The organism is Phytomonospora sp. NPDC050363 (genome assembly GCF_040655735.1).
Classification (GTDB): domain Bacteria; phylum Actinomycetota; class Actinomycetes; order Mycobacteriales; family Micromonosporaceae; genus Phytomonospora.
Genome location: NZ_JBFAKK010000016.1, coordinates 113,475 through 170,997, shown reverse-complemented (window position 1 = coordinate 170,997; position 57,523 = coordinate 113,475). Strand labels below are relative to the sequence as shown.

The 57,523-nt window shown below is 70.7% G+C and carries 50 protein-coding genes (2 of these 50 only partly in view); 29 read left to right on the top strand and 21 right to left on the bottom strand.

Features of this window, described 5'->3' with window-relative positions; genetic code table 11:
- On the bottom strand, window positions 1-955 hold the start of the coding sequence (locus AB0I28_RS33930; protein WP_357499818.1) for a TIGR03960 family B12-binding radical SAM protein. 1,025 nt of this gene lie to the left of the window's left edge; 955 of the gene's 1,980 nt are visible here — the first part of the coding sequence; the start codon lies at window positions 953-955; its stop codon lies off the left edge, out of view.
- Between the two features lie 128 nt (window positions 956-1,083).
- Here AB0I28_RS33930 and AB0I28_RS33925 point away from each other — a divergent pair, with 128 nt between their 5' ends.
- From AB0I28_RS33925 to AB0I28_RS33910, 4 genes are all read left to right on the top strand, one after another.
- On the top strand, window positions 1,084-1,752 hold the full coding sequence (locus tag AB0I28_RS33925) for a hypothetical protein (protein ID WP_357499817.1): 669 nt from the start codon (window positions 1,084-1,086) through the stop codon (window positions 1,750-1,752).
- A gap of 150 nt (window positions 1,753-1,902) precedes the next feature.
- The gene (locus AB0I28_RS33920; RefSeq protein WP_357499816.1) at window positions 1,903-2,874 is read left to right on the top strand and encodes a hypothetical protein; all 972 of its coding nucleotides are present in this window, start codon (window positions 1,903-1,905) and stop codon (window positions 2,872-2,874) included.
- A gap of 190 nt (window positions 2,875-3,064) precedes the next feature.
- Window positions 3,065-4,000, top strand: a complete 936-nt coding sequence (locus tag AB0I28_RS33915) for a hypothetical protein (protein ID WP_357499815.1) — start codon at window positions 3,065-3,067, stop codon at window positions 3,998-4,000.
- Window positions 4,001-4,135: 135 nt separating this feature from the next.
- Entirely contained in the window at window positions 4,136-5,389 is a 1,254-nt protein-coding gene (locus AB0I28_RS33910) for a hypothetical protein (RefSeq protein WP_357499814.1), read from the top strand.
- A gap of 109 nt (window positions 5,390-5,498) precedes the next feature.
- Here AB0I28_RS33910 and AB0I28_RS33905 read toward each other — a convergent pair whose 3' ends face one another.
- Window positions 5,499-6,383 carry a hypothetical protein gene (locus AB0I28_RS33905; RefSeq protein ID WP_357499813.1) on the bottom strand — a complete coding sequence of 295 codons (885 nt, stop codon included), beginning with the start codon at window positions 6,381-6,383 and terminating at the stop codon, window positions 5,499-5,501.
- Window positions 6,384-6,645: 262 nt separating this feature from the next.
- On the opposite strand from AB0I28_RS33905, the gene AB0I28_RS33900 reads away from it, so the two are divergent.
- Window positions 6,646-6,948, top strand: a complete 303-nt coding sequence (locus tag AB0I28_RS33900; protein WP_357499812.1) for a hypothetical protein — start codon at window positions 6,646-6,648, stop codon at window positions 6,946-6,948.
- A 157-nt stretch (window positions 6,949-7,105) separates the two neighbouring features.
- On the opposite strand, the gene eccE is transcribed toward AB0I28_RS33900, so the two are convergent.
- The 4 genes from eccE to AB0I28_RS33880 all read right to left on the bottom strand — a co-directional run bounded on the left by eccE (window position 7,106) and on the right by AB0I28_RS33880 (window position 11,985).
- Window positions 7,106-8,350, bottom strand: coding sequence for a type VII secretion protein EccE (eccE, locus tag AB0I28_RS33895; RefSeq protein ID WP_357499811.1), 1,245 nt, complete (start codon window positions 8,348-8,350; stop codon window positions 7,106-7,108).
- A 96-nt stretch (window positions 8,351-8,446) separates the two neighbouring features.
- Window positions 8,447-9,691 carry a S8 family serine peptidase gene (locus tag AB0I28_RS33890; protein WP_357499810.1) on the bottom strand — a complete coding sequence of 415 codons (1,245 nt, stop codon included), beginning with the start codon at window positions 9,689-9,691 and terminating at the stop codon, window positions 8,447-8,449.
- Window positions 9,692-9,794: 103 nt separating this feature from the next.
- Window positions 9,795-11,540, bottom strand: coding sequence for a WXG100 family type VII secretion target (locus tag AB0I28_RS33885; protein WP_357499809.1), 1,746 nt, complete (start codon window positions 11,538-11,540; stop codon window positions 9,795-9,797).
- Window positions 11,541-11,550: 10 nt separating this feature from the next.
- A complete protein-coding gene (locus tag AB0I28_RS33880) occupies window positions 11,551-11,985 on the bottom strand; it encodes a hypothetical protein (protein WP_357499808.1) in 435 nt (144 codons plus the stop codon).
- Between the two features lie 152 nt (window positions 11,986-12,137).
- Between AB0I28_RS33880 and AB0I28_RS33875 the strand changes: the two genes are divergently transcribed.
- The gene (locus AB0I28_RS33875) at window positions 12,138-12,695 is read left to right on the top strand and encodes a hypothetical protein (protein WP_357499807.1); all 558 of its coding nucleotides are present in this window, start codon (window positions 12,138-12,140) and stop codon (window positions 12,693-12,695) included.
- Here the strand turns inward: AB0I28_RS33875 and AB0I28_RS33870 are convergent.
- The 5 genes from AB0I28_RS33870 to eccCa (AB0I28_RS33850) all read right to left on the bottom strand — a co-directional run bounded on the left by AB0I28_RS33870 (window position 12,661) and on the right by eccCa (AB0I28_RS33850) (window position 19,852).
- Complete coding sequence (locus tag AB0I28_RS33870; protein ID WP_357499806.1) at window positions 12,661-13,149, bottom strand: hypothetical protein; 489 nt, start codon at window positions 13,147-13,149, stop codon at window positions 12,661-12,663. The two genes, AB0I28_RS33875 and AB0I28_RS33870, sit on opposite strands and share 35 nt — an antisense overlap.
- Window positions 13,146-13,604, bottom strand: coding sequence for a hypothetical protein (locus tag AB0I28_RS33865; RefSeq protein WP_357499805.1), 459 nt, complete (start codon window positions 13,602-13,604; stop codon window positions 13,146-13,148). The genes AB0I28_RS33870 and AB0I28_RS33865 overlap by 4 nt, the downstream gene beginning before the upstream one ends.
- A 27-nt stretch (window positions 13,605-13,631) precedes the next feature.
- A complete protein-coding gene (locus AB0I28_RS33860) occupies window positions 13,632-15,368 on the bottom strand; it encodes an alpha/beta hydrolase (protein ID WP_357499804.1) in 1,737 nt (578 codons plus the stop codon).
- Window positions 15,369-15,476: 108 nt separating this feature from the next.
- Window positions 15,477-15,776, bottom strand: a complete 300-nt coding sequence (locus tag AB0I28_RS33855) for a hypothetical protein (protein WP_357499803.1) — start codon at window positions 15,774-15,776, stop codon at window positions 15,477-15,479.
- An 86-nt stretch (window positions 15,777-15,862) separates the two neighbouring features.
- A complete protein-coding gene (gene eccCa / locus AB0I28_RS33850; protein ID WP_357499802.1) occupies window positions 15,863-19,852 on the bottom strand; it encodes a type VII secretion protein EccCa in 3,990 nt (1,329 codons plus the stop codon).
- Between the two features lie 64 nt (window positions 19,853-19,916).
- Here eccCa (AB0I28_RS33850) and eccD (AB0I28_RS33845) point away from each other — a divergent pair, with 64 nt between their 5' ends.
- From eccD (AB0I28_RS33845) to mycP (AB0I28_RS33820), 6 genes are all read left to right on the top strand, one after another.
- Window positions 19,917-21,374, top strand: coding sequence for a type VII secretion integral membrane protein EccD (gene eccD, locus AB0I28_RS33845; protein ID WP_357499801.1), 1,458 nt, complete (start codon window positions 19,917-19,919; stop codon window positions 21,372-21,374).
- Window positions 21,375-21,508: 134 nt separating this feature from the next.
- The gene (locus tag AB0I28_RS33840) at window positions 21,509-21,844 is read left to right on the top strand and encodes a WXG100 family type VII secretion target (protein ID WP_357499800.1); all 336 of its coding nucleotides are present in this window, start codon (window positions 21,509-21,511) and stop codon (window positions 21,842-21,844) included.
- Between the two features lie 15 nt (window positions 21,845-21,859).
- The gene (locus AB0I28_RS33835) at window positions 21,860-22,156 is read left to right on the top strand and encodes a WXG100 family type VII secretion target (protein WP_357499799.1); all 297 of its coding nucleotides are present in this window, start codon (window positions 21,860-21,862) and stop codon (window positions 22,154-22,156) included.
- Between the two features lie 174 nt (window positions 22,157-22,330).
- Window positions 22,331-23,737, top strand: coding sequence for a type VII secretion protein EccB (eccB, locus tag AB0I28_RS33830; RefSeq protein WP_357499798.1), 1,407 nt, complete (start codon window positions 22,331-22,333; stop codon window positions 23,735-23,737).
- Window positions 23,738-23,747: 10 nt separating this feature from the next.
- Window positions 23,748-25,049: a S8 family serine peptidase gene (locus AB0I28_RS33825; RefSeq protein WP_357499797.1), complete on the top strand. Its 1,302-nt coding sequence runs from the start codon at window positions 23,748-23,750 to the stop codon at window positions 25,047-25,049.
- A gap of 48 nt (window positions 25,050-25,097) precedes the next feature.
- Complete coding sequence (mycP, locus tag AB0I28_RS33820; RefSeq protein ID WP_357499796.1) at window positions 25,098-26,288, top strand: type VII secretion-associated serine protease mycosin; 1,191 nt, start codon at window positions 25,098-25,100, stop codon at window positions 26,286-26,288.
- A 1,514-nt stretch (window positions 26,289-27,802) separates the two neighbouring features.
- Here the strand turns inward: mycP (AB0I28_RS33820) and AB0I28_RS33815 are convergent.
- Genes AB0I28_RS33815 through AB0I28_RS33805 form a run of 3 tightly spaced genes read right to left on the bottom strand, consistent with a single transcriptional unit; the run spans window position 27,803 to window position 30,684 of the window.
- Window positions 27,803-29,572, bottom strand: coding sequence for a hypothetical protein (locus AB0I28_RS33815; RefSeq protein ID WP_357499795.1), 1,770 nt, complete (start codon window positions 29,570-29,572; stop codon window positions 27,803-27,805).
- A 57-nt stretch (window positions 29,573-29,629) separates the two neighbouring features.
- A complete protein-coding gene (locus AB0I28_RS33810; RefSeq protein WP_357499794.1) occupies window positions 29,630-29,926 on the bottom strand; it encodes a hypothetical protein in 297 nt (98 codons plus the stop codon).
- 44 nt (window positions 29,927-29,970) lie between these two features.
- Window positions 29,971-30,684, bottom strand: a complete 714-nt coding sequence (locus tag AB0I28_RS33805; protein WP_357499793.1) for a hypothetical protein — start codon at window positions 30,682-30,684, stop codon at window positions 29,971-29,973.
- A 167-nt stretch (window positions 30,685-30,851) separates the two neighbouring features.
- Between AB0I28_RS33805 and AB0I28_RS33800 the strand changes: the two genes are divergently transcribed.
- Window positions 30,852-32,300 (top strand): hypothetical protein, encoded by a 1,449-nt coding sequence (locus AB0I28_RS33800; RefSeq protein ID WP_357499792.1) that lies wholly within the window; start codon window positions 30,852-30,854, stop codon window positions 32,298-32,300.
- Between the two features lie 74 nt (window positions 32,301-32,374).
- Here the strand turns inward: AB0I28_RS33800 and AB0I28_RS33795 are convergent, their stop codons facing one another.
- From AB0I28_RS33795 to eccCa (AB0I28_RS33785), 3 genes are all read right to left on the bottom strand, one after another.
- Window positions 32,375-32,653, bottom strand: coding sequence for a WXG100 family type VII secretion target (locus tag AB0I28_RS33795; protein ID WP_357499791.1), 279 nt, complete (start codon window positions 32,651-32,653; stop codon window positions 32,375-32,377).
- A gap of 30 nt (window positions 32,654-32,683) precedes the next feature.
- On the bottom strand, window positions 32,684-32,983 hold the full coding sequence (locus AB0I28_RS33790; protein WP_357499790.1) for a WXG100 family type VII secretion target: 300 nt from the start codon (window positions 32,981-32,983) through the stop codon (window positions 32,684-32,686).
- 160 nt (window positions 32,984-33,143) lie between these two features.
- Complete coding sequence (eccCa, locus tag AB0I28_RS33785; protein WP_357499789.1) at window positions 33,144-37,121, bottom strand: type VII secretion protein EccCa; 3,978 nt, start codon at window positions 37,119-37,121, stop codon at window positions 33,144-33,146.
- A gap of 194 nt (window positions 37,122-37,315) precedes the next feature.
- Between eccCa (AB0I28_RS33785) and eccD (AB0I28_RS33780) the strand changes: the two genes are divergently transcribed.
- A complete protein-coding gene (gene eccD / locus AB0I28_RS33780; RefSeq protein WP_357499788.1) occupies window positions 37,316-38,710 on the top strand; it encodes a type VII secretion integral membrane protein EccD in 1,395 nt (464 codons plus the stop codon).
- Between the two features lie 57 nt (window positions 38,711-38,767).
- Here the strand turns inward: eccD (AB0I28_RS33780) and AB0I28_RS33775 are convergent, their stop codons facing one another.
- A complete protein-coding gene (locus AB0I28_RS33775) occupies window positions 38,768-39,913 on the bottom strand; it encodes a S8 family serine peptidase (protein WP_357499787.1) in 1,146 nt (381 codons plus the stop codon).
- Between the two features lie 354 nt (window positions 39,914-40,267).
- Here AB0I28_RS33775 and eccB (AB0I28_RS33770) point away from each other — a divergent pair, with 354 nt between their 5' ends.
- The 15 genes from eccB (AB0I28_RS33770) to mycP (AB0I28_RS33700) all read left to right on the top strand — a co-directional run bounded on the left by eccB (AB0I28_RS33770) (window position 40,268) and on the right by mycP (AB0I28_RS33700) (window position 53,683).
- Window positions 40,268-41,704 (top strand): type VII secretion protein EccB, encoded by a 1,437-nt coding sequence (gene eccB, locus AB0I28_RS33770; protein WP_357499786.1) that lies wholly within the window; start codon window positions 40,268-40,270, stop codon window positions 41,702-41,704.
- Between the two features lie 179 nt (window positions 41,705-41,883).
- Window positions 41,884-42,237 carry a hypothetical protein gene (locus AB0I28_RS33765; RefSeq protein ID WP_357499785.1) on the top strand — a complete coding sequence of 118 codons (354 nt, stop codon included), beginning with the start codon at window positions 41,884-41,886 and terminating at the stop codon, window positions 42,235-42,237.
- Between the two features lie 7 nt (window positions 42,238-42,244).
- Entirely contained in the window at window positions 42,245-43,519 is a 1,275-nt protein-coding gene (locus AB0I28_RS33760) for a hypothetical protein (protein ID WP_357499784.1), read from the top strand.
- A gap of 1,165 nt (window positions 43,520-44,684) precedes the next feature.
- Complete coding sequence (locus AB0I28_RS33755) at window positions 44,685-45,002, top strand: hypothetical protein (RefSeq protein WP_357499783.1); 318 nt, start codon at window positions 44,685-44,687, stop codon at window positions 45,000-45,002.
- 97 nt (window positions 45,003-45,099) lie between these two features.
- Complete coding sequence (locus AB0I28_RS33750) at window positions 45,100-46,062, top strand: hypothetical protein (protein ID WP_357499782.1); 963 nt, start codon at window positions 45,100-45,102, stop codon at window positions 46,060-46,062.
- 95 nt (window positions 46,063-46,157) lie between these two features.
- The gene (locus AB0I28_RS33745) at window positions 46,158-47,357 is read left to right on the top strand and encodes a hypothetical protein (protein WP_357499781.1); all 1,200 of its coding nucleotides are present in this window, start codon (window positions 46,158-46,160) and stop codon (window positions 47,355-47,357) included.
- A 47-nt stretch (window positions 47,358-47,404) separates the two neighbouring features.
- The gene (locus AB0I28_RS33740; RefSeq protein ID WP_357499780.1) at window positions 47,405-47,800 is read left to right on the top strand and encodes a YbaB/EbfC family nucleoid-associated protein; all 396 of its coding nucleotides are present in this window, start codon (window positions 47,405-47,407) and stop codon (window positions 47,798-47,800) included.
- Window positions 47,797-48,225, top strand: coding sequence for a YbaB/EbfC family nucleoid-associated protein (locus AB0I28_RS33735; RefSeq protein ID WP_357499779.1), 429 nt, complete (start codon window positions 47,797-47,799; stop codon window positions 48,223-48,225). The genes AB0I28_RS33740 and AB0I28_RS33735 overlap by 4 nt, the downstream gene beginning before the upstream one ends.
- Window positions 48,226-48,388: 163 nt before the next feature.
- Window positions 48,389-48,757 (top strand): YbaB/EbfC family nucleoid-associated protein, encoded by a 369-nt coding sequence (locus AB0I28_RS33730; RefSeq protein ID WP_357499778.1) that lies wholly within the window; start codon window positions 48,389-48,391, stop codon window positions 48,755-48,757.
- The gene (locus AB0I28_RS33725) at window positions 48,757-49,197 is read left to right on the top strand and encodes a YbaB/EbfC family nucleoid-associated protein (protein ID WP_357499777.1); all 441 of its coding nucleotides are present in this window, start codon (window positions 48,757-48,759) and stop codon (window positions 49,195-49,197) included. Before AB0I28_RS33730 ends, AB0I28_RS33725 begins: the two co-directional genes overlap by 1 nt.
- Window positions 49,198-49,304: 107 nt before the next feature.
- Window positions 49,305-49,643, top strand: a complete 339-nt coding sequence (locus tag AB0I28_RS33720) for a hypothetical protein (RefSeq protein WP_357499776.1) — start codon at window positions 49,305-49,307, stop codon at window positions 49,641-49,643.
- Window positions 49,643-50,650 (top strand): hypothetical protein, encoded by a 1,008-nt coding sequence (locus tag AB0I28_RS33715; RefSeq protein WP_357499775.1) that lies wholly within the window; start codon window positions 49,643-49,645, stop codon window positions 50,648-50,650. Before AB0I28_RS33720 ends, AB0I28_RS33715 begins: the two co-directional genes overlap by 1 nt.
- Window positions 50,650-51,780, top strand: a complete 1,131-nt coding sequence (locus AB0I28_RS33710; RefSeq protein WP_357499774.1) for a hypothetical protein — start codon at window positions 50,650-50,652, stop codon at window positions 51,778-51,780. Before AB0I28_RS33715 ends, AB0I28_RS33710 begins: the two co-directional genes overlap by 1 nt.
- A 53-nt stretch (window positions 51,781-51,833) precedes the next feature.
- Complete coding sequence (locus AB0I28_RS33705) at window positions 51,834-52,454, top strand: DUF4126 domain-containing protein (protein ID WP_357499773.1); 621 nt, start codon at window positions 51,834-51,836, stop codon at window positions 52,452-52,454.
- A 56-nt stretch (window positions 52,455-52,510) separates the two neighbouring features.
- On the top strand, window positions 52,511-53,683 hold the full coding sequence (gene mycP / locus AB0I28_RS33700) for a type VII secretion-associated serine protease mycosin (protein ID WP_357499772.1): 1,173 nt from the start codon (window positions 52,511-52,513) through the stop codon (window positions 53,681-53,683).
- Between the two features lie 66 nt (window positions 53,684-53,749).
- Here mycP (AB0I28_RS33700) and AB0I28_RS33695 read toward each other — a convergent pair whose 3' ends face one another.
- From AB0I28_RS33695 to eccCa (AB0I28_RS33685), 3 genes are all read right to left on the bottom strand, one after another.
- Entirely contained in the window at window positions 53,750-54,040 is a 291-nt protein-coding gene (locus AB0I28_RS33695; protein WP_357499771.1) for a WXG100 family type VII secretion target, read from the bottom strand.
- 16 nt (window positions 54,041-54,056) lie between these two features.
- On the bottom strand, window positions 54,057-54,386 hold the full coding sequence (locus tag AB0I28_RS33690) for a WXG100 family type VII secretion target (RefSeq protein ID WP_357499770.1): 330 nt from the start codon (window positions 54,384-54,386) through the stop codon (window positions 54,057-54,059).
- Between the two features lie 179 nt (window positions 54,387-54,565).
- On the bottom strand, window positions 54,566-57,523 hold the 3' portion of the coding sequence (gene eccCa / locus AB0I28_RS33685) for a type VII secretion protein EccCa (protein ID WP_357499769.1). Its footprint extends 1,011 nt past the window's final position; only the last 2,958 of its 3,969 coding nucleotides appear in the window; its start codon lies off the right edge, out of view; it ends in the stop codon at window positions 54,566-54,568.

Below are 57,523 nucleotides of genomic sequence, written 5' to 3'. Positions count from 1 at the left end.
GTGACAGCAGGCCGACCTCGTTGAAGCCGGATTCGGCGATGCCGTTGCGGACCATCTCGCCGATGGTGGTGATGGAGCGTTCGCGGACCGGGCGGGTGATCATGCCGGCCTGGCAGAAGCGGCAGCCGCGGGTGCAGCCGCGGAAGATCTCCACGGCGTAGCGCTCGTGGACGCTCTCGGCGAGCGGGACGAGTGGCTTCTTGGGGTAGGGCCAGGCGTCGAGGTCCATCGTGGTGCGCTTGTGGACGCGGAAGGGGACGTCGGCGCGGTTGGGGACGACGCGCTGGATGCGGCCGTCGGGGAGGTAGTCGACGTCGTAGAAGCGGGGGACGTAGACGCTCTCGGTGCGCGCGAGGCGCAGGAGGAGTTCGTCGCGGCCGCCGGGGCGGCCTTCGGCCTTCCACTCGCGGATGATGCCGGTGATCTCCAGGACGGCCTCTTCGCCGTCGCCGAGGACGGCGGCGTCGATGAACGGCGCGATCGGCTCGGGGTTGAAGGCGGCGTGGCCGCCGGCGATGACGATGGGGTGGTCCTCGGTGCGCTCGTTCGACCGGATGGGGATCCCGGCGAGGTCGAGGGCGGTGAGGAGGTTGGTGTAGCCCATCTCGGTGGCGAAGGAGACGCCGAAGGCGTCGAAGGCCTTGACGGGGCGGTGCGCGTCGACGGTGAACTGGGGGACGTCGCGCTCGCGCATGAGCTTTTCGAGGTCGGGCCAGACCGAGTAGGTGCGCTCGGCGAGGACGTCGTCGATCTCGTTGAGGACCTCGTAGAGGATCTGGACGCCTTGGTTGGGGACGCCGACCTCGTAGGCGTCGGGGTACATCAGTGCCCACCGCACGGTTGTGGCGTCCCAGTCCTTGGAGACCGCGCCGAGTTCGCCGCCGACGTATTGGATCGGCTTCTTCACCAGGGGCAGCAGTTGCTCAAGCTCGGGGTACACCGACGTCACGCTCATAGCCGTCCAGCCTAACGAGCGCTCCTGCGTACCCTTGCTGCGAGTGCCGGTGCGCGATGGCGGCCACTCGCGGCAAAGTACGCAGAGGCGTGTGCGCACGCCTGTCGACGTCGACTTACGAGGTGATCGTGACCACTGCCCAAGCCCCGGGGCAGCCCGGATACGCGGGCCGTCACCGGCCGCCCAGTCGCAGGCGGCTGCTGGTGAAGGTCGCCGTCGTTCTCGGCGCGGTGGCCGTCGTGCTGGCCACGGTGGGCGTCGTCATCACCGTGACGATGGACGGTGACGAGAAGGGCTCCTATGTCGCCGGGACGGTCGCCGACCTGTGCCCGCTGGTGGACGCCGAGCCGGTGGCCGCGTGGAAGCTGACCGAGCGGGAGCGGGTGCGGGCCGATCAGGCCGAGCCGCGGCCGGAGGCGGTCGGGTGCGCGGTGCTGCTGTCGGCCGACGAGGGGGCGACGGTCTACACGACGGCGGAGCTGCGGGCGACCCTTCGGGTCTACGCGAGCGTCAACGACGCCAAGGCCGGTTACTCCGGGACGCTGGACTTCGAGCGGTCGGAGCAGCGCGAGCCGGAGATCTTGTCGGGGGTGGCCGAGCAGGCGGGTTTCGTCAGCCAGGTCGACACCGAGGCGGGGTCGGAGTTCCGGTTGCGGGCGCGTGACAGCAACGCCACGGTGGACGTCACGGTCTTCACGACGGGACTGTCGGCCGAGGACGTATCTAACGATCAGGTAAAAGAGGCGCTGATCGAGATAGGGACAAAAATCCTCGAAGGCGCACGTTCCGGGACGTAACCCACTGTTCGGTGATGTCGCACCGGGGCACTATCGGAGTGCAGACAGGGGAGCCCCCACACGCTCCGACCTCGCGTCAGGACGCTGGTGGCCATGGGCCATCCTCATTACCTTGAGCCCCGACTTTAAATCGCCGTAGGAGGCAAGGCCGTGACTGGACCGTACCCGCCGCCACAGCAACCGTGGCAGAACGACGGTTCCTGGCAGCAGCCACCGCCCGGGCAGCAGCCCGGCCCCCCGCCACAGGACCCGGCGGCCTCGCCGTCGTACGACCTCTACCCGCAAGGTGGTGGATGGCCCGACCAGGGTCAGCCGCAGCAGCCGCCCGCCGGCCCCGCCTACGGTCCCCCGCCCGGACCGCCGGCCTACGGACCGACGAGCGCTCCCCCGTACGGACCGACCAGCGGACCGCCCTACGGCCAGCAGCCGCAGTACGGCCAGCCCGGGCAGTTCATGCCGCCGGGTGCGCCGCAGGCTCCGCAGAACAACAACAAGGGCTGGATCTTCGGCGGGCTGGCCGTGGCCGCCGTCGTCGTCCTGCTCGTGATCGGCTTCGTGGTCGTCAACGCGATGAGCGACGACTCCAGCGACAACGCGGGCACCGACACCGGCAACTCCGACACCAACACCGGCGACGGTGAGGACACGCCGGCGGCGGCCAAGTACAAGGGCGTCGACGACCTGTGCGCCCTCGTGCAGGAGAGCGCCTACTCCGACGTGCTGAAGGCGTCGGGAGCAGGCAAGCCCGACACGACCGACTACGGCTCCGGCCCGTCCATGTCGTGCTACCAGGACCTCGAGGGCAACGACTACGACCTCGGGACCCTGTCCACCAACGCCGCGATCTACGACGACCCCGAGCAGGTCTCGTCGTCCTTCGACAGCTACCTGGAGGCCTACACCACCGGCGGCCTGTCGGCCGTCGACGTGCCGGGTCTCGGCGAGAAGGCGAAGATCGTCTTCGACGACGCCATCATCCCGTCGGCCTACCTCCTCGTTCAGGACGGCAACCTCGTCGCCGACGTGCGCCTGTCGACGACCGAGGACGGCATCGCCGACAGCAAGCTCCAGACCGCCGCCGAGGAAGTCATGAAGCAGATGCTCACCGGCCTCGCGGCCTGATCTGCCCCGACCGGCCCGCTCCCTCGCACGAGGGAGCGGGCCGGTCTTCATATCCCGTACGGCACAAGTCCGGGAGATAACCGGCCGTCGCCGCGGTGCACAATGACAACCACCCTGCCGTGCGAGCACGGCGGGCAGACGCGAAAAGGCCCGGACGGCACCGGCGCCGTGGGCAACCAGGAGGCAGGTCATGACCAGTCCATTCCCCCCGCCACCCCCCTCCCAGTGGGGGCCGGACGGCACCGGGGAACCCAGGCGTCATGACGACGACCCGCCCGCGAGCGGTCCCACCTCCTACGAGCTCTACCCCGCCGAGGGCGGCGGCTGGCCCGACCAGCCGGTCACCGGCGCCCCCGCGCCGCACGCTCCCCCGCCGGTCTACGCGCCGCAGCCCTACGGCCCGCCCCCACCGCAGGCGTACGGTCCCCCGCCGCCACATGCCTACCAGCCGGCGCCCTACGCCCCGCCGCAGTACATGCCCGGCCCGCCGATCAAGTCCGGCGGCAACAAGGGCTGGATCATCGGCGGCATCACGGTCGGCGCGGTCGTCATCCTCTGCGTCGTCGGAATCATCGTGATCGGCGCGATCGCGTCGAGCGAGGACGAGCCGATCGCCTACTCGCCGACCGTCCCCGCCGCGGCGAGCCACGGCAGCCACGACCTCCCCAACGACCTGTGCGGGATCATCGACGACACCCGCTACGAGACCACCTTCGGGATGGAGCAGGACTCCTCGCCGACGAACTCCAGCAGCCCCAGCGGCAGCAACGACGGCGACGGCTGGGCCAGCTGCTACTTCAACATGAACACCGACTCCTCCGGCTACGACTGGGCGATGCTGAGCGTCGACCTGACCGTCGACAGCACCGACTACCTCGACTCGGCCTACGACTCCGCGGTGGGAATGCTGCCCAGCGGCTCCTACAGCGGCCCCTCGCTCGGCGAGGAGTCGCAGTGGGGCGACGACCACGGCACCTACGGCGGCGAGGCGCTGGAGGTCGCCGTGCGCGACGGGAACGCCGTCGTGCGGGTCTCGCTCAACAGCAGTCAGGACAACATCACCAAGGACGCGATCGCCAATCTGATCGTCGACACCGTCAACGAGGTCCTCAACGCGACAGGCTGAGCGGTGGTATGGGTGCACCCGTCCCCGACGGGGGCGACTACGCTCCAATGTCGTACGTGAGAAAGTCGCGTCATTCGACGCTTCCGGCGGCCACGCCAGCGCCTGGCCACCGCCGGCCACAACGTGGAGGTTGAAGTGGGATCGCATCACGCCGGACCGGAGTATCCGGGTGACCAGTACCCGCAAGACGACCAAGCGCGCCAACCGCGGCCGCGGCAGGCGGGCGGGGAACGGCGTGCCCAGGACCCCGGTTCTCCCTACGGGCGTCGCGGTCCCGTTCCCGAGCAGCAGCCGCCCGGCCCGTCCGAGCGGCGCGGCGGCTACGGCGGCGCCCCGACCAACCCGTACGCGCAGGGCGGCTACCGCGAGGAGCCGACGGGCCGCCACGCCACGCAGGGCGGCGCTCACCAGCCTCCCCAGCCGCCGCGGCAGCAGACCCCGCAGGACGCCGAGCCCTCGCGCCGTCGCCGCCGCTACGCCGAGGACGAGATCCCCCGGCAGCAGGGCTACAACGCCGAACCGGAAGCGCCGCCGTCGGAGGCCACCCGCGCCTTCCAGCCGCTGCCGATCGACCCCGACCCGTACCACCCCGACCTCGCCGACGGCCCCAGCTCCGCCTGGGACGACGACCACGGCACGCAGGTCTACAGCCACCTCGGCTACGTCCCGCGCGAGGAGCGCCGCCGGCCCACCTCCGACGGAGACTTCCTGTCCCCGTCGACCGAGCCCGGCAGCGACGACAAGAAGTTCAAGACCATGCGCCGCGCGCGCAAGGCCAGCGCCACCACCAAGGCCCTCGTGGTCGGCGGCGTCGTGCTCGCCGTGGCGCTCGTCGCCGGCGGCGGCTGGTGGCTGTTCGGCGGCGACGACGACGGCCGCACCGAGACGGGCAGCACCTACAGCGTGCTGGAGAAGCCCTGCTCGATCCTCGACACCGCGGCCGTCGCCGACTACTCGCTGACCGAGGACGTCGCCCGGCACCGCGAGACCAGCGAGCCCAAGACCGACGGCGGCGCCGAGCAGACCTGCGCGATCTCGCTGGCCGGCGACGGCCCGGTCGACGTCGACATCACCTTCGACTCGCGCGTCTACGACACTCCCGCCAAGGCCAGCAACGACTGGGAGTTCAAGCTCGACGAGCAAAAGACCCAGCCCGACGGCGGCTGGAAGCTCACCGAGCTGTCCGGCCTCGGCAAGCAGGCCTACTCGCTGCTGCGCTCGTGGGACGGCGACGCCGACGCGGCCAACTACCGCATCCACCTGTGGGACGAGAACGTCTCCATCGAGGCCGCGGTGACCATCTACAGCCAAGACGCCGTCGACGACACCGACATCGCCGCCCGCACCGAGCAGCTGGTGAAGTCCTACCTCGCGAAGTGGACCGAGTAGGCATCCGACGACAGCGCGGGGGGCGAGGAGACTCGTCCCCCGCGCTTTTCCATGCGCAACGCGCCCCGGCTCATCGTGCGAGCCGGGGCGCGTTGCGTCGTGTCGGGGGTCAGTAACCCCGGTGCGGGTTGCCGAACAGGCGCGTCTCGTGCGAGGTCGGCGTCGACCACACGAAGCGCTCCGGCACGCCGTCGCGCACCACGGCGACCATGTCGTCGTACATCATCTGGAGCAGCCGCAGGTTGTCGGTGCTGACCCGCAGCGACGCCGTGGCCGCCGGGGCCTCGTCGGGGTGCAGGCGCTGAAGGATGCTCAGGTGGGCGTCCTCGACGGCCTGGGAGCCGTAGACGGTGAGCCTCGGCAGGACCGTCAGCTGCGTCCGCCACGGGCCCAGCACGGGCGTCGTGGCCGTCCCGTGGTCGCCGACGTCGTAGACGTACAGCGCCGGGGAGTGCGGGTTGGCGTCCACAGTGACCGGACGGTCCCCCGCGAGCACCGCGAGACGGTCGTCGCGACCCGTCGCGGCACGCCCCAGGCCCTCCCACTCGCGCGGGCGGACGGTGCACACGGCGACGCGGGCACCGAGCGCCAGCGCCCGGAACACCACGATCTTGGCCGCCCACAGGCCGCCGACGAGCGCGGCGCGGGTCGGTTCGGGCCGAAACATCGGCACCACGACGGGCTTGCGTTCGGCGTCGCGCCCGATGACCAGACCGGCCGGGGGCGCCGGCGTCGCCAGCAGTTCGAGGGCGCGCGGGGTGGCGATGTGCCGCCCGGCGCCCAGCGCGTCGATGGTGCGGCCGTCGGGGCCCTCGACGACATCGGTCGCGGCCGCGGGGCCGCCCTGGCCGCCGTAGACCGTGCCGACCTTGCCGGCGTTCTTCGGGCCGAAGATGCCCGGTGAGAACTGGCTGGTGCCGCCCGAGACGGGCACGCCGGAGACCGGCGGGCCGGACACGGGCGGGCCCGACATGGGCGGCGCGGACATCGGCATGCCCGACACGGGCGGCGCCGAGACCGGCATGCCCGTCAGAGGCGGCGCGGAGACCGGAACCGACGGGGTGTGCGGAATCGGTACCGACGGGGTCGGCGGGAGCGGAGCGGGCGGCTGAGGGGGCTGCGGGGGCCGCGCCTGCGGAGGCGTCGACGGCGAACCGATCGGCCTCGACGGCGCCGCCGGTCCGAGCGCGCTCATCCGGCCGCTGATGGTGCCCGGCAACGGGTCCGGCGGGCGGTAGCCCGACGGCGGGCCCGACATGGGCGCCGAGGGCGGACCCGAGACGGGCCGGGACATCGGCTGGGAGATCGGCTGCGACACCGGCACGCTCGCGCGGCCCGGAGCCGGGTTCGCCGGCGGCGGGGGCGGCTGGATCGGCGGCGGCGGGGACACCGGCCGCGCTGACCCGTACACCGAGGCCGAGGCCCGGCCGGCGGTCGGCGGGTTCGGGTTCGGGTTGGTCGGCGGCGGCTGGCTGCTGGTCGGCAGGTCGGCCGGCGGGACAGGGCGGGCGCTTCCGTACACCGAGGCCGAGGCACGGCCCGTCGACGGCGGTACCTGACCGGCCGGCGGGGGCTGGATGAGTCCGGGGACCGAGGCCTTCCCCGTGGTGGGGCGGCGCCCTTCCTCGGGCTTCTGCTCCTCCTCCTCGGCCGGGGGGACGTAACGCTGGCCGGGGTACTGCGGGGGCTGCTGCGGGTACGGAGCGTTCGGGTCGCTCATCGAGGACCTCCTCCAGTGGGTGCCGAGGCGTAGGCCGCGGGGCCGTGCTCGCCGTCGAGGCGCGCGAGGCGGGCGCCGACCTGCGCGGCGGCCTCGCGGAGTCGTCCGCAGACCATCGACGAGCTGGCCGGGTCGCACGACAGGCGCACCAGGCCGCGCACTTCGATGCGGCGTTCGAGGGCTGCGCCGTCGGGCGCGCGGCGGGAGACCGGCCCGGGCGAGATCGTCACCGAGACGGTGGTGAACGCGGCCGGGACCGCGGCGACCTCGTCGAGGACGCGCGGGAGGGTGGCCATGTCGCTGGGCCAGCTGCGGATCCGGTGCGTGATGTGCTCCAGGCCGCCGGCCTGCCAGGACTTCCACGTCTCGTTGGTGCGCGGGTTGGCGGTCGGGCTGATCGTGGTCAGCGCGAGGGACTGCTTGAGGGCCGCGCGCAGGCCGTCGTCGTCGAGGACCCGGTGGGTCACGCCCGCGTTGCGCAGGGCCTTGCCGATACGGCTGACGGTCACCGCGAGGGACTTGTGCACGCCCTCGACACCTCCGCCGCGGTTGACGGCGGCGTCGGCGGCATCGCCGAGGTCGAGGCGCACGGCCAGCCAGCTCGTCTGGTGCACGACGGCCGCCGTGCCACCGAGGAGCTCCTGGTAGGACTGCGCGGCCGGGCTGCCCTGGATCGCCACGCCCACCGGGACGGTGTGCGCGATGACCTGGATCGCCGACACCGGGGCGCCGGCCTCGGTGAACAGGCGCGTCAGGCGCTCGAAGGGCACCGGCGCGCCGATGCCGTCGGGGCCGCCCATGGCCAGGGCCGCGAACCAGCCCGCGCCGTCGCGGGCGACGCCGATGACGGCGTCGCGGTCCTCGACACGGCTGACGGAGATGTCGGGCGAGAGCTGTTCGAGCAGGTCGTCGTCGCGGACCTGCATCGCCGCCTTGCGCCGGGCCTTGAGGCGGCGGCGCATCGGCACCGACTGGTAGAGCCATCGGCCACCGCTGGGGATGAACACCGCGATGAGCAGGACGAACGCGACCACCCCGCCACCGATCAGGAACGGCAGCGGCCTGCCGAGGGTCGCCCCCACGGCTACCGCGGCGAGCTCGATCGCCACCAGCTGGGTGATCGTGAAGGGGCCGAGGCGATTACGGACCGAGGCGGTGAACGCGATCCGGTTCTCGCGTTTCGCCGCCCCGCGGATCGTGGCGCTGCCACGGGCGCGCGGTGGCGCCTGCACCATCGTCATGTCTTGCGGCCCTCCTGAAGGGTGGTGTGCGGCGGGCAGCCTGTTCGTACGAATATGCCCATCCTACGAGTGCCCGCCACTCTCGTGGGACCCCCGTCACCGCGCGGGCGGCGGAGGTCCGGGTTCGGGTGGCCGGCGCCAGTTGTCGGGCGCGGCCTGCGGCGGGGGGCCGGAGGCCCGGAACTGTGGTGCGGGTGCCGGCGGCGCGGTGGCGCGCCGGCGCCGGGAGCGCACGACCAGCACGATGACGGTCACGGCGGCGAGCAGGACGGTGCCGGAGACGATGACCGGGATGAAGTCGCCGGGGCCGGTGCCGGTGTCGGTCGCGGCGACGGGTTCGGAGTCGGCGCCGGTCGGCGCGGGGTCCTGGTAGTGGTCGACCTCTTCGGTGAGGGCGGCCAGGGGGTTGACGACGCCCCAGCCGAACTCCAGGTCCTCGCCCTCGTCACCGTTGTCGTCGGCGGTGAGCAGGAGGCGCTCCAGGAGCTGCCGGTGGTCGAGGTTCGGGTAGCGGGCCTTGATGAGGGCCATGGTCCCGGCGACGACGGGCGCGGCGTAGGAGGTGCCGTCGGCCTGCTTGTGGCCGCCTCCGCGCACGGCGACCTGCATGTCCTGGGCGGGTGCGGCGATGCCGAAGTTGCCGGTGTGGAGGTTCTGGACGACCGAGCCGTCCCAGAACTTCCCGCCGGGGGTGGTGCCGGTGACCGCGACGGCGCCGCTGTAGGCGGCGGGGAAGCCGGTGCCGGTGTAGATCTCGCCGGGGTCGTCCCCGCGCACGTTCCCGGCGCCGGCGACGACGACGACGTTCTTCGAGACGGCGTAGTCGACGGCCGCCTGGCCGCCTTCCTCGGGCGCGGTGTCGCGCAGGGAGACCGAGATGACGTCGGCTCCGTTGTCGACGAGCCAGCGGATGCCCTCGCCGACCTTGCCGTGCGGGAACTCGCCGGCGGCGTCGGTGACGCGCACGGAGATCACCTTGGCGGCGGGGGCGATGCCGAGGACGCCGTCGGCGTCGTCGTGGCCGACCAGGATCGAGGCGACACCGGTGCCGTGGTCGTCGGAGGGGGTCAGGCCGTCGCCGGTGCCGTAGAGGTCGGTGCCGGGCAGGACGCTTCCGGCGATGTCGGGGTGGGTCGCGTCGACGCCGGTGTCGATGATTCCGATGGTGACGCCTTCGCCTTTGGTGATCGCGTGGATCTCGGCGACGCGGAGGGGGTCGAGGTACCACTGCCCGTCGCGGACCTGGTCGGCCGAGGCGGCGGTGGGGAAGAGGAGTGCGCCGCTCGCGCCCAGGGCGAGCGCGGCGATCACGGAGCCGAGCCGGCGGGGAATCGTTCGCACCTCGGCGCTCCTCTGCGTGGTCGGACAACGCCCGAAGCCGACGATAGTCGCCGGCTTCGGGCGTGTCACCGGTGACATACGGACCGTGTCACCGGATTGCGGTCTATTTGGGTTCGTCGCGGCCGGTGATGGCCGGTCCGGACCCGTGTTCACCGTCGTAGGGAAGCTTGGAGGTGAAGACCCCGGGCACTCCCCCGTCGACGCGGAACAGCTCGTCGTCGAGGGGACCGTCGGAGCTCAGCTCCTCCTCGTCCTCTTCCCTGTGCCGCTGCATCTGGCGCGGCGGCATGCCCGTGTTGCCCGACGCGGCCTGCCGGCCGCCCCGGATGACGCCGTTCTCCGGCATCTTCGCCGGTTGCGGTGTCGCGGCGCGCACGCCCGGCTGACCGACGCCCCGCGCGGGCGGGGTGCCCGGCTGTGCGCCTCGCGGGCCGATGACGCCCCGCGTGACCGGTTCCCTCGGCGTGACGACGCCGGGGTTGCGCGTTCCCGAAGGGGGCGCGCCGTTCGGTCGCTGGCCGATGACCGGGTTGGTCATCTTGCCGAACTGCGTCGTCTTGCTGACCTGCGGACGGATCGTCCCGGGCGTGTTCGCGGTGCCCGGGGGCTTGGCGCCCGGGGGCAGGCCCGGTTTCACCGCGCCGGGTGGCGTCGGCGGCTTGATCGTCCCCGGGGGTTTCACGCCCGGAGGCAATGGAGGCCGGACGGCGCCGGGCGGCTTGATCGTCCCCGGAGGGAGCGGAGGCCGGACCGCGCCGGGCGGTTTCACGCCCGGAGGCAGCGTGGGCGGCTTGATCCCGCCCGGGGGTTTCACGCCCGGAGGGAGTGGCGGCCGAACCACGACCGGCGGCTTGGCGCCCGGAGGCAGCGGCGGTGGCTTGATCCCTCCCGGAGGGGGAAGGACCGGAGGGAGTACCGGCGGGGTCACCGGTGGCGTCACCGGAAGACCCGGCGGGACCACCGGTGGGAGCGGCGGTGCCGGTGGCAGCGGGGGCGCCGGTGGCGGAACCGGGAATTCAAGGTCCGGCCCGTCAGGCGGAAACGGCCCCGGAGGCGGCGGCGGGGGTGGAGGCGGTGGAACGGGTGTCGGAGTGGGTGGGGGCGTGGGCGGGGGTGGTTCCGGGGTAGGCGTCGGCGGTGGCGTCGACGGGGGTCCGCCCGGGTCGCCGGGCTGGCCCGGCTGCGGCAGCGGAGTGCGCGTCACGTTGAACTCACCGGGGCCACCGGTGTTGCGGTACTCCGGCCACTCGCCGGGGTCTTCGACCTTGCCGTTGTCCGGCAGCGGTTCGAAGGTCGGCGGGTAGAAGATCTTCTGGATGTACTGGTCCTGGAAGACCGTGGTCGCGCTGTCCATCTCGGCCCGCGCCTCGCGGTCGAAGGGCGCGCGGACCTCGTCCTTCTTCGGGGCGTCGGGGTCGTCCCAGATGTCGGACAGCCCTCCCCAGCCCCAGTTGAAGTTGTCCTTGTCCTCCTGCTTGGCGGTCTCGTAGTCGGTGTTGGCCTTGTTCATCGCCGCCTGGTAGCGACCGTAGATCTCGACGACCTTCTTCTGCGCCGTCTCGGTGCGGTCGGCGATGGCCGTCCAGCCCTCGGAGTTGCCCTGGGCCTTCTCGACGGAGTCCTGGATGGTCTTGCGGACGTTGGCCACCTCGCCGTGGAACACGTCGGCGGCGGGGCCTTTCCAGGTCGCGGTGATGGGTGCGACACGCGAGTCGAAGCGGGTCAGCTGCTCTTCGAAGAACTTCTTCATCTGCAGCCAGCCCTGTGCCTGCGATCGCATGGCGGCGGGGTCGTCGGACTGGACGATCTCCTTGATGTCGTCCAGGGTGTACTTGTCGAAATCTCCCATGATCGCCGTCCTAAATCGGGAAGGGCCCGCGGCGCGGGTTCGGAGGCGGATCCCTGGGGATATTCAGCTTCGTCCGGATCTCCTCTTCGGTCGCCCGATTGAGATCATCCGTGGAGCGGTATTCGGTGGCCACCTTCAAGGCGATGTTCGCCAGGGCGTCCATGCCTTCCCGGAATGCGATCATGAGCTTCGTGCCCTGCTCCATCGCGCCGGTGTGGTAGTTGGAGATGTGCTGTGCCGGTTCGTTGCGCGGGTCGGCGCCGAAGGGCTTGCCCTCGACGTACAGCCCGGACGGGTGAACATTGGGGTTCTTCAGCTGTGAGTTCACATTCACCGCGGCGTCGGACAGATTGGCCTCGACTTCCGCTCTGAGTGCGAGCGCGAAAGAACGCATGGAATAGACATCGACTTCGACCGGCTTGAAGCCGGGACCGGGCTCGGTCATGCTCTACCTCCCCCATGTACGGGCGCCAACATGGTCCGCCGAGCGTACCGATAGCCCGCAACCCGCGCCACTATTCACATCCCTCATTGAGCGACAAAGCCGCATCAAGCCCGCGTCGCCACTTATACGCACTCCACTCGTTACATTCCGTGATGGGACAGCATGGGGATCAAGGCGGATATCGCACCAGGACCGCCCGCTTCGGCGAGCGGGGACGCTCCTACGAACTGGCGGCCTCGGCGCGGGGGCGGCGGCAGCGGCGCGTCGGGCGGCTGTGCCTGCGGATCGCGGTGCCGGTGATGCTGCTGGCGCTGGTGGCCGGGCTCGGGCTGCTGGCGTACGCGACTCTCGGCGGCGCGCCGGCCAGTTACGAGTCGCCGTACCGGTGGGGGGCCGGGGCGGTGTTCCTCGCCGGCGGCCCGATCGGCGGTGGGGGCGGGAACTATTCGGAGTGCCTGGTGCGGCCCGACGTCGGCGAGGTCCGCTCGGTGGGGGTGACCTCGGGCGGCGTGCGGCTGGACCGGTGGTTCGAGGGGGCGGCCACGATCCTGTGCGGGCGTTCGGTCTCGGTGACCTCGGGCCCGCAGCTTCCGCTGTACCCCTTCGCGCTGAACCGAGGGCTGCTGCTGACGCTGGCGGTGGCGATCGTCGTGGTCGGGTGGTCGGGGTACCGGCTCACCTCGGTCGCGGCGAGTGGCTCGCGCCGGTGACGGCCACGCACGGCGAGCGGGCGCGCAGGAGGAGACGGCCGGTGGCGTCCTCGGTGGAGACGGTGACGACGAACCCGTCGGATCGGTCCTCGGCCTCGGCGAAGGGACCCTCGGGGTCAAAGACGCCGTCGTCGTGGGGTTCATAGGCGCCTGAGGACAGGTGCGCCTCCAGCCGCGAGAAGTCCGCGGTGCCGGGCAGTGCGTAGGTGACGCCGACGCGGGTGGTGGTGTCGTCGCCGAAGCCGGAGTCGCCGCAGTTCTGGCTGCTCGCGCCGACGTACTCGGGCGCCGGGCCCGGGTCGAGGACGGCGAGCGCGGCGGTGATGTGCTCTTCGGCGCGGGTGTAGGCGCTGGTCTCGTCGAGACCGGTGGCCTCGCCGTCGTCGGCGCCGAGGTCGACGCAGGCGGAGACGGCGAGGGCCACCGTGGACAGTCCGATGAGGACTCGTTTCACCCGGGCTCACCGGTGAGGGCCACCATGGAGGCGGTGATCCACAGGTTGCCGGGCTTGCCCTGCTTGAGGGACAGGCGGCAGCGGTCGGCGGGGTGTTCGACGTGGAGCGCGCGGAACCACTCGGGCTGCGGGTCGGTGGCGGTTGCCGAGTCGGAGCGCACGACGTAGCCGCGCTGGGTCCAGAAGTCCTTGAGGGCGGCGAAGTAGCGGGCGTTGCGCTCGGCGGGCGGCTCGTCGTCGGGGAGGTCTTCGAGGGTGTAGGAGACCTCGACGTTGCACAGGAGGTCGGTGCCCATCTCGCCGGCGTCGAAGGCCACGGAGTTGCGGATGCCCGGTTCGAGGCGGACGGGTTCGCCGAGGGCCGCGACGGCGTCGGCGATGTGCTCGTCGGCGCGGGCGTAGGCGGTCTCCTCGTCCGGGATCGGCTGCGAGGGCGGGAGTGCTGTGCTGGTCATGGGGCTGTCCTCCTTCTCGGCACGCTACTAGTGGTCACCGGTGACGGTGTCGCCGTTGCCGGTGACGATCTTGGCGACGTTGGTACGGCTCTCGTTGCCGTCGTCCCAGTACTGGGAGTGGGCCTCGCCGCTGAGGTTGAGGTCGACGCCGGTCGGGACGGTGACGCTGGGGCCGAAGCGTCCGAACGGGTCGTAGGTCTTCGTCTTGACCTGGGGGTCCATGAGCGGAGTGCCGGCGTCGCTTTGGAAGCGGTGCCCGCCGAAGTCGGCCCGGCTGGGGTTGTGGCCGTGGATGAGGTCCTGGTCGGGTGAGGGGATGACGAGGTTGCGGGCCAGGTCGCCGGGGTCGAGGGCGTACTGGATGGGGTCGTTCTTGGCGTGCGAGGAGTAGACGTTGTCGGGGTTGAGGCCGAGGTCGGCGGCGCGTTCGACGCCGACGCCGGGGCTGCCGACGAAGATGGCGTTGTCGATGTCGAGGCCGTGGTCCCTGGCGGTGTAGCCGACGACGGTGGAGCCGTAGGAGTGGCCGATGACGCTGTTGGTGGAGCGGCCGCCCTCGTTGGTGGCGCGCAGGCCGTCCTGGAAGAGGTCGAGGTCGGCGCCGGCTCCCTTGGCGTACTTGGGATCGGTGGCGTCCCCGCCGGGCGGGAACTGGATGATGTCGTCGGGCGCGTCGTAGCCGAGCCACAAGATCCCGGCGGTGCGTTCGCTCGGGTCCATCTGGTTGGCGTCGAAGACCATGCGGTCGACGCGGTTCATGTCTCCGCCCACTTTGGACAGGTCGGCGCCGGTGCCGGGCACGTAGGTGACGATGTTGTCGGCGGTGTCGGGGTTGCCGATGGCCACGATCGCCTTGCCGTCGCCGGAGGTGTCGACGCCGAGCAGGTAGGCGCGCTGTCCGTTGCCCTGCACGCCGTCGGCGGCCTGGCCGTCGCCGTTGCCGGCCTGGAGCCGCTTCTCGATGGCGTCGAGGCCCTTGAGCTTGCCCTGGAGGTCCTTGTACTCGTCGCCGCCTTCCTGGCCTTGCGACTTGAGCAGTTCGAGGCGGTCCTTGACGCGCTTCTGCTCGCGGGAGAGCGTGAGCCGGTTGGCCTGGTCGCGCGAGGCCGCCGGTACGCCGTCGAGCCAGCCGACGAGGCCGGGCTGGGTGGCGATGAGCCACTGGCGCTGCTCGGGTGTCAGGGAGTCCCACCAGGTCTTGACCTTCGCGGGATCGGTTCCGCGCGGGGGGATCTGGTCGACCGGGTAGGCGCTGCCCTTGGTGCCGGGTACAAGGGCGACGAGGCTGCTCGACGCGGTGATGTCGGCGGTGACGGCGTACTGGACGGCGTCGCTGATCGCCTTGGCGGCGTCGACCATGCTCTTCTGGATGCCAGCCCAGGCCGGGTGTCCCGCGGGCGGACCGTCCTTCGGGGAGACCGTGAGCGTCCCGTCGGGGCCGACGGCGGCCGGGATCGCCCTCGCCTGACCGATCGCCTCGCCCAGCAGGGCCTTGGCCTTGTCGAGCTCGCCGGCGAAGTCGGCGAGGATCTGGTCGCAGCGCTGGAGCATCAAGACCGCGTCGTCGACTTCGACGCAGACGCTCTTGATGGCGGTGAGCGCGGCTCCGGTGCCCGCGCCGTCCCAGGCGTCGGGGACCTTGTTGAGCTGCTTGACGCCGGCGTCGCTGCGGTCGATGAGCTTGTCGGCGAGGTCGCCGTAGGCTTTCGCGGCGTCCCGGAAGGGCTGGGAGTTGGCTGCTTGGAGCTGAGCGAAGGTGACCATTGCTGGGCTCCCGTGATGATGGGACTCGAAGTCCCATCAGCCTAGGAACACGCCGGTGAAATCCGCGTGAGCGCGGACCGTCCGCTGTGGACGGTCCGCCGCCCCGGGTTAGAAGCTGATGTCGATGGCCGAGCCGTTGTCGTCCTGCCAGCCGTCGTCGAAGTCGTCCTTCGACTTGCCCTTGCCCTCTTCGCGGCCCTCGTCGACCTGGTCGTCGTAGCGCATCAGGGGTTTGCCGGTGTCGCGCTCGTAGCGACCGAGGACCGGCGGGACGGCGCGCTTCGGCGGCGACCACACGGCCGACTCGTCGACGTAGTCGTCGTCGATCGCCGGTGGGCCCTCCGATGCGGCGGGACGCAGCGTCCCATAGGCGTCGGTGGACGTGCGGCGTGCCGGGTCGGCGGGCATGTCTCTCGACCTCCATTGGCCGGGTGGGCCAGTAGCGGTGAACGGATCCGGGTGGGCCTGCGCGGACGCCCACCGGTCGGTCAACTCTAGATCCTCGGCTCCACATGGGCGAGCTGCACCAGTCGCACCCCTTCGCGGCGGGTGATCAGGTGCCCGCGTCCCGGCGGGAGCGGACGGGCCTTGACGTTGCCGAGCAGCACACCCTCGTCCTTGGGCGCCGAGCCCTGGAATCCGGGCGAGGCCAGCTCCCGCAGACGGTTGATGAAGGTCTCGTACATCGCCCGCCCGGCACCGCCGGAACGGCGCGTCAAGACGATGTGCAGACCGATGTCGCGGGCCTGGGAGGCGTACTCCAGCAAGGGCATCAGCGGGTTCTGCGAACCGCCGATGATCAGGTCGTAGTCGTCGATCAGCACGAACAACTCCGGCCCCGACCACCAGCTGCGGTCGCGCAGCTGCTCGGCGGTGATGTCGGCCGGCGGGAGGCGCTTTTCCATGCCGACGCCGATCTGCCGCACCGCGTCCTGGGTCACGGCCGTCGAGGAGCAGTACTTCAGCAGGTAGTCCTCCGGGACCTCGCCGAGAAGGCTGCGGCGGTAGTCCATGAGGATGATCGCCGCCTCCTTCGCGCTGTACCGGGTGGTGATCGAGCGGATCAGCGAGCGCATGAACGTGCTCTTGCCGGTCTCCACATCGGACAGCATGATCAGGTGCGGGTCGTTGTCGAACTCGATGAAGACCGGCTTGAGGTTCGACTCGGCGATCCCGATCGGGATGCGGCCCTTGCGATCGAGGCCCTCGCCGACCGGGAGCAGGTCGTAGGCGACCTTCTCCGGCAGCATCCGCACCTGCGGCGCGGTCGGCCCGTTCCACGCCTCGCGGACCCGGGAGACCAGGTCGGTGATCCCGGCCGTCACCGACTGCGCGTCGGGGTTGGAGTCGATGCGCGGCAGGGCCGTCAGCATGTGCTTCGAGTCCGGCGTCAGACCCCGGCCGGGACGGCCTTCGGGGACGGCCTCGGCCTCGCGGCGGCCGAGGTAGGAGTCGAAGACGTCACCCAGCCGGAACTCCAGCTTCGAGCCGAGCAGGTCGCGGATCGCCGGGCGCAGCTCCGACCACTTGTTGGCCGCGGCGACCACGTGCACGCCATAGGACAGACCCCGCTGCGCGATCTGCGTGACGACGGCCTCAAGGTCCTCGAAGTCGTTGCGCAGCGTCAGCCAGCCGTCGACGACGAGGAAGACGTCGCCGAACCGGTCGTCGGAGAACTCGCCCTCCTTGCGGCGCCTGCGATAGGTGCCCATCCCGTCGATGCCGGCGGCGGCGAACTGGCGCTCGCGCTCCTCCAGCATCGTGAAGACCTCGGAGACGGTGCGCCGGACCTGGTCGACGTCGAGGCGCTGCCAGACGCCGCCGACGTGCGGCAGGTCGCGAAGGGGCGCCATGGATCCGCCGCCGAAGTCGAGGCAGTAGATCTGCACCTCGCGCGGGGTGTGCGACAGCGCGAGGCTGGTGATGACGGTCCGCAGGGCCGTCGACTTGCCGGTCTGGGCGCCACCGGCGATGCCGATGTGCCCGGCGGCTCCCGCCAGGTTCAGCGTGTGGACGTCGCGGCGCTGCTCGTAGGGCTTGTCGACCATGGCGACGGGGATCTGCAGCGAACCGCGCAGGTCCTCGCGGCTGATCGTGAGACCGCGCTCGGGGTCGGTGACCAGCGACGGCAGCAGACCGTCCAATGTGGGCGCCTCGTCGAGCGGCTCCAGCCACACCCGGTGCGCCGGAACGCCCTTGCCCTCCATCCGGCCGACCAGCACGTCGAGCAGCGTCTCGCCGACCGCCTCGTCGTCGAAGTCGTCGAAGGTCTCGGGCTGCTCGGGCTCCGGCGGCGGGGCCACGTAGTTCGAGGTGTACTGCTGGATGGTCGGGCCGCCGGCCGCCGCGATGGCGCGTTCGGCCGCGCTGCGCCGGTAGACGCCCGAGACGTAGGCGGCCTTGAACCGCGTCAGCGCCTCGGTGCCGAACTTGAGGTACCCGTGTCCGGGCGAGCGCGGCAGTTCGTAGGCGTCGGCCACGCCGAGGACCGAGCGGGACTCGACCGCCGAGAAGGTCCGCAGGCCGACGCGGTACGACAAGTGGGTGTCGAGGCCGCGCAGGCGGCCCTCCTCAAGCCGTTGGGAGGCAAGGAGGAGGTGCACGCCGAGGGAGCGGCCGACCCGTCCGATCTGTACGAACATGTCGATGAACTCGGGCTTGGCGGTGAGCAGTTCGGAGAACTCGTCGCAGATGATCAGCAGGCTGGGCAGCGGGGCCAGTGGCGCGCCGGCGGCGCGGGCGCGCTCGTAGTCGCGCAGGGAGGCGAACTTCCCGGCGCTGCGCAGGAGTTCCTGGCGGCGGTTGAGTTCGCCCTCGATGGCGTCGAGCATGCGGTCGACGAGGGGCAGCTCGTCGGAGAGGTTGGTGATGATCGCCGAGGTGTGCGGCATCTTGTCCATGCGCGTGAAGGTCGCGCCGCCCTTGAAGTCGACGAGGACGAAGTTGAGGGTCTCGGGGGAATGCACGCAGGCCAGGGCGAGGACGAGGGTGCGCAGTGCCTCCGACTTGCCCGAGCCGGTCGCGCCGACCATGAGGCCGTGGGGGCCCATGCCGTCCTGCGCGGACTCCTTGAGGTCGAGTTCGACGGGCGCGCCGTCGGGACCGACGCCGATGGGGACGCGCAGGCGGTCGCGGTTGGGTCGCGGAGCCCAGTGCCGGGCGACGTCGAACTCGTAGGGGTCGCCGAGGTCGAGCAGGTCGGTGAAGCTCAGGTCGCCGGTGAGCGGGGAGTCGTCGGCCGAGCCGCTCAGCGCCGACAGTCGCAGCGGGGTGAGGCGGCGGGCGAGGGTCTCGGCCTCGATGAAGCTCAGGGAGTCGGTGGTGCCGACCTCGTCGCGGGCGTCGCCGCTGACCGACCAGAGTTTCCCGTCGGCGGTGACCTCCATGACGAGGTAACCGGGGTCGACGGTGCGGGGCGGCGGGTTGGTGAGGTCGAGGATGGTGACGCCTTCGACTCCGCCCTCGGTGGCGAGGGTGTCGGCGCCGCCGGTGGTGCCGCCGTCGATGAGGACGACGATGTGCTTGTCGTCGGTCGGCGGGGTGGCGGGGTTGAAGCGGGGGCGGTGGTCGACGATGTCGCCGAGGTGCTCCTCGATCTCGCGCAGCGAGGGCGCGACGAGGCGGACCTGGCCGAGGCCGTCGGTCTTCTCCGGGTGGAGCGCGTGCGGCATCCACTTCGCCCAGTCCCACAGGCGCTCGGTCTCGCCGTCGACGCAGAAGGTGAGCAGCAGATCGTCGGGGGCGTGCCAGATCGCGGTCTGGGCGATCATGGCGCGGGCCAGGCCGCGGACGCGGGCGGGTTCGCCGCGCAGGTAGATCTTGGAGAAGCCGCGCAGGTCGATGGCGACCGGCAGGCCCTCGACGATGGCGTAGGTGGACACGAAGCGGCGCAGGGCGGCGGCGCACAGCGGCTCGATGTCCTCGATCGGCTTGGTCTCCGGCGGGATCATGCGGGTGGCCAGGCGCTGCGGTCCCAGACCCATGCGGACGACGCCGAAGTCGCCGTCGGCGGGGCGGCGCTCCCAGATGCGGGAGCTGCCCGCGGTCGACCACAGGGTGTCGGGATCGGGGTGGCGGTAGAACATCGCGCGCTTCTGGTCGCGGACGGTCTTGCGCACTCCCCTGCGCAGGTGCCCCAGGCGCCGCAGGTAGTCGCGGCGCATGTTGAGCATCTCCCGTTTGCTGGGCTGGTTTCCGCCCTGGAAGAGCTGGGTGACCATCATGCCGAGCATCGAGACGCCGAAGAGGCCGCCCATCACGAGGCGCAGCGTGTAGCTGCCGCCGCCTCCGCCGCCCATGGCGCCGCCGGCGAACATCAGCATCATGGCGCCCGAGCCCGCGAGCATCGGCACCATCATGATCATCTGGCCCCACTGCTTACCGCCGGGCTCGGGGAGTTCCGGCGGTGATTCGAGGGCGAGATCGCCCTCGGGAAGATCGGGGGCCGGACGGCGCGGACGCCGTTTGATCACGACGAGACCCACGTGGTGCACCTCCCATGCCGGCACGCCGGAGCAGTTTTCTGTCGGCGTTGCGTCGGCTCATCGTATGCGGCGGCCTGGTACTTTCGGCAGCCGCGAATACTTCCACCTAAAGAGATGGACGTACCCGGTGAGCACGCCCCTCCGTACCGGCCTTGCCCGGCTAACCATATCGGCACCGCGCCGCCGAATCGACCTCGTGCTTCCCGATCATGTTCCCTTGGCCGAATTGTTGCCGACGGTACTGGAGTACGCCGGAGAATCGGCCGCCGACGACGGTGAGAGGCACGGCGGCTGGTCTTTGCGGCGACCCGACGGCAAGTCTCTCAACTCGACGCAATCTTTGGCGATGCAACAGATCCGCGACGGCGAGATCCTGCACCTGGCGCCCCGCTACGCCGACTGGCCCGAGGGCGAGTACGACGACGTGGTCGAGGCGATCGCCGACGGCGCGAAGGTCCTGGGCACACCGTGGCAGGGACGCCACACCCGCCGCACCGGACTGACGATCACCGCGGTTGTGGCCCTGCTGACTCTCGCCGGAACCCTTACGACCGGCCCGAACTGGCTGCTTCCGGGCATTCTGCTGTCCTGGATCGGGTTCATGCTCCTGGTCATCGGTCTGGTGCTGTCCCGGACATCCGGGGATTCCATGGCCGGGGCCGTCATCGGCACGATCGGGCTGCCGTTCCTGTTCGCCGGCGGCTGCGTCGTGCTCGCCGGGCGGATGCCGCTGAGCGAGCTCGGGCCGGCGAACCTGCTGGTCGGCTCGGCGGCGCTACTGCTGGGCGGGGTCATCGGCTTCGTCGGGATCGCCGACATGCTGCGGATCTTCACCGCCGCGGCGCTGATCGGGCTGCTCGGCATCCTCGGCTCGCTGATCGGCCTGACCTCGCTGGGACCCGACGGCGTCTCCGCGATCGTCGCGACCGTCGCCGTCGCGCTGCTTCCGATGACACCCCTGCTGGCGATCCGGCTGGCGAAACTGCCGATGCCCGAACTGCCGCAGACCGCACGCGATCTGGTCAAGGAGGGCAACCCGCCGCCGAAGGACCGCGTGTTCAGCGCCGTCATCCAGGCCGACGAGCTGCTGACCGGCCTGCTGACCGGCGCGTCGGCGGTCGCCGCGGTGTCCACAGTGGTCCTCGCGATCACCGGCACGCAACCCGGCGAGGCACTGCTGCTCGGCACGATCGCGTGCGTGTTCCTGTTGCGTGCCAGGCTTTTCCCGGCCGTGCGGCAGCGGGTGCCGCTGCTCGCCGCCGGCGTGCTCGGGCTGGTCCTGCTCGTCGCCGGGCTGGTCACCACCCTCGATTCCGGGCCGGTGCTCGCGGTCCTGCTCGGCGGGGTCCTGCCGCTCGCCGGAATCGTCGCGGCGGCCGGTCTGGTCTACGCCCGGCGGGCCCCGACCCCTTATCTGGGCCGGATCGCCGACATCGTCGACATCATTTTGATCATTTCGCTGGTGCCGATGACCTGCCTTGTTCTGGGGCTATTCGGGCTCTTCCGCGGCATCGCGGGCTGATTCGAGGCGGCCCGCGAGAATTCGTCGGAGCCGGACTTGACATCAGGCACTAACGTGTCTTGACACAGGCGATACCTTCGCCTTGACCGACAATGCGGGAACTCGTGTCCCACGGGAACCCAAGACCAGTGGGGGTGACTCCCAAGTTGGCTCAACTCCAGGCAGTAACCGACGATCTACGCATCGCCGCCAGCAAGGCCGACAGCGTCGCAGTTGAGATCACCGGCAATCTCAACACCCTTCTCCAGGGCCTCGCACCCCTCGAAAGCGGCTTTCAGGGTGGTGCGGGAACCTCGTTCCAGCAGGTGCAGCAGTCGATCCGGCTGAACCTGATCAAGATCACCGACGCCCTCAAAGAGGTCGCCGAAGGTGTCCGCACCGCCGGTGGCGACTTCGACGTCCAGGACTCCGAAGCCACGTCGCTGGTGAACAAGACGATGGAAAACACCGACGTCATCGACCGGCTTTAGAGGAGAGGAACAGCAATGACCGACAAACCGCTCGTCTACAACCACGGCGTCATCGCCGACGGTGCCGGCGCCATCGGCACCGCTGTCGGAAAGCTCAACCAGCAGCTGGCAGACGTCGAAGCCGGTTTCAAGCCCATCGAAGAGACCTGGCAGGGCGACGCACTCACCTCGTACCTTCAGCGCCGGCAGCAGTGGCGCGACGCCGCCAACGCCATCCGCGACATTCTCGGACGGGTGCAGACCGCACTCACGACCTCGTCCGAGAACATGGCCGGCACCGACAAGCGGGCCGCTACTTACTTCCAGCGATAACGGACGCTCGGGCTCACCCCCGGCGAAGAACGTGGCGCCCGTCTTGGTGCTGATGCCTCCCCAAGGTGATTTTCCACAGACGGGCGCCACTTTCGTGCGCGCGGACGGACTGTCCGCGCGCACCGCACAGGCCCTAATGTGTAGTCGACACGAAGCCCCCAGCGTGGAGGACCGATGGCCAGCAGGCGCGATCAGCTGCACAGCTACCAGTTCATGGTCCAGCGCGTCGTCTCGGCACTCGTGTTCCGCAAGACCGATCCCGACCAGTCGCCGTTTCGGCGCGCCGGCGGCGCGGTCTTCGCCAGCGTCATGGTCGCCGTGCTGGCCCTCGCCGTCACCGGCATCATCGGCTTCATCGCCGACGGCGTGAACAACGACATCGCCGAGGGCAACGCGATCATCCTCGAAAAGGAGACCGGCAGCCGTTTCGTCTACATCGACGGGACCCTGCACCCGGTCATCAACTTCGCCTCCGGCGCGCTGATCGTCAACAGCACCAACACGATGTCGCGCTCGCGCAGCTCGCTCGCCGAGCTTCCGCGGGGCGCGCCGGTCGGCATCCCCAACGCCCCCGACTCGATCCCCGACCGCGGCCGCCTCCTCGACGGCGACTGGGCGCTGTGCGCACGGCCGGGCAAGTCGGCGACCAACGCCGAGGAGATCAACTCGGTCCTCTTCGTCGGCGCACAACCCGCGCAGGGCCACGAACTCGGACCCGACGAGGGCGTCATCGCCGTCCTGGACAAGGGCGAGGAGCCCGACGAGCGTTTCCTCATCGCCAACCAGCACCGCTTCCCGATCGCCGATCCGTCGCTGGTCATCGCGATCGGCGGCAGCGACACCGACCAGTCGCGCTCCCTCACGACCGAGGCGGCGTTCCTCAACTCGCTGCCGCTCGGCCAGCCCATCACGCTCCCCAGCGTCCCCGACATCGGTGCCGACAGCGCGATCTCGGGCACGAAGGTCGGCAAGATCTTCGGCGAGCCCAGCGGCCGCCGCTTCGTCGCGCTCAAGGACGGCTGGACCGAGGTGACCCGGCTCCAGGCGGTGCTGATCCAGTCGGTGACCAAGGATTCCTCGGTGACCGAGGTGCCCAGCCCGGCCAGCATCGGGACCGCCTCGGCGACGCCTCTGTTCGAGCAGTCCGAGCCCGGAGCGCCGGTGATGTCGGCGGTGCCGACGATCCTGCCGCTCGCGCCGAACGGGTCGACGTGCGCGACCTTCGCCAACCAGAGCGACGCGCCGCGGGTCCTGATCGACGCCACGGTCCCCGAGTCGGGCGGCATGAAGACCTCCGACACCTCGACGGCCACCGGCGCCGACCTCGTCGACGAGGTCATCATCGCGCCCGGGCACGCCGCCCTGGTGGAGTCGATGACGGGCACCGAAGGCAGCGGCACGGTCGGTTTCGTCAACGACTGGGGCGTGTTCTACCCCTTCACGTCGCGGAGCCTGATCAACGCCTTCGGGTATCAGGACTCCGACATCATCAAGCTGCCGTCGCTGCTGACCTCGCGACTGCCGGTCGGACCCGACCTGGATCCGGTCGCGGCCAAGCAGAACGCCATCAAGAGCCAGTAGGGGTTCCGCGATGCGCCTGTCCCGACTTCTGACCGCCGCGGCGCTGCTCACCGGCCTCACCGTCCTGAGTGGACAGCCGGCGTTCGCCGCCGACTGCGCCGAGGGCACCGAGCTGAAGACGGTCCCGTGGGCGCAGAAGATGGTCCCGCCGGAGAAGGTGGCGCCCTTCGCCACCGGAGCCGGCGTCGTCATCGCCACCCTCGACACCGGCGCCGCGGCCGGCCACGTCCAGCTCAAAGGGCACGTGCTCCCGGGCACCGACTTCGTCAAAGGACGCGGGAAAGGGCGCGGCGACGCCGACTGCGCCGGGCACGGCACGGGCGTCGCGAGTCTCATCGTCGGGCAGGGCGACTCGCCCAACACCGGCTTTCGCGGCCTGGCACCGGGTGCGTCGATCCTGCCGGTGAAGATCAGCGAGGGCGATCCCGCCCAGGGCGGGTCGGAAGGCGAGAACACCAGCGACGACCGCGTCGACCCCGCCGGTTTCGCCGCCGCCCTCACATGGGCCGTCGACGAGGGCCGCGCCGACGTGGTGAACATGTCGTTGAAGTTCGACGAGAACCACCCGGTGATCGAGAGCGCGATCGCCGCGGCCGCCGCCAAGGGCGTCGTGCTGGTCGCCTCCGGCGGCAACGGCCACTCCGAAGAGGTCTACGCCAAGACCGGCAGGGACACCGTCAGCTACCCCGTCGGCTACGACGGCGTGATCGGCGTCGGGTCCATCACCGAGGAGGGCGTGCGCGCGTCGACCTCCGAGATCGGGGACTGGATCGACCTCGTCGCCCCCGGCGAGAACGTCAGTTTCGCCACCCCCGACGGGAAGTACAACACCAGCAGCGGCACCAGCCTGTCGGCGGCGTTCGTCTCGGCGACCGCCGCGCTGGTCATCGAGGCGCACCCCGAACTGCGCCGCAAGGGCCCCGAGGTCGCCCGCCGCATCATGGCGACCGCGTCGCCGGCGCCGGGCGGGATGAACAGCCTCGCCTACGGCGCCGGGATCGTCGACCCCTACCGCGCCGTCACCGACGAGATGCCCCAGGACCCCGCGCCCGCCGAGATGGCGCCGATGAGCATCGCGCCCGTCGACCCCGCCGAGCTGGCCGCCGCGCACGAGCGGGAGGTCATGACCGACCGCGCGATGTGGATCGGCACCGGACTGGCCGCCGCGACCGTGCTCGTCCTGACGGTCATGGGAGCGCTGCGCCGGGGCCGTCGGCGGGGCTGGCATCCGGGACGGCGTGCGGTACCGGATGAATCCGACGAAGGGGACGACGATGCCCCGATCGCCTTGCTGCGCAACCTGAAGCTGTGACGATTCGCGCCCGCCGGGCGGGATGACACGGCGCGATAGGGTGTCGGTGTGTCGCCGAAGCCTCGAATCAAGCGCCGTGCCACCGCGTTCCTCGCCGTGTCGCTCATCGCCGTCGGCAGCGTGGTGGCCTTCCCCGCCACCGCCTCCGCCTCCGAGTGCGGCACGCCCGTCGACCTGCCGTCGGTCGACAAGCAGTGGGAACTCCAGCGGCTGCGGCCCGAGGCCGCGTGGCCGCTGAGCAAGGGGCAGGGGCAGACCGTCGCGGTCATCGACTCCGGGGTCTCCGACGAGCACCCGGCCCTTGAGGGGCAGGTGCTGTCGGGCAAGGACCTCGTGGGCACCGACGAGACCTGCGACATGGCCGACCACGGCACCCTCGTCGCCGGGATCATCGCCGCCAAGCCGATCGAGGGCGCCCAGTTCTACGGGGTCGCACCCGAGGCGAGGATCCTGCCGATCCGCGTGATCATCGACGACGAGAAGGCCAAGGGCGACGAGGAGATCCCCGGCCGCACCGCCGACGCGATCCGATACGCCATTCAGCAGGACGTCGACGTGATCAACCTGTCGCTGCGGACGATGGACACCGAAGAGCTGCACTCGGCGGTCCAGGCCGCCATCGACGCCGACATCGTCGTGGTCGCCGCCGCCGGCAACCTCAGCCAGGACGGCCTCCAGGCCGGCGACCCCGTCTACCCGGCCAAGTACGACGGCGTCCTCGGTGTCGGCGGGATCGACCAGACCGGCGCGCACGCCGCGATCGCCAACTCCGCCGACTTCGTCGACCTCGCCGCGCCCGCCGTGTTCATCACCGGCCCGGCGCCCCGAGGCGGCGGTTACGGCGTGAACTCCGTCGGCGGCACCAGCTTCGCCGCGCCCTTCGTCGCGGGAACCGCGGCCCTCGTGCGCGCGTACTACAAGGACCTCACCGCGCCCCAGGTGATCGAGCGGTTGATCTCGACCGCCGACGCTCCCCCCGGCGGCTGGAGCCGCGAGCTCGGCTACGGCGTGGTCAACCCGTACCAGGCCGTCGCCTCGCTGGACGGGAAGACGCCCGCCGCCGCGCAGCCGATGGTGACGCAGACGATCGGGCAGCCCAACGGGCCCATCGACCCCCTCGCGGGGTTGAAGACGGCGGCGGCGCTGTCGGCGGTCGGGGCGGTGTCGCTGACGATCATCATCCTGGTGGCGATCAGCGTGCGCCGGCACGTGCGCGGGCGGGGGAAGGCAGCGGTTTAAAGGGGCACGTTCGCTGCTTACGGGGCGGCGTGGGGAGGGTGTGGGGCGTTGGCTCGGCTTAGTGGCGTGGAACGTGGGCTGGGCGGGGCGTCTCGGTGCGGCTGGGGTGAAGGCAGAAGCGGCTGTGCGACTCCACGACTTGGCTCCGGAAGCGCGCGGGTGGCCGGCCTGGGCGGACGACAACACCGGTGGGCAGCGTAGGAGCTCGGCGGTGCTGGGGCAGCGTGGTGAGCCCGAGACGGCCCGAACGCGCGGGATCCAGTGCGGCACGACGCGGTACTCACGCAGCCACTGCCGACGCTGACAGCGCAGGGAGCGGCGGCACGCACCCTGAGGGCGCGGCGGCGGCGGCTTGGCGACGGGAGCGCGGAATGCGCCTACCTCAGCGGACGAAACGCCAGTCGGCAGCGTAGTAGCCCAGTGCGGCTGGGACGGCTGGGCAGTGAGTCCGAGACGGGCCGATCGCGCAGGATGCGGCACGGCCTGACGCGGTACTCGCCCCGCACCGCCGATACCGAAAACGCCGGGTCCGGCGGTCCGGGTGCCGGCTGCCGACGCCCCGGATCGCCGGCGCCGGGGAGGGCGCGGTGAAGACGCCGTGCGGCGAAGATGGGAACCGACGTGAGCAGAGCGTGTCCCCGAGTCCCGGTGCCCGTTTTCCGGTGGTGTCCGGAGCCCTGGCGAGTTCGCGGCTCAGCGTGGCGGCTGTGGCGCATCGTCCGGGTTCACCCGCCCGTCGCTGGTCGAGCCGGCTGGCGCTGTGGCGTCAACCGCCCTACCTTGGCCCCGCCGATGGTAGTTTTCGACGCTCCTGCGGGCTCTCACAAGGCTTAGATCGGCTGGCCTACGCCATCTGGAGGCGAAGCCGGGCTATGGCGGGGATCGAGCCGGGGTTGACCGGCATCGACTGGTGTCCGGAGAGCCGAATCCTTCAGGGTGCCGCGCGACTCTTCGACGGTCACGCGCCGAGCGGGCAATGGAATCGCAGCCTTCGGGCAGCGTCCAGGGCCGGGAGGACAAGAGGGCGAGGAGGCGGCGGGGACACGGGCAGTGGGCGGTGGCATTGGCAGCACCGGCGGCCGGTGGCGGTGGCGGTGGGCCAAAGCTGGGCTTCGAAGTGCGGTGGCGGGGCAACGCGGTTCGCCCTCGGCGACCAGAGCCGCGCGAGTCGCGGACGCATGGCCAGCCAGAGCGGTCGGCGGGACATGGTCCGGCGGCACAGAACGAATCCCGGTGGCGTGGGCGCGAGCCGCCGCGAACCGCACACGCGACCACGAACGGCCAGCACTCCGCGAGCGAGTCGCCGGAGAGGCGGCCGGATGGAGGCTCTTCGCCACAAGTCGCCCCGCACGGCCCGGCGTCACACACGGCCCGGCACCGCCCGCGTCCGCCCCACGCCCCCCACCAAAAACCGGTGGCCCGGAACCCTTCGGTTCCGGGCCACCGGCCTGGTCGTCTCACCCTCGGGCTCACGTCCGAGCCGAGCTCAGCCCGACTCGAACCAGCCCGAGCCGCTACCTCAGCAGCGACGGCGGCGAGTCGTCGCCGTCGGTGCCCCAGACGTCGTCGTCCTCGGTGAGCCAGGTGCCGTGCTCTTCGTTCTCGTTGCCGTGGGCTCCGCCGCGACCGCCGGCGCCCATCATGCCCGCGCCACCGGCGCCCTTGCCGGCACCGGCTCCACGGCCGCCACCGGCGGCTCCGCCGGCACCGCCCATCATGCCCATACCGCCGCGACCGGCGCCCTTGCCCGCACCGGCGCCCTTACCGGCGCCCGCTCCGGCTCCGGCACCCATCATGCCCATGCCACCGGGGCCGGTGAGGCTTCCGGCACCCGCACCGGCACCGCCGCCACCGAAGCCACCGGCTCCGATGCCGCCGGGGTTACCGATGCCGCCACCGCCGCCGCCGAAGCCACCGCCACCGCCGGTGAAGCCGCCGCCACCGCTCTCCAGACCGCCGTAGTCGGGCGTGTCGATGTCGGAGGGGTCGGTGGGGTTGGTGATGTCGGGCGTGGGGGGCGTGTCCGGGTCGTAGCCCGGAATGTCGGTGTCGGTCGGGGGCGGGGTGTAGCTGGGGGGCGGGTCGATCTTCGGGCTGTCCGGCAGACCGCCGGGCGGGATCGCGGAGGATCCCGGAGGGCTCCCGAGGCTCGGCGTCGGCGAGCTGCCGCCGTCCTGGCCGGGCGTGTTCGGGGGCGGCGGCTTGTTCGGGTCGAGCTGCGGGTGCTGCTCGGTGTAGGTGGTGTTGGCACCGTCACGACGCTCGATGATGTCGTCGTAGACCTCTTTGTACTTGCCCTCGTAGTCTTCGAGGACCTCGTCCTTCATGCCGCGCGCCATGTTGCTGACGTACTGGTTGGCGATCTTGTTGGCATCGGCCTGGCTGCGCTGCTCCTCCGGCGGGAGGGTCTTGCAGCTGGTGTCCTGGGCCTTGATGTCCTCGTCGCCCATCCAGAAGGACGTGTGGTCGCCGATGTTGCAGTCGGTCTGCTTGAAGTGGTTGGCCCACTGCGTCTCAAGACCGCGGAACTCGGTGCCGGCGTTCTCCATGCCGTTGACGAGGACCTTCGCGGCGTCCTCCAGCGACATGTCCTTGCAGTCGCCGGGCGTCCACGGCGGGCGGATGTGCACCCGGTCCTCGTTGGTGCCGTCGGTCTCCTCGTAGGACCAGACCTTCGCCGCAGGGAAGGGGCAGCTCGACTGCTTCGTCTGAAGCGTCTGGGCCATGTCGGTCAGACCGCGAACGATGTTCTCTTTGGAGTCGCCCTTGACGTTCTTGCCCTTGGGCTCGCCGCAGACGTCGACCAGGATCTCGTCGACGAAGTCCATCGTCGCCGTGACGCGCTTGGCGAACTCGTCGAAGTCCTTGCCCTTCCACTCCGGCTCAAGCTTCTGGAAGGCGCCGTCGAGCGCGGTCCAGACGTCGTTGAGGGGACCCTGGACACCGGTCACCCAGTGTTCCTTGATGGTGGACAGCGCGTGCTTCTCCGAGCCGGCGGGACGGATCGCGTTCATCGCGGCCTCGTAGTCGGCCGGCTTGGGCGAGGTCTCCTTCGACTGGTCGGGCGGCGACGGGTTCGGCGACTCGTCGTGGCGCCCGGCCCACAGCTCTTCCCACGCGCGCTGGTCGGTCTGGAAGGCTTCCAGCGTGCAACCGTTCTTGGTGCACTTCTCCTGGCGAACGCCGAGGCTCTCACTGCCACCGGACCCGCCGGCGGTGGAAATGTTGAGCTTGGTGACCTCGGGCGCGGCCTCGATCTCCTCAGCCCCTGGGGTGGTAGTCATCTCTTCTCACTACTCTCGTCTGTCCGTCACGGCGCTCCCCTACCGAGGATTCGCCCCCTACTTGGCGGTGTTGTCTTCCTCGGTCTTGCCGTAGTTCTTCAAAGTCTGGGTGCAGGCCTCGTCGATCGCCTTGAGCGCGTTGCGCAGCCCCTGGACGTCGGTCCACGCCGAGCCGAAGTTGGTCTTGTACTTCTCGGCGGCCTGGACGGCCTGCGGGAACTTGCCGAACGCGGGTTCGAGGGCCAGGTCGCCCTTCAGCTTCGCGATGATCGTGTCCTCGACGAGGTCGAGCTGCTGGCGCACCGTGGTCTGAAACGCCGAAAGCGCCTCGTCACTAAACTGGATCCCGGTCATTTTCCGGACCCTCCCTGCGTATCCGTCTCAATGAGTTGCACTGCTTAGCCCCCGACCTTGGCCGTGACCGCGGCATGGAAGGGCGTCATGATCTCCTGGAACACCGCCGCGAGGTCCGCCGTGGTGAACGGGTACTTGTCTTCGTACTCCGCGTCACTGGGGTAGCTGAGCTGGATCTTGAGCAGGTAGCTGTCCTGCTGGACGAGGGCGTAGACCTGCGAGGTGCTGGTGCCGTCCCCGCTGATCACCTTCCCCTTCGTCCACGACCCGCTCAGATCGGTCACAGCCTGGCCTTCGGGCGTCAGGCCCGTGACCTCGGTGGTGCGCTTGTCGAACTCGGCGGCGGCCCCGTCGTTGCTGGAGTAGGGGATCACCGCGACGTTCAGGTTCGCGTTGGTCATCTCCGAGGGCTCGGAGTTGGCGTTGACGCGAAGTTCGGGCAGCGTGATCTGCCCGGTGCACTGGGGCCCGCCGGCGTCGGCGCCCGCGCCCTTGCCGACGTCCTCGGGGCCGGTTTCGAACTCTCCGCCGACCTTGGCCGTCAACGGATCGAGGTTCACCTGTTCACAGACCTTCATGACGGCGATCTCGGCCTCCGCGATGGTCGCCGGGTCGTCACCGCCGCTCCCGGTGTCTCCCTTGTCCCCGCAAGCGGCGGCGGACAGCAGCAGGCCGGCACTCAGCACCAGGCCGGCGGCGACCCGGATTCGCCCGCGGCGCGGGGTCCCGGTCGTCGTGGACGAAGTCTGTTGGTTCATGCGTCACTGGTTTCTGTGATGGGGGTGAACCTCGGATCCTGCTGGCCCATGCTATCCAATGCCGTCAACACGGCGTGACGCCCGATTCCGGCGCGAAACGGCACGGTTTCGGGAGTCGCGGCGCTGGCTAGACTGACCGTCTTCAAGCCTAGTGAGGAGTAGTGGACGTGCGCCCACCCGCCGACGTCGACGCGCGCGAACCCGAGTGGGCCGAGCTGGCCTCCTTCGCCGCGGGCGGTCGGCCGCACGCGACGCTGGGCCTGGTCTCGGGGCGGCGGCGGATGGGCAAGTCGACGCTGCTGCGGGCCTTGTGCCGGGAGACCGGCGGGTTCTACTTCGCGGTGCCGCGCTGCTCCTACCAGGCGTTTCTCGCGGAGGTGACCGCCGCCATCGGGAGGTTCACGGCTTCGCCGCCACCGACGGTCACCAGCCTCCCGCAGGCCTTCGAGGCGCTGCTCGACCTCGGCCGCGGCCGCGAGATCCCCGTCGTCGTCGACGGTCTCGACCAAGTCGAGGCCCCCCTCGCCGAACTGACCGGCGCCGTCACCGCGGCCTTCGCCGGCGACGCACCGGGCGCCTCCCGGGCGCGGCTGATCCTCGCCGGCCCGGCGGTGTCCTCCGAGCAGCGCCCGCTGCTGCGCGACCGCGCCTTCCGGGACCTCGCGGTGCTCGATCTGCGCCTCGAAGGCCACGACTACCGGCGCATGGCCTCCTGGTGGGGCATCGGGGATCCGGCCGTGGCGCTGCCGCTCCACGCGATCGTCGGCGGCACTCCCGTCCACCGCGACTGGGTCGCCGAGCCGCCGTCCGGTCCCGGCGACTTCGGCCCCTTCACCCGGCGCACCGTCCTGCACGTGGGGCATCCGCTCTTCGACGCCGCACGCCGCACCCTGCGCGACGAACCGGGCCCCAGCGACATCGGCTACTACCGGGCCATCCCGTTCCACGTGGCCTTCGGGGTGACCAGGCTCGACCTCATCGCCGCGCGCATGCAGCACCCGCCGGAGAAACTGCGACGGCACTTGGCCGTGCTGACCGCGACCGGCCTGCTGGAGCGCTCCCCCGACCTGCTCGAAGCCGGCCGGATCCACTACCGCGTCGGCGAACCGCTGTTCAACTTCTTCGTGGGCATGATGCGCGTCGACATGGGCCGCATCCAGCGCGGCTACATCCTCGAATACCTCTGGAAGTACCGCGCCGACCGCTGGTCGGACTTCGTCCTCAAGCCGCATTTCGCCCATGTCTGCCGGACCTGGGCGAAGCGTTACGCCCCAAGCGATCTCTTCGAGGGACGGCCCGCCCGCGTCGGCACGGGCACCCTGCGGGATCCCGACCGGACCTCGCTCCAGACCGTCGACCTCGTCGCACTCGACGAGTCCGACCCCGAACGCCCCGAGCTCGCGGCCCTGGGCTTGACGGCCTGGGACCGGCCGATGGAGATGTCGGATCTGGCACGAATGCAACGCTTTCGTGACCTGCTCGCCGCCGCCGGCCACCGCGGAACCGACCGCACCCGGCTGCTGTGCTTCGGCGGCACGGGATTCAGCCCCGAACTGGAGAAGGCCGCCTCACGGGGCGAAGTACGCCTCGTCGAAGCGGCCGAACTCTACTCCTGAGCCGGACACACGAAACCGGCGGCTCAACCGCCCCCACTGGGGACGATCGGTGCCGCCGGTTCGTTCGAGTCGAACTACGCCCAGTTCTTGGCGTTGCCCTGCTCGGTCGCCTGGTAGTTCTCGTTGGCCTGGTTGACAGCGCCACCGATCTGCGTGAGGAGCTCCTGGATCTGGTTGATCGACTGGCTCATCTCGTCCTGCTGGGCCTGGTAGGCGTCACGGTCGGTACCGTCCCAGGTCACCGCCGCGAGCTTGCCCTTGAGATCGTTGACGGTGTTCTCGATCTCCTGAGCGATCGACTTCATGTCCGCCGCGCCCTGCTCAAGGGCGGCGTAATCGACCTTAATCGTCATGGTCTGTTACTCCTTCGTTGTTGAGAGGGCTTAGAGGATGCTGAACTTGCCCATGGCGTCGTTGGCCGCGTCCTCGTTCTCCTGGATCGCGACACCGGTCGACCGCAGCATCTCGGCGATGCTCTCGAGGGCGGTCATCAGGTCCTGGCCCTCCTTGTCGAAGGCCTCCATGACCCGGCCGAACGAAGCCGCCGCCTGGCCGCCCCATCCCGCGCCGAGGTTCTCCATGGCGCCCCGCAGCTGCGTGAGCTTGCCGGAGATGTCGTCTTTGGCAGTCTGCGTGTCCTGAGCAGCCTGCTGAATAGTCGCGGTATCAGCGGTAATCGCCACCGGACAACCTCCCTGTTGCTATTGCCGTAACGTCAGCTGATGACACTGGTGTGTCAGCAGCACGGGACTCACCCGACTTCTGTTCTGGCCACCATATCCGAGCCGCGCAAGCCCCCGCCGTGAAGTTTTCTCCGGCGACGGGGGCACCGTTGCGCGCCGGTCAGGTGACCGGACCTCGATAGACGGTCTGGATCAGTTGCTCGCCATCGCGCCGACGCACCAGGGTGCCTCGTCCCGGTGGCTGGCGGCTCGGCCGCAGGGTGCCCAGGACCGCCCCTTCCTCACGTCGCCCGTCCATCATCAGGCCGGGGGCGTCGAGTTCCTTCATCCGCTGCATGACCGGGTCCATCATCGCCCGTCCGACGCCGGACATGCGGCGCGCCAGGATGATGTGCAGGCCGATGTCGCGCGCCTGGGGAATGAACTCCGCGAGCGCCGACAGCGGGTTGGACCGTCCGACGGCGACCAGGTCGTAGTCGTCGATCAGGAAGAACACCTCCGGACCGGTCCACCAGGTGCGGTCGCGCAGCTGCTCGGGAGTCACGTTCGGACCGGGCAGGCGCGACTGGAGCCGCGCCTTGACCGCCCCGACGGTCTTCTCGAACTGCGTGGCGTTCATCGAGTAGTCGAGCAGGTGGTCGCCCTCGATGGCGCCGAGCATTCCGCGCCGGTAGTCGGCCATGATGATCCTGGCCTGGTCGGGCGTGTAGGTGTCGACGATCGACTTCGCGAAGTGGCGCATGAGGTTGCTCTTGCCGCATTCGGAGTCGCCCATGATCATCATGTGCGGCTCGTCGTCGAAGTCGGCGAACACCGGCTTGAGGCCGGCCTCGTTGAGCCCGAACGCGATGCCCTTGTGCCTGCGGCCGGCGGCCTCCTGCAACTCCGCGAGGCTGAGCTCGCGCGGCAGGAGCCGGACCTTCGGCACGGTCGGGCCGTTCCAGGCGGCCTTGACCTTCTGCACCATGTCGCCGACGCCCTCGACGAGGTCGTCCTCGCGCTGGTGTCCGTCGATGCGCGGCACTGCCGTCAGGAAGTGGAGCTTCTCCTTGGTCATGCCGCGGCCCGGGGTCTTCTCGGGGACGTTGCGGGCCGCGCGGCGGTCCAGCTCCGACTCCGAGGGGTCGCCCAGCCGCAGTTCCAGCTTCGTCGACATCATGTCGCGCATGTTCACCCGGATCTCCGACCAGCGGTTGGCCGTGATCATGATGTGCACGCCGAAACCGAGGCCGCGCCCGGCCATCGACAGCAGCTTCGCCTCGAACTGCTCGTAGTCCTCGCGAAGCGTCGCCCAGCCGTCGACGATCAGGAAGATGTCGCCGTAGGGGTCGTCGCCGTGCTCGCCGCGGGCCCGAAGGCGCCGGTAGCCGGCGATGCCGTCGATGGCGTTCTCGGTGAACCGCGCCTCGCGCTCCTCGATGATGTTCTGCACCTCGGAGATCGTGCGCCGCACACCCTCCTCCTCGCGGCGGCCGTAGACACCGGCCACGTGCGGGAGGTCGGCCAGACCGCGGATCGTTCCGCCGCCGAAGTCGAGGACGAAGAACTGCGCCTCGCGCGGTGTGTGCGTCAGGCACAGCGACGCGATCATCGAACGCAGCATCGTGCTCTTGCCCGACTGCGGCCCGCCGACGATGGCGACGTTGCCGCCGGCGCCTTCGAGCTCGATCACGAACGGGGAGCGCCGCTGCTCGAACGGACGGTCGACCTCACCGGCGACGGCCATGAGCCGGCCGTTGTGGTTCCAGCCGACCGGTGTCAGACCCCGGTTGGGGTCGACGCCCAGCGCGGGCAGGAGACGGTCGAGGGTCGGGGGCTCCTTGAGCGGCGGCAGCCACACCTGGTGGGCGGGACGCCCGTGCCCCTTCATCTTGTTGACCATCACTTCGAGCATCGAGATCTCTTTGCCCTCGGCGTCCTTGGGCGCCTCGACCTTGACCTCTTTCTCCTTGGGCTTCTCGATGATCGGCAGGTAGTCGAGGTCGTAGCCGACGAGCTCGATCTCCTCACGCCGTGTCGCCATGCCGGGAAGGCCGGGGGCCTTGCCGGTGGGCTTGTAGGCGCCCGAGACGTATGCCGCGCGGAAGCGCTGCATGACCTCGGTACCGACCTTGAGATAACCGTGACCGGGAGCCTGCGGGAGGTCGTAGGCGTCGGCGACGCCGAGCACGACCCTCGACTCGATGGCCGAGAAGGTCCGCAGACCGATCCGGTAGGAGAGATAGGTGTCCAGGCCGCGCAGCTTGCCCTCTTCGAGGCGCTGCGAGGCGAGCAGGAGGTGCACGCCGATGGACCGGCCGATGCGGCCGACCTGGACGAACAGGTCGATGAACTCCGGCTTGGCGACGAGCATCTCGGAGAACTCGTCACAGATGATCATCAGCGCCGGCAGCGGCTTGAGCGGTTCCCCGGCCTTGCGGGCCTTCTCGTAGTCCTGCCGGTTGACGTAGTTGCCGGCCGCGCGCAGGAGTTCCTGGCGCCGCACCATCTCACCGGCGAGCGCGTCCTGCATGCGGTCGACGAGGGCGATCTCGTCGGCGAGGTTGGTGATGACCGCGCTGACGTGCGGCATCTCGTCGAGGAAGGCGAAGGTCGCGCCGCCCTTGAAGTCGACGAGGACGAAGTTGAGCTCTTCGGAGGAGTGGGTCGCGGCGAGCGCGCCCACGATGGTGCGCAGCACCTCGGATTTACCCGAGCCGGTCGCGCCGACCATGAGGCCGTGCGGTCCCATGCCTTCGAGGGAGGCTTCCTTGAAGTCGATGTCGACGACGTTGCCGTCGGGCGACATGCCCAGGGGCACCTTCATGAACTCCCGCATGGGGCGCGGGCGCCAGTGGATGTTCGGGTCGAGCGCGGCGGCGTCGCCGATGCCGAGCAGGTCGGGCAGTTCCATCGTCTTCGAGAGGGGTTCCTCGGTGATGGCCTGTGCCTGCTGGGAGAGCCGGAAGGGCGCCATCTGGCGGGCGACGCCCTCGGCCTGGCTGATCGACATCTGGTCGGGCTTGCCGAGCGAGTTCTGCTTGTTGCCCTGGTCGACGTAGATCGAGTCGCCGTTGGACTCCAGGCACAGCAGGAAGCGGCCGGAGTCGCGGGGGACGTAGCCGGAGGTGTCGACGACGGTGGTGCCGAGCAGTCCGCGGCCGGCGAGCTGGCAGTTGGGGCCGACCTCGCCGCCGTCGAGGATGACGAGGATGTGCGGTGCGCCGACGAGGGGTTTGGCCTCGGGTCCGAAACGCACCCGGCCGGCCAGTTCCTCCTGGAGTGCCCGTTCGAGGCTCATCATGTCCTCGAAGGCCAGCCGGACGGCGCCGGCGGCGTCGACGCGGCTGGTGTGCTGGAGGTGCGGCAGCCACTTGGTCCAGCGCCAGTTGTCCATGCGCTCGGCGGCCGCGACGACGGCGATGATGAGGTCGTCGGGCGAGTGCAGGGCGGCCAGCTGGCACATGAGCGAGCGGGCCATGGCGGTGGTGATGTCGTACTCGCCCCGCAGCACGACCTTGCTGAAGGACCGGATCGACATGGAGATCGGCAGGTCCTGGACCGAGTTGTGCGTGCGCACGAAGCGGCGCAGCGCGACGGCGCTCATGGGTTCGAGGTCTTCGACCGGTTTGGTCTCCGGCGGCACGATCTTCACCGCGAGGCGCTGGGGTCCGCGTGCGACGCGGACCTCGCCGAAGTCGTCGTCGGTGCTGCGGCGTTCCCACATCCGGCCGGAGGCCACGATCGACCAGAGGCTGTCGGGCTCGGGGTGGCGCCACTGCTGGGCCGCGCGCTGCTGGTCGGTGGCACGGCGAACGCGCCGGCGGGCCTGCGCGAGATAGCGCATGTAGTCGCGGCGTTCGGCGTTGAGTTCGGCCTTGTCCTTACCACCGGTGTTGCCGAGGTTGCTGATGGCCATTCCGAGCATGGAGACGCCGAAAAGGCCACCGGCGACGTATTGCATCGTCCCGCCGTTGCGGCCGGCCATCATGAACATCATCGCGCCCGCGCCGCACAGCATCGGCAGGAGCATCAGGAGCTGGCCGAAACTCTTCGGCAGGATCTCCGGAAGCTCCGGTGGCGATTCGAGCAGCAGTTCGCCGCGCGGGAGTTGTGGTCCACGGCGCCGGGGTGGCCGCTTGAACAGTTCGGTGCTCACCGGTTGCCCTTCTCGGACTCTATTGCGGGGTTAGCTAGACGATACTTAGCCGCGCAACCCGGAGTCCAACGACCGGGGTCGTGCGCCTGAGTTGCGTGCATCGGTACGCTGGGCCGCAGTTCTCGCCAGCGTGGCCTCTCACCACCCTTCTGGGCCGCGAAATGGTGCTTGTCGCTTCATGGGAGGAGCCATTCGTGGCCGCAACCGCAAACGGGGAACTGACCCGGGTCACGATCGTCAGTCCCAACACCCGGGTCGATCTCGCGCTGCCGGCCGAGGTGCCGCTGGCCGAGCTGCTGCCGACGATTCTGCGCCACGCGGGTGAGGAACTGGCCGACGAGGGCGCCGGCCACGGCGGCTGGGTTCTCGCGCGGCTGGGCGGCCAGCCTCTTGACACCGGGCGCACGACGGCTCAGCTGTCGGTCCGCGACGGTGAACTGCTCTACCTGACGATGCGCCAGAAGATGGCGCCGGAGATGGTCTTCGACGACGTCATCGAGGCCGTGGCGACCGCGACGAACAATCGCGGTTCGCGCTGGGACCAGCACTCGACGCGCAAGTTCAGCCTCACCGTAGGGGTGTGCGCGCTGCTCGCGGGCGCGCTGGCGGTCCTGCTGGCCGGACCGCCGCAGCTGTACGGGGCGGTCACCGCCTTCGTCGTCGCGACGATCCTGCTCAGCACCTCGGCGATCTTCGCCCGCGCCCTTCGCGCCACCGACGCCGCCGTGGCGTTCGCGCTGGTGTCGCTGGTCTTCGCGGGTGTCGGCGGTCTCCTCGCCGGTGCCGGTGACCGCACGGTCTCCGAACTGACCGCAGCCAACGTCGTCATGGCGGCCTCGGCGACGCTGGTGTTCTCGGTGCTGGCGCTGGTCGCCGTCGCCGACCGCGCGCCGCTGTTCCTCGGCGCGGCCTGCTGCTCGGTCGCGCTGGCGATCGCCTCGATCGCGTCGATGGTCCTGGACGGCAACGCCGCCCTCGGCGCGGCGATCATCGCCGGGCTGTCCTTCGCGCTGATCCCGCTCACGCCGATGATGTCGCTGCGTCTGGCGCGCGTTCCGATGCCGCAGCTCCCCCAGAACGTGGAGGAGCTCAAGTCGGACGCCTACACCGTCAACGGCGCCCAGGCCCTCGACCGCAGCGCACGGGCCAACGACTTCCTGACCGCCATGTACGGCACGATCGCGGTCATCAGCCTCGGCTGCTGTGTGGCGCTCGCCCTCGACGGCGGGGTCCCCGGCTGGATCCTGACCGGTGTCCTGTCGGCCGTGCTGCTGTCGCGGGCGCGGACGCTGGTCGTGCGCACCGCCCGGGTTCCGCTGCTGACGGCCGGCATCGCCGGTCTGGGCATGCTGACGCTGGCGGTGTTCGTGGCCTCGTCGACGGTCGTCCGTCTTTCGGCGGTGCTGGGCGGTCTGCTCATCCTCACCCTGATCGCGGTGTTCTACGGCCTGGCGGTCACCGGTAAGCGGATCTCGCCGGTCTGGGGCCGCACGCTCGACATCATCGAGGTCTTGCTGATCGTCGCGATCGTCCCGCTCGCGGGCTGGATCGGCGGTCTGTACGCGTGGATGCGCAGCCTCAGCGGCTGAGCGCGCGACGTCGTAAGGAAAGAAGGCCCCCACCTCGCGGTGGGGGCCTTCTTCGCGTCAGCGCGCCGGCGGGGGTGGATAGGTATAGGGGCCGGGCTGCGGCGGGGCCTTGCGGCGCCCGCGGCGGTTCAGGACGACGATCACGACGATCACGGCGACGACCAGCAGGACGCCTCCGGCGACGGCGCCGATGAGGACCCCGGGGGTCAGGCCGCCGGTGGAGTCCTCCTCGGCGACGGCCGAGGTCTGCGACAGGGCGCTCTTCGGCTCGCCGAGCGGGTTGGCCGCGACGGGCGCGACGTCGGCGGTGACGGCGGCGTAGGCGTCGAGTTTCCCGAAGCCGTACTCGTCGTCGCGGCCGGGCGCGCCGGCGTCCTCGGCGGTGGTGATGAGCCGGTTGACGACGTCGGCGGCCGAGGCGTCGGGGAACTTCGCCTTGACCAGTGCCGCCGCGCCCGAGGTCAGGGCCGTGGCGATGCTCGTGCCGCTGCCGCCGTCGCGGTAACCGGCGTCGGTGCCGGGACCGTCGGGAATGATGCCCTGGATGTTCTCGGCGGGCGCCGAGAGGACCGTCTCGGGCCCGGTGGTGGCGCCGTCCCACAGCTCACCGGACTCCCCGAACCCCGACACGGCCACGACACCGGGCAGGTAGGCGGGGGATCCGACCTCGGCCGAGGGGTCGTTGCCGGTGCCCGCGATGACCGGGACGCCCTTGTCGAGCGCGTACTGGATCGCGTTGATCGCGTCGTCGGTGGCGACACTGCCGGCCAGCGAGATGTTGATGACCTGGGCGCCGTTGTCGACCGCCCAGCGGATGCCCTCGACGGCCGGGGCGAAGGTGAACTCGTCCCCGCCGGTGGTCACCTGGATCGGGAGGATCTTCGCGTCCGGCGCCACCGACAGGACCTGCGCGGCGATGTCGCTGCCGTGCCCGTCCTGGTCGCGGCGCGGATCGCCGTCGACGAAGCTCTTGCCGTCCAGGACGCGGCCCTCCAGGTCGGGGTGCTCGCCGACACCGGTGTCGAGCACCGCGACGACGACGCCCTCGCCGGTCGACACCTCCTGCGCCTGGGCCGCCTTGATGGCGTCGAGCTGCCAGCCGTCGATCTGCGCGGCGGCGGCGCCCGGCGTCAGCAGGGCGATGGCGAACCCCAGTGCGACGGCACCTCCCCCGACGACGCCCGACCTCGCACGTGCGGTCATCTGCCCTGCCTCCGTTCGGTAGCCGGTCCACTGCGACCATACCGATGCCCGCGCCCGGGCCAAAGGCCCGACTTCGCACCGATCGCGCCACCGCGGCGGGGCGCTCGCGCCCGTCGCCGCCGCCGTTGTGGACGACGGCGCCCATCGGCCCGATACGCTGCGGCGGGACTTGTCGGGCGGTCCCGGGCGGCCGTAACCTACAAACGGCCCGAACCGGCCGATCCGGTACGCGCCCGCGCTGTCTCCGGCGGCCCCACCGGCCACGGGAAGCGGGGGTGACAGCAGGCCCTATCGTGGTGGCACGCCACAACCCCGCACATTCCACCGACGACACCCCCGCGAAGGTTTCCCCAGATGCGATCGCGTAAGGAACAGGTCCAGGCTCACCGCTTCGTCACGCACCGGCTGGTATCCGCGCTGCTCGTCGGCGACCCGGAAAGCACCGAGACCCCCATGCGCCGCATCGGGATGTCGGTGTTCGGCAGCGTCATGGTCATGGCGATCATCGCCGCGATCTTCGGGGTTTACGGGATCTTCAAACCCGGCGGCGGAAAACCGGAGGCGGGCACCCTCATCATCGAAGAGGAAACCGGAGTCCTCTATCTCTGGGCCGCACTCGACAATCCCAATGAGGCCTCCCTCTATCCGGTGCTGAACTACGCCTCGGCGCGACTGATCCTCAACCAGGCCGAACTCAAGCCGGTGAGCATGTCGCAGAATTCGCTCAAGACGCTCTCCCGCGGCCTTCCTCTGGGCATTCCCGACGCGCCGCCGGACCTTCCGATGGCCGACAACCTGCTCCAGGACGCCGCTCCCTGGCAGGTGTGCAGCTCGACGCCGCGCCCCAACTCCGGGAACCTCATCACGCAGGTCGCCGTCGACAACCTCCCCGGGGGCACGCAGGTCAGCGGACAGGCGATGCTGGTCAACGTCGACGGGCAGGACAGCCTGACGTACCTGCTGTGGAACGAGCGGCGGATGCGCATCGAGTCGCTGGCCATGCTCGCGCTGGGCATCTCGGCGACGCCGACGCCGGTCACCGCCAAGGTGATCGAGTCCTTCCAGGCCGGGCCGGACCTGCGCAAGCCCGACATCCCCAACGAGGGCCAGCCGGCGACCAAGCCCGTGCCCAGCAGCCCCTCCAACATCGGCACGGTGTACATCGCCGCCGGCGCCTACTACGTCCTCACCGACGGCGGCCTCGTCCCCATCGGCCAGGTGACCGCCAAACTCATCACCGACGCCGACCCGATCTCGATCACCCCGACCGACGCCAACGCGGCCCTGGCCACCAGCGGCACCATCGAGCCCGAGGGCTTCCCGCAGCTCGTGCCGACGCTGCGCGACCTCTCCGGCCCGCACCCGGCGCTGTGCGCGACCTACGACGCCGCCGCCGAGCACCCCAGCGTCAAGCTCGTCGTCTACGACTCGACGCCCGAGCAGCTGGTCGTCCCCGACAACACGCAGCTCATCGACGGCGCCACCACCGGCCTCGCCGAGCGCGCCGTCCTGCCCGGCGGAAACGGTGTCCTGGCACAGGAGGCACCGCTGCCGGGAGCCACGTCGGGGCAGACCATCTACCTCGTCAACCAGTCCGGCACCAAGTACGGCCTGCTGGCCTCCGACAGCTGCAACCCGAAGGACGCCCTCGGGTACGGCAAGGTCACGCCGGTGCTGATCCCCGGCTCGATCCTGTCGCTGCTGCCCTCCGGTGTGACCCTGAGCCAGCCGGCCGCGCTGCAGAAGGTCAGCGACATCGGGTCGGGCGCCAGCCCGCCGCCGGCCAACTAGCGCGACTCCCGAAGGCCCGGACACACGACGGTGTCCGGGCCTTCGCGCGTCGGGGATCTGTGACGAAGGCCGCCCGCACCGGTCGGGCGATCCCTTGCCCGGATTCGATAGTGTTGTCCACCACACCCCGGTGGCGTAGCGTAAGCCGCCTGACAACGAGCCGCGAGGACGACAACACCATGGGTGAGCACACAGATGTGGATGTCGGCTCCCTGGAGGACTTCCACACGAACCTGGCCAACCGGCGGGCGCAGATCGAGGCCGTCGTCAACAAGATGAACGAGCACCTGCGCGACAAGACGCCGGCGCTCGGCGCCTTCCAGCACGCCGAAGAGGACAAGACCCTCTACTCGACGCACTACGGCGAGTTCGCCGAGCGCGTCAACCGGCTGATGGAGGCCGTGGTGGCCGCCGAGTTCGCGACCGGGAAGATCTGTGAGAACTACAAGACGGCAGAGCAGTTGAACACCTTGTCGATGGACGCCGTCGCGGCGGGCCTCGACGACGTGAACACCTCGCTGTCGGGAGGGTGACGCCGGTATGGGCGGCAATGTCGAGGACTACGTACCTCCCTATGAGGGCGTCGATCACAAGACGCTCTGGGAGCAGCTGAACAAACCCGCGGGCGACCCCGAGCAGGTCGACGGTCTGGCGGCGCACTGGTCGAACCCGATCAAGTCCACATTGGACGATTTCGTGTTCGACCTGGACCGCGACCTGACCGACCTGATGCACTACTGGAGCGTCAAGAGCGCCGGCGGCAAGGAGTTCAAGCGCCGCATGGACCTCGTCGTGCGCTACGCCGACGAGCTCAGCGGTCACGTCGGGGTCATCAAGGAGAACCTGGACGCCTGGTCGGCGGCGCTGCGCACGGCGCAGTCGAACGCGCCCGACCCCGCCGACACCGACGACAACGGCCGCGCCGTCGCCGGAGCGGCGATCGGGACCGCGGTGGCCGGGCCCGTCGGCGGGCTGATCGGCGGACTGGTCGGGCACTCGCAGGACGAGGAGCAGAAGAAGGAGGCGCAGGGCAACATGGTGCGCGTCGTCGCCGCCCTCGCCCTGGAGTACGACACGGCGAAGAAGATCGAGGCCCCGCCGCCCTTCCCGCCCAACGACCTGCCCGACTCCACCGCGCCGGACGGCACGGACCTGCGCGCGCCCGACGGGACCTCCGTCCCCTCGGCCGAGCCGTTCCAGCCGAAGCCGGACTCGCACGTGCCGACCTACATGAGCACCGGCACTCCCACCGGCCTGAACGATCCGGCGAACGTCACCGGTAACGGCGACCCCAGCGGCCTGCTCGGAGCCGGCGGCGGGACCTTCACCGGGATTTCGGCCGGTACCACCGGAAGCCTCGGCCTGGCCGGGGGCGGCGGCGCCCTCGCCTCTGGCGGCGGTGGCGGTGCGGGCCTCTTCGGCGGCCTCGGCGCCGCCGGAACGGGAGCGGGCGCCGGCATGGGACGCGGCATGCCCGGTGGCTCCGGCAACCCCGGCGCCGGTCGCGGCGGACCCAACACCAGCGGCCTCGCCAGCGCCAAACCCGGCGCCGGAGGCAAACCACCCACCCCCGCCTCCCTGAACCCCAGCCCCCAAGGGAAGGCGCCGGTGCGGTCGATCGGCGGCACGCCGACCGAGCGCGACGGCGACGACAACGCCGTGTACGAGACCTGGCTGACCGAGGACGACATGGTCTGGGGCGACGACGCGGACATCACGCCGGGGGTGCTGGCGGGTGGGTCGGGCTCGGGTGACGGGTCCGGCCGGGTTACCGGCGAGCTCCCGAGCGGCGAGAGCGAGTCGCCGCGAGGGTGAGCGGCGGGTGTCCGGGGGTTTCGAGGGATCGGGTCCACCGGGACCGCTGGGAACACCGGGACCAGCGGGATCTAGCAGGGACTGAGGAAGATTCGAGGCCCCGGCCGGGGCTCCTCCGGGAGCTTCGGCCGGGGTTTTCGCGGTGGGTGGGAGAGGGCGCCCGCCTCCCGCCGGAGCGTCTCCCGCGCCTCAGCGCCGGAGCGCCTCGGGCGAGCAAGCGGCCACCGGCGGCCTCGAATGCCGAGCACGGTCGCGAACCGGGACGAACCACCGCACAGAAGGCCGCCCGGTGGACGTAGCCGGACCACCTCCCGCACGAAGCCGCCCGCCCACGCCCCAGCCCGCCGGCCGGGCATCCGCAGCCGTCGCCTGCCTTCCGCTGGCGCCCGGTCCCCCGCGCCTATCGGCCGCCCATTCCCACGACTGAACCCGTGCTGGCGCACGATGGCCTGACACCGGTCCTCCCCCGCCGCTCTCCGGCCCGCCCTCTCGTCGGTACCGCGCCGTCGATTCCTGACCGGGCCTGCCGCCTACGCGCACGTCCGTGGCTGCGTCGGCATCGGCATCGGCGCATGTCGGCCGAGCGCCGCCGTCATCCGTCCGCCGTCCACGCTCGACCTGCCGCGTCCAGCAGCCTGCGCCCACGTGCATGCCGCTGTTGGCCGGCCATGCCCGTGCCCAGGTGCCCGGCCATCCCGACGGCGGCCAGGACGAACCTGGGCCGCCGCACGCCGGCCGGGCGCCAGCCAGGTCGCCAGGTCGCCTTCCCGCCTTCAGCTCCAGCGCCCGCCCGAGGCCGTCCCTCTCCGGGCAGCGGTCCCCATCCAGCCCACCGGCCGCGTCACTCCTCGCGTCCGCCAACCGCCTCATCCCGTCCCTTCCCGTGCACCATCCCCTCCCGTTCACAAGCTGCTCGCCGCTCACTCGCACACCCACCCTCACTCACCCACCAGCCCTCCCGACCCCCACCACCCCGGAAATCAATCCCCCCGCCACCCCCTCCCCCCAAAACCTTCCCCCGCCCCCGCCCCTCCCCCGCAAATCCGGCCCCCTCCGGACGTGCGTTATTCGCCAACGGCCACTACGGTGTTCCGAGTGCGGCGCGTCGCGCCGTCGCCCGCCGCGCGCCGGACGCGCGCGTCGCAGAGACAGCGGAGTTGGACGCATGGGCTTCCACGTGGATCTCGAACAGCTCGCCGGCGCGGAGTCGACCCTGCGCGGCCTCTCGAAGAACGGCGAGGACGCCGCCGCCCTCGCCGCCGACTCCGACCCGGACTGGTTCGTCTGGGGCGCCCTCGGCTCCTTCCTCGCCTCGTCGTACTTCACCACCGCCGACGAGGTCCACGGCCACCTGAAGAGCATGCACGAGGCCCTCGACGCGCACGCCGAGCGCATCAAGATCTGCGCCGACTCCTACCGGGTCAAGGAAGAGGACAACAAGACGACGATGGACGCGATCCAGCGTCGCCTCGACGGCAAGTAGCCCTCCCCCGACCGGCACGGTGGCCCGACACCGTGACGGCAAGTAGACGAACCTCGCGACCCCGGCATACGCGAACACACCCCTAAGGACTGCCCCCATGGGAGAAACCGACCCCAGCAAGGACACCGACGTCACCAACGACGACGGCCACGGCGACTCGAACGGCTCGCTCCTCGGCGGCGACTGGGGCTCGGGCTCCAGCTACGCCAACACGCAGGGCAGCGACCTCATCGACAGCACGCCGTTCGCCAGCAACGTCGACGGCATCGGCAAGGCCTTCAAGAACATCGGCGACGGCAGCGAGGTCGGCGGCAGCATCGCCGACGTCGGCATCCAGATCACCGACATGGCCGCCAACATCGGCCTGCTGATGGTCGACCCGATCGGCTTCCTCGTCAACGCCGGCATCGGCTTCCTCATCGACTTCATCCAGCCCCTTGAGGACATGCTCGGCATGGTCACGGGCAACCCGGAGCGGATGGGCGCCGAGACCGAGAAGTGGGGCCGGGTCCGCTCGGCGCTCGAACCGCTCGGCGAGCAGGTCAAGTCCGTCGGCGCCAGCGACCTCAGCAACTGGCAGGGCGAGGCCTCGGCCGTGGCGAAGCAGCGGCTCGGCGAGTTCGGCGACGCGATCGCCGCCGTCGGCGGCCAGATCGCCACCCTGGAGAGCGTGCTGGAGTTGGCGAAGGCTCTCGCGGGTGTCGCGCAGGACGTCATCAAGGGCATCATCAGCGCCTTCGTCTCCAACCGGATCATCGCGTGGATGGTGGCCGCGGCGACCTCGGGCGTCTCCTTCGGCGGTTCGATCGCGGTGTTCGTCGCCGAGAGCCTGATGTCCTACAGCCGGGCGGTCCTGCAGGTCACCTCGGCGATGCGGCGGGGCAGTCAGATCTTCCAGGCGATCGCGAAGATCCTGGAGAAGGCCAAGATCGGCGTCCAGGCGCTCGGCAACGGCTTCGCGCTCATCAAGGCGCTCCCGGGCATCATCGGCAAGGCCGAGACCGAGGCCGGTTCGAACACCGGGATGACGAACCCGCAGATCGCCGACGCGATGAACTGACGCCCGCGCGGTCCCGGTCGACCGGGACTCGGGCGTGACGAGCGTGACGACAGCGGCCGGCCCGACGGGCGCGGGCCCGCCGAGAGGTGATGTGAGTGATCGGTTCCGTCCAGCGCGTGATCTGGGGCCCGCCGCGCCCCGAGTGGGCCTTGTCGCGGCATCCGGAGAGCCCCGCGCGGGTGGAGACCACCCCCGTCGCGCCGGCCTCGGTGCCGGCCGGGCACGGTGTCCTCGACCTGCGGGTCGGCGGCGTCTTCAGCGGCGGCTTCGGGACCGGCGCTCCCCGGCCGCAACCGCCGGTCGTCCTGATCGGCTCGCGTCCGGTGACGCAGGGGTGGGGGCGGGCGTGGATCGTGCTGCCCGCCGGCGAGCACGTCCTGGAGGTCCAGGCGGGGCGCTCGCGACTGACGCAGGTCGTGTCGGTCGCGGCGGGCGCCTCGGCCGAACTCGACTACCTGCACTGCGCGCCGTGGCGCCATGATCCCGAGGAGAAGGAGACCGCGCTCGGGCCGCGCGGTGCGGTGCGGCTGGCGCCCAAGATCCGGCAGAACCACGTGTGGGCGGGGCTCGCCGTGTTCGCGCTGGCCGCCTACGCCGCCTCGTTCATGATCGGCCGGGCCGCCGACATGGCCGGCGGCGCCGGGACGGCGCTGCGCCTGTCCGGCTGGGCGCTGGTGGTCGTGGCGCCGCTGGCGGTGTTCACGGTCGGTTTCGTCCGCGCCGCCGGGACCCGGCGCGCGCTGCGGGCCGCGCCGACTCCGGCGCTCGCGCCCGGTCTGGTGCTGCTCCCCGCCGAGGGCGAGGTCCCGGCCCCTCCGGCCGGGATGGGCGGCGTCGTCGTCGAGGCGGTCTTCGCCGTCAGCCCGAACAGCCGCGACCGGCTCGGCGAGCTGCTCGCCGACGGCGCGCAGGGCGCCCGGCGGCGCGAGCTGACCGAGAACCTGCTGCGCATCGGGGAGCCGCTGCCCTTGCCGCATCGTCCCTGGGTGGGGCCGGTGCGCTTCGCCGTCGACGGCCGTGAGCTGGCGCTGCCGTGGGGCCGCTGGCTGGTGCCGCTGGCGCCGGGCACGCACGAGCTGGCCTTCGCGACGCCGCCCCCGTCGCCGGCGCTCACCGACCACGCGACCGTCGTCGACCTCGCCGACTCCCAGGTGCGGCGGACGGTGACGGTCACCGCCGGGCAGGTCGAACAGGCCGGCTACACGGTCGTGATGACCATGCAGTCGCAAGGGGAGCGGCCCGCCCTGCGACGTTTCGCGGCCATGGCCGTTGATCGGGCGCCCCAGCCCATGTGACCATCGGGGTGGAAGATCATCCGCGCAGGCAAAACGGAGGAGTGGACATGACCGAGCCCGACGGCCGTCGGTTGCAGGCACAGGCCGAGCAGCTGCGCGGCCTCATCGAGGCCGCGAGCGTCGAGAGCGTCAGCGACGACCACGCCGTGCGCGTCACGGTCGGCCCCGGCGGGGCCGTCCTCGACGTCGAGGTCACCACGCGCGCCCTCGGTCGCAGCGGCGACGAGATCGGCGAGCTGGTGGTGGCCGAGGTGAAGAAGGCCGAGCGCCGGCTGAACATGGAGCTGAACGAGAAGATGGCCGAACTCCTCGGCGCCGAGGGCGCCGCGCGAGTCGGCGGCGGGCTCGACGGGTCGGGCATGCCGACCCTCGCCGAGGTCCGCAGTGAGCGCGAGGCGCTGCGCGTGGAGCGCGAGGGCATGGAGAGGGAGCAGGAGCGGTGACGAACCCTTTCGGCGGTGAACGGGCGGCCGACCCCGACGCGGTACTGGCGAAGCTGGAGCGGCTGCAGGAGCAGACCGAGAAGCTGCTCAAGGGCTTCGAGGACGCGCTGGGCGGCATGGAGGACCGGGGGGCCGAGGCGCTCTCCGACGACGGCATGGTGCGCGTGGTCCTCGACGACGCCGGCGGGCTGGAGAAGATCGAGATCAGCGACGCCGCGCTGCGCAGTCTCGGCCGGCTCAACCACTCGATCATGCAGGCGATCCGGCAGGCGAAGGTGGTGCACTCGGCGAAGATGGTCGAGTTGGTGGAGCGTCTCGGCGACGCCGACCCCTTCGGCCTGGTCGCCAAGATGCGCGGCCAGATGCCCGGTGATGTCAACGAGACCCTGAGGGCGCGCCAGGACGAGCGCCGCCGCGGCTACTGACGACCTTCCCGCACGCGTGCCCACCGGGGCGAACCGGCTCGAAACGGGTGCCTGAACTGCGGCTGGGCGGCGTTCGACACCGGTAGACAGGACCCGCTAACGTGAGCCGACGCACCGGGCACGAGCACGGCCCGCCGGGTGACCGAGATGGAAGGTACGGCACATGGCTGACTTCGGTCAGGACATACAGCACCGGGCCCGCGAGATCCAGCGGATCGTCGCCGAGGCCCGCACCGAAGTGTTCAGCGAGGACTATGCCGTCAAGGTCGTGGTCGGACCCGGTGGCGCGGTCATCGACGTCGAGCTGACCAGCCGCGCCTCGAAGTACAGCGGCGCCGAGCTGGGCGAGCTGATCCTGGAGCAGATCAAGCGGGCCGCGATGCAGATGAACGCCGAGCTCAGCGAGCAGTTGTCGGGCCTGATGGGCGAGAACGCGGGCACCACGCCGGCCGCGCTGAACGGTCTGCCGTCGGCCGGTGAGATCCAGCGCGTGCGGGAAGAGAACAAGCGCGAAACGACCGAGGAGTTCTGATGGGGCCGGACAGTCCGCTCGGCGACCGCGTCCGCGCTCGCGGCAGGCAGTGGGGCGACGTCGAGTCGATGCTGGCGCACCTGGAGACGCTGCGCAAGAACGCCGACGAGTCGCTGCGCAAGTACGTCGAGGCGCGCGAGGAGGCCGGCGACCTCACGTCGGAGGGCTTCTCCGACGACGGTTCCGTGCGCGTCGAGGTCGACGACAACGGCCAGGTCGTGACGATCGAGATCCCCGACGGTGTGCTCGGCCGCCTGTCCTACGTGGGGCAGATGGTGGTGCAGGCGATCAAGCAGGCGCAGGCCGCGCACGCGCTGAAGATGGCCGAGATCGCCGCGAAGATGAGTTCGACGATCGACATCATGTCGATGGTGAAGGACTCGATCCCCGGTGACGTGCAGGATTCGCTGGAGCGCCGCCGCGACGACCGCCGGTACTAGGGGCGGCCACCTGTGCCGCCGCGGCGGACCTTTCGGTGAGATTGACACCCTGGCTAAGCTCGCCTCGAAGCCGGATGCGCGGACGCGACACGACAGGGAGGTGAGTCATGGGCAACGGTGACGGGATCTACACCCCGACGGACGAGCTGAAGAACACCGCCGAGGTCCTCAAGGCCCTCAAGACCAGCGCCGAACAGATCGAGACGCTGGCCAAGGAGGCCGACCCGCCGATGGCTCTGTGGGGCCCTCTCGGGATGGCCTTCATGTGGCCCTTCTACCAGGGCAAGGCCGATGAGGTCCGCGACCACATCAAGATGATCGGCGACGCGCTCGACGCACAGGGAGAGGCCGTCCGGACGACGGCCGAGACCTACCAGGAGCTCGACGAGGGCCTTTCGAAGGCGTTCGAACGCTTCCTCGACAAGCTGTCAGGTGGGAAAGAGTAGTGAGCGAAAACGACGGCAACGACGCCTACGTCAGCAATGACGACGCGGACAGCCAGTACGCCGGGAACATGGGCCCGACCGCGGCCGTCGACACCGACCCGGTGTCGACGATCCCGCTGGTCGAGGCGACCAAGAACACCTTCGTCGAGGGCATCGCCAAGGGTGACATGGACGCCCTGTTCGCCGGTGTCATGGACTTCGCGGGCAACGCGATCTCCTTCGTCGCCGACCCGCTGAACTGGCTGATCACGGCGGGCCTGACCTTCCTGATCGACTTCTTCCAGCCGCTTGAGGACCTGCTGAGCCTGGTCACCGGCAACGCCGAGCGGGTCGAGGGCTACGCCAACAAGTGGAAGCAGGCCGCCGAGGCGCTGCCGGCACTCGGAGACGCGACCAAGCAGGCCGCCGACGACGGCCTGGTCACCTGGAAGGGCAAGGACGCCGAGGCGGCCAAGGCCCGTCTGGGCACCTTCAGCGAGGCCGTGAAGGCCACCGCCGAGGAGGTCAACAGCGTGGCCAGCCTGCTGGTCATGTTCTCCAAGCTGATGTCGGCCGCCCAGCAGATCATCATCGGCCTGATCGCCACGCTCGTCGAGTGGATGATCGTCACGTGGATCGCGGCGATGGCCGCGGCCGTCCCCACGGCGGGCGCCTCCACGGCCGCCGCCGGTGTGGCGACCACGACGACCACGGCGGTCCAGACGAGCCGCGCGGTGAAGATCATCGACACCGTGGTGAGCTTCCTGGCCAAGATCGGCAACTTCCTCAACAAGCTGCTCCCGCCGAGCCTGCGCCAGGCCGTCGCCCGCAACGTCACCGAACTCCAGGCCTTCCGCGCCTTCGACGTCAAGACCGCGATGCAGGTCATGGGCAACTCGCTCAAGGGCTGGACGACCTACTCCGGTTCGGGCGCCTCGGCCGCCTCCGGCGCCGAGCAGGCCGCGGCCAACAACGGCCCGGACATGTCCGAACAGGACATCGAGGACGGCCTGGACAAGGACAAGTAGTGAAGCTCGCCGACATGGTCGAGGCGAAGCCCTTCGCCGACCCGGCCGTGCCGGTGCTGCCGTGGCCCGAGGGCCGGGCCGCGCCGGCGCTCCCGCCGGGGCACGGCGGCATCTCGGTGCGCACGTGGAACAACACGCGTTGGGACTACAACCGCCCGGCCCGTCCTCGCGCGGTCGGGATCGACGACCGTCCACTGTGGCACGGTTACGGCCGGATGGTCGCGGTGGTCGCGCCGGGGCAGCACCTGGTCGAGGTGCGCCGCGACCATGTCGAGGGCTCGCGGCTGGTCGAGGTGGCCGCCGGCGAGCTCGTCGAGCTGGAGTACGCCGCCCCGCACGGTTTCGCCCTCGACGGGGTGCTGACCGCGCCGCCGTCGCGGATCGTCGGGACGACCCTGCGGCCGTGGCTGCTGTTCCTGGTTTTCCTGGCGGCCACTCCGGTGGTACTGAGCCGATCGGGGGCATCGGAGTCACTCGGCGGCGCGACGGCCGCGGTGTCGGCGGGACTGATCCTGGCCGGTCTGCTGGTCACGATCGCCTGGCAGGTCGGGGTTCGGCGGCGCGGTGAGCGCTACCGGGCCGAGGCCGCCGACGAGCCGCGCCCGGTGACCACGGCGAGCGGCACCGGCGTACTGCTGGGCCACACGCCGCGCCGGATCCCGGCCGCGCAGGCGGGCCGTGCGGGCCTGCTGATCGACGCGCGGCTGGCGCACACGGTGCGGATGAACGGCTTCCCGGTGGAGTCGTCGACCTCTCCGCACGGCTGGGCGCCGCGTCCCCGCCTGTGGATCGACGGTCGCGAGCACCCGGTGTCGTGGGCGCACTGGTGGTACATGCTGGCGCCCGGGACGCACGAGATCCGTTTCGAGGTACCGGGTCCGGCTCTGGCGGCCGGCGCGCCCGGCTGCGAACCGGCGCGCACGTCGCTGAACGTCGAGGTCCCCGACGGTTCGACGCGCCGCCTGCGCATGGACGTCGAGGCGCGCACGGAAGTCCAGCCGGTGCGGGAGAACTACGACGACGCGTCCCTTGTGGACGTCCGAGCCCGGCTGGCACAGTCCTATCAGGACTGGGAGGCGCCGACGGCGGTGGCCGGGTTCACCGCCGAGACCACGCCCGCGGTGGACTGAGGCGCGTACCCTCGGCCGGTAGCAAGCCCTCTCCTCGACCGCCGGGATGGACCATGTTCGCCGCGCTCACCGGCCTAGGCCTGTCGACGGCCGCCGGCTTCAACGCCTATATCCCGCTGCTCGTGGTGGGTCTGGCCTCCAACTTCACCGACAAGGTCGCGCTGCCCTCCGGATTCGACTGGATGGGGCAGTGGTGGGCGATCGGCCTGTTCAGCGTGCTGCTGCTGGTCGAGGTCGTCGTCGACAAGGTCCCGGTGGTCGACCACGTCAACGACATCATCCAGACCGCGATCCGGCCGGCCTCGGGCGGCGCGGTGTTCAGCGCGACCACCGCGGCCACCGAAGTGGACAACTCGGCCTGGCTGGCCGAGCGGCCCTGGATCGGCTGGACGGTGGGGATCGTGTCGGCGCTGGCCGTGCACGGCGTCAAGGCGCTGGTGCGGCCGGTGGTCAACGCGACGACCGCCGGGGTCGGCGCCCCGGTCGTGAGCACCATCGAGGACGGCGGCTCGCTGGGCATGAGCCTGGTCGCGATCTTCCTGCCGATCCTCGTCGTCGTCTTCCTCGTCGCGCTCGTCTGGCTGGCCGTGGTGATGATCCGCAGGCTCAAACGCCGCCGCGCCCGGCGGGCGGCCAGGCGGCGGGGCGAACCGGGGACCACCGTCGAGATGTGACCCCGCCGCCGTGCCGAGGGACAGCGGAACGGCCCGCCTCGCTCTAGGGTGACCCCATGCCGTCCCTCCTCAGGCGGATCGGCGCGACGGGAACCGCGCTGCTCGCCGCCGCCGCCGTCATCGCGCTCGCCCCGCCCGCCGCCCGGGCCGCCGGCTGCGAGGCGTTCTCCAGCACCGAGGCGTACAAGGATCCGTGGCCGCTGCTGCGGCTGGCGCCCGAGCGGGTCTATCCGCTGACGATGGGCGAGGGCGTGCTGGTCGCCGTCGTCGACTCCGGTGTCGGGGAGCATCCCGCGCTCAAGGGGCGGCTCGAAGGCGGCGCCGACTTCGTCACCCGCGACGCGCTGCCGTGGAACTGCGACCTGGCCAGCCACGGCACCCTCATCGCGGGCGTGATCGCCGGGCGCCTGGACCACGAGACTCTGTTCCACGGGATCGCCCCCGAGGCGCGGATCCTGCCGATCCGGGTGTGGGGCGACAAGTCGACCAGCGGCAGCGACGCCGACACTCTGCCCATCGCCCAGGGGATCCGGGAGGCCGTCGACCGCAAGGCGAAGGTCATCAACCTCTCGCTGACCGCGCGGCGGACCGGCGAGCTCGACAAGGCGATCGCCTACGCCGCCGAGCACGACGTCGTGGTCGTCACCGCCGCCGGGAACACCGCCTCGAAGCCGGGCGAGAAGATCTATCCGGCCGCCTACGCGCTGGAGCACGCGTCGGTGATCGCGGTCGCCGGGACCGACCGGCAGGGTGCCCACGTCTCGTCCTCGACGGCCGGTGAGTGGGTCGGCATCGCCGCGCCCGGCGTCGAGATCGTCGGTCCGGCGCCCGCCGGAGGCGGGTACGGGCAGGATCCCAACGGCGGCACCAGTTACGCCGCTCCCTACGTGGCCGGCACGGCCGCGCTGCTGCGCGCCTACTACCCGGATCTGAGCGCCGAGGACGTCGTCGCGCGCATGAAGGCCACCGCGAACCATCCGCCCGGCGGGCGCAACGACCTGGTCGGACACGGTGAGGTCGACCCGTACCGGGCGATCACCGCGCCCTTGACGCCCAGCGACGGTGTCGCCGCCCCACGCGTGGATCAGCCGGTGCCGCCCGTCGACGAGTTCGCCGCCGTCAAGGACGCGGCGCTGCTCGTCGCTGCGGTGGGTCTGGTCGCGGTCATCGTCCTCGCCGTGGCGCGCTTCGCCGTCCCGCGCGGACGCCGGCGCGGCTGGAAAGGCTGAGGGAACGGCGAAACGGCCCCCGCCCGGCTGGGAGGGGGCCGCCGTGCGGTCCGGCGCGGGCCGGACCTAGTTCTGGAACCGGCTGGCGTTGTACAGCTCGGTGTCGACGTACTCCTGCCGGGCCTGCCCGACGGTCGCGCCGATCCTGTTGAGGACCTCGTTGAGGCCGTCGGCCGCCTTGTCCCACTGCATCTTGACCTCGCTGTAGGCGGCCTGGTCGCCACCTTCCCACTGGGCCATCAGGCTCTCCAGCTTCGAGGCGAGGCCGTCGAGGATCGAGTCGAGCTGGGTCGCGGCGCTCTTGATCTCGCCGGCGGCGCGATCGAGGGCTCCGGGGTCGACTTTGAGTTCGGACATGGTTTCCTCCCTATCCTCAGTTCAGGCCCTGGAAGCCGGTGCCGGCCATGTCGGCCATGACGTGCTGCACGGCCGTGCTCTGGTCGGCGTCGGTGTTCTCGTGGAGATCGGCGCTGGTACCGACCAGCTCGCCCATCTTGTCGAGGGCCGCGTTGAGTTCCTTGGCGTTGCGGTCGTATTCCTCCATCAGGTTCCCGAAGGCGACCGACGCCTGTCCGCGCCAGGCCACGTCGACCAGGTCCATGCATTCCTTGCGGACCTTCTCGATCTGCGAGTGCGCGTCGTGGACCGCGGTGCCGATGTCGGCGGACGCTTGCCTGAACGCCTCGGAATCATTGCGAATCAAGGGTCTTCACCAGCCTTCTGTTTCGTCCCGGTCGACACAGTCCACAAAGGACTGTCCATGGTCGTCGGCCGACTCAAGGAGTGGAACGCGTCTGACGATACGGGAATCACCGCCGCCCCGCTGTCCCGTCGAAACCGCAGGTGAGGGGCTCGCGGCGTCGACTTCGCGGGTCGCGGCGGTCACTGCTCGTGCCTCGGCGGAGTCCACGCGATCTGCACCAGACCGGTTCCGCTGCGGCGCACCAGGACCCCGCGGCCGGGCGGCTGCTGGCTCGGCCGGACGTTGCCCAGCAGGGTCCCCTCGTCCCGGCTCCCCGACATCACGATGCCCGGCGTCTGGATCTCCCGCAGGCGCTGGATCACCGGGTCGTACAGGCCCCGCGCGGCACCGCCGGAGCGGCGCGCGAGGATCAGGTGCAGGCCGACGTCGCGCGCCTGCGGCAGCAACTCCAGCAAGCGGTGCACCGGGTTCGGCGAACCGCCGGCGACCAGGTCGTAGTCGTCGACGAAGACGAACATCTCCGGTCCGGTCCACCAGCTGCGCGCCCGCAACTGCTCGGGCGTCACGTCCGGCCCGGGAAGGCGCTGCTTGAAGGCCCCGTGCACGCCGCTGAGCAGCTCGTCGGCGGTACTGGCGGTGGCCACGTAGCCGGTGAGCCGGTCGTCGTCGATCTCGCCGAGCAGCGAACGGCGGTAGTCGACGACCAGCAGGCGCACGTCCCTCGGCCCGTACCGCGTGACGAGCTGCCCGGCGATGGTGCGCAGCAGGTTCGTCTTGCCCGACTCTCCGTCGCCGAAGACCAGGAAGTGCGGTTCGGTGGCGAAGTCGAGGGCGACCGGCGCGAGGTGGCTCTCGTTGATGGCGAAGGGGATCAGCGGGCTGCCCGGGTCCGGCGGGATGTCGGCGACCGGGAAGCGGGCCGGCAGCAGCCGCACCGCCGGGGCGGGCGCACCGGTCCACGCCGTCGCCACGCGCGCGACCAGGTCCTGCACGCCGTCGGCGAGGTCCTCGCTCGTCGAGCGGCTGTCGACGCGCGGCAGGGCCGTCAGCATCTGCATCTTGTCGGGCGTGAGGCCGCGCCCGGCGGCGCGCTCGGGCACGTTCCAGGCCGAGCGGCGGTCGATCTCCGACTCCGAGGGGTCGCCCAGGCGCAGTTCCAGCTTGGTGCCCAGCAGATCCCGCAGCGCCGGGCGCATGTCGGTCCACCGGTTGGTGGCCAGCACCAGGTGCACGCCGTAGCCGAGACCGCGCTGGGCGATGGCGGTGACGTCGTCGATCAGCTCCTCGAAGTCCGAGCGGACGCTGGTCCACCCGTCGACGATGAGGAAGGCGTCGCCGAAAGGGTCCTCGGCGAACTCGCCGGCGGCCTTGCGGCGGCGGTAGGCGGCCATGGAGTCGATGCCGTGCTCGGCGAACAGGCCCTCGCGCTCGTCGAGCAGCGCCGACATCTCCGCGACCGTGCGCCGCATCTTGTTGAGATCGCGCCGCCCGGCGACACCGCCCACGTGCGGCAGCCGTTCGAGGCCGCGCAGGGTCCCGCCGCCGAGGTCGATGCAGTAGAACTGCACCTGCCGCGGGGTGTGCGTCAGCGCCAGCGAGCACACCAGCGTCCGCAGCAGCGTGCTCTTGCCGGACTGGGTCCCGCCGACGACGACGATGTTGCCACCGGCTCCGGACAGCTCGACGGTGAGCAGGTCCCGCCGCTGTTCGAAGGGGCGGTCGACGATGCCCAGGGGCACGTCGAGGCGCCCGTGGCCCGTCCAGCCGGCCGGACTCAGCCCGCGGTCGGCGTCGGCGCGCAGGTCGGGGTACAGGTCCGACAGCGCCGGGGACTCCGACAGCGGCGGCAGCCACACCTGGTGGGCCGGCGGGCCCTGACCGGCGAGGCGGTTGGTGATCACCGCGAGCATCGAGTTCTTCACGATGTCGTCGGGGTTGTCCGGCTCGTCGTCGGGCGCCGACTCGACCTGGGGCGGCGCCTCGGGAAGCGGCATGTGGCCGGGGTGGAAGGGCACCATGCGCTCGCCGCCCGCGCCGGGGCCGCCCGACCCGGTGCGCACTCCCCGGTAGATACCGGAGACGTAGGCGCTGCGGAAGCGAAGCATCGTGGAGGTGTCGATCTTCAGGTAGCCGTGACCCGGAGCCTGCGGCAGTTCGTAGGCGTCGGCGACACCGAGCACCACGCGGCTCTCCATCGCCGAGAAGGTCCGCAGACCGATTCGGTACGACAGGTGCGAGTCGAGTCCGCGCAGGCGGCCCTCTTCGAGGCGCTGCGAGGCGAGCAGGAGGTGGACGCCGAGGGAGCGGCCGAGCCGGCCGATCATCACGAACAGCTCGATGAACTCGGGTTTGGCCGACAGCAGCTCGGAGAACTCGTCGCACACGATCAGCAGACTCGGCAGCGGGCTCAGCTCCGCACCGGCTCGCCGGGCCTTCTCGTAGTCGCGCTGCGAGACATAGTTTCCCGCCGCCCGCAGCAGTTCCTGGCGACGCGTCATCTCGCCGCTGATGGCGTCGGCCATCCTGTCCACAAGGGGCAGTTCGTCCTCAAGGTTGGTGATGACCGCGCTGGTGTGGGGCAGGCGATCCAGGGTCGCGAAGGTCGCGCCGCCCTTGAAGTCGACCAGGACGAAGTTGAGTTCTTCCGACGAGTGGGTGATCGCCAGTGCCGAGACGATCGTGCGCAGCAGCTCCGACTTGCCGGATCCGGTGGCGCCGATGATCAGGCCGTGCGGGCCCATGCCGCCCTGCGCGGCCTCCTTGAGGTCCAGGAAGATCTTGGCGCCCTGGGGATCGAGGCCCAGCGGGATGCTCAGCCGGTCGGCCGTGGGACGGTTCGGCCGCCAGATCGCGGCCGGTTCCAGGACGCCGACATCGCCGACGCCCAGCAGCTCCGGTAGCTCGGCCGACACCGCGAGCGGCTCGCTGGCGCTGGTCACCGCCGAGGGCCGGTAGCGCGACAGCCGCCGCGCGATCGCGGCCGCCTGCACCTCGCTGAAGGCGTCGGGGCTGCCCAGGGGCGTCTTGCGGCCGGCGAAGTACATGTCGAGCGCCGTGTCGGTGACGTCGAGGCGCAGCAGCCAGTTGCCGGCGTGCCGCGGGACCATGCCCGACAGGTCGAAGACCGTGACGCCGGC

Coding starts and splice junctions, on each gene's coding strand:
- AB0I28_RS33915 (WP_357499815.1), top strand. CDS start 3,065: ATGACCAGTCCATTCCCCCCGCCACCCCCCTCCCAGTGGGGGCCGGAC.
- AB0I28_RS33905 (WP_357499813.1), bottom strand. CDS start 6,383: ATGCCGATGTCCGCGCCGCCCATGTCGGGCCCGCCCGTGTCCGGCCCG.
- AB0I28_RS33900 (WP_357499812.1), top strand. CDS start 6,646: ATGGGCGCCGAGGGCGGACCCGAGACGGGCCGGGACATCGGCTGGGAG.
- eccE (WP_357499811.1), bottom strand. CDS start 8,350: ATGACGATGGTGCAGGCGCCACCGCGCGCCCGTGGCAGCGCCACGATC.
- AB0I28_RS33885 (WP_357499809.1), bottom strand. CDS start 11,540: ATGGGAGATTTCGACAAGTACACCCTGGACGACATCAAGGAGATCGTC.
- AB0I28_RS33880 (WP_357499808.1), bottom strand. CDS start 11,985: ATGACCGAGCCCGGTCCCGGCTTCAAGCCGGTCGAAGTCGATGTCTAT.
- AB0I28_RS33875 (WP_357499807.1), top strand. CDS start 12,138: ATGGGACAGCATGGGGATCAAGGCGGATATCGCACCAGGACCGCCCGC.
- AB0I28_RS33865 (WP_357499805.1), bottom strand. CDS start 13,604: ATGACCAGCACAGCACTCCCGCCCTCGCAGCCGATCCCGGACGAGGAG.
- AB0I28_RS33860 (WP_357499804.1), bottom strand. CDS start 15,368: ATGGTCACCTTCGCTCAGCTCCAAGCAGCCAACTCCCAGCCCTTCCGG.
- AB0I28_RS33855 (WP_357499803.1), bottom strand. CDS start 15,776: ATGCCCGCCGACCCGGCACGCCGCACGTCCACCGACGCCTATGGGACG.
- eccD (WP_357499801.1), top strand. CDS start 19,917: ATGCGGCGGCCTGGTACTTTCGGCAGCCGCGAATACTTCCACCTAAAG.
- AB0I28_RS33835 (WP_357499799.1), top strand. CDS start 21,860: ATGACCGACAAACCGCTCGTCTACAACCACGGCGTCATCGCCGACGGT.
- eccB (WP_357499798.1), top strand. CDS start 22,331: ATGGCCAGCAGGCGCGATCAGCTGCACAGCTACCAGTTCATGGTCCAG.
- AB0I28_RS33825 (WP_357499797.1), top strand. CDS start 23,748: ATGCGCCTGTCCCGACTTCTGACCGCCGCGGCGCTGCTCACCGGCCTC.
- AB0I28_RS33815 (WP_357499795.1), bottom strand. CDS start 29,572: ATGACTACCACCCCAGGGGCTGAGGAGATCGAGGCCGCGCCCGAGGTC.
- AB0I28_RS33810 (WP_357499794.1), bottom strand. CDS start 29,926: ATGACCGGGATCCAGTTTAGTGACGAGGCGCTTTCGGCGTTTCAGACC.
- AB0I28_RS33805 (WP_357499793.1), bottom strand. CDS start 30,684: ATGAACCAACAGACTTCGTCCACGACGACCGGGACCCCGCGCCGCGGG.
- AB0I28_RS33795 (WP_357499791.1), bottom strand. CDS start 32,653: ATGACGATTAAGGTCGATTACGCCGCCCTTGAGCAGGGCGCGGCGGAC.
- AB0I28_RS33775 (WP_357499787.1), bottom strand. CDS start 39,913: ATGACCGCACGTGCGAGGTCGGGCGTCGTCGGGGGAGGTGCCGTCGCA.
- eccB (WP_357499786.1), top strand. CDS start 40,268: ATGCGATCGCGTAAGGAACAGGTCCAGGCTCACCGCTTCGTCACGCAC.
- AB0I28_RS33765 (WP_357499785.1), top strand. CDS start 41,884: ATGGGTGAGCACACAGATGTGGATGTCGGCTCCCTGGAGGACTTCCAC.
- AB0I28_RS33760 (WP_357499784.1), top strand. CDS start 42,245: ATGGGCGGCAATGTCGAGGACTACGTACCTCCCTATGAGGGCGTCGAT.
- AB0I28_RS33755 (WP_357499783.1), top strand. CDS start 44,685: ATGGGCTTCCACGTGGATCTCGAACAGCTCGCCGGCGCGGAGTCGACC.
- AB0I28_RS33750 (WP_357499782.1), top strand. CDS start 45,100: ATGGGAGAAACCGACCCCAGCAAGGACACCGACGTCACCAACGACGAC.
- AB0I28_RS33740 (WP_357499780.1), top strand. CDS start 47,405: ATGACCGAGCCCGACGGCCGTCGGTTGCAGGCACAGGCCGAGCAGCTG.
- AB0I28_RS33730 (WP_357499778.1), top strand. CDS start 48,389: ATGGCTGACTTCGGTCAGGACATACAGCACCGGGCCCGCGAGATCCAG.
- AB0I28_RS33725 (WP_357499777.1), top strand. CDS start 48,757: ATGGGGCCGGACAGTCCGCTCGGCGACCGCGTCCGCGCTCGCGGCAGG.
- AB0I28_RS33720 (WP_357499776.1), top strand. CDS start 49,305: ATGGGCAACGGTGACGGGATCTACACCCCGACGGACGAGCTGAAGAAC.
- AB0I28_RS33705 (WP_357499773.1), top strand. CDS start 51,834: ATGTTCGCCGCGCTCACCGGCCTAGGCCTGTCGACGGCCGCCGGCTTC.
- mycP (WP_357499772.1), top strand. CDS start 52,511: ATGCCGTCCCTCCTCAGGCGGATCGGCGCGACGGGAACCGCGCTGCTC.
- AB0I28_RS33695 (WP_357499771.1), bottom strand. CDS start 54,040: ATGTCCGAACTCAAAGTCGACCCCGGAGCCCTCGATCGCGCCGCCGGC.